Origin of the sequence: Nodosilinea sp. LEGE 07298, assembly GCF_015207265.1 — a bacterium.
Classification (GTDB): Bacteria; Cyanobacteriota; Cyanobacteriia; order Phormidesmidales; family Phormidesmidaceae; genus Nodosilinea.
In genome coordinates, this window is sequence record NZ_JADEXE010000015.1 from 1 (window position 1) to 45865 (window position 45865).

General features: G+C 51.3%; 38 protein-coding genes and 3 pseudogenes. 23 read left to right on the forward strand and 18 right to left on the reverse strand.

The window, feature by feature from the left end; translation table 11 throughout:
• Window positions 1–123: 123 nt before the first annotated feature.
• Window positions 124–414 (forward strand): annotated as a pseudogene (locus IQ273_RS03685) (transposase); the annotation flags it as partial.
• A gap of 450 nt (window positions 415–864) precedes the next feature.
• Here the strand turns inward: IQ273_RS03685 and IQ273_RS03690 are convergent.
• Both IQ273_RS03690 and IQ273_RS03695 read right to left on the reverse strand, forming a co-directional pair.
• Window positions 865–1927: pseudogene (locus tag IQ273_RS03690) on the reverse strand (IS630 family transposase).
• Between the two features lie 59 nt (window positions 1928–1986).
• Window positions 1987–2580, reverse strand: a complete 594-nt coding sequence (locus IQ273_RS03695) for a TetR/AcrR family transcriptional regulator (protein WP_194021825.1) — start codon at window positions 2578–2580, stop codon at window positions 1987–1989.
• A 44-nt stretch (window positions 2581–2624) separates the two neighbouring features.
• Here IQ273_RS03695 and IQ273_RS03700 point away from each other — a divergent pair, with 44 nt between their 5' ends.
• The gene (locus IQ273_RS03700) at window positions 2625–3113 is read left to right on the forward strand and encodes a hypothetical protein (protein WP_194021826.1); all 489 of its coding nucleotides are present in this window, start codon (window positions 2625–2627) and stop codon (window positions 3111–3113) included.
• A 90-nt stretch (window positions 3114–3203) separates the two neighbouring features.
• Here IQ273_RS03700 and IQ273_RS03705 read toward each other — a convergent pair whose 3' ends face one another.
• On the reverse strand, window positions 3204–4139 hold the full coding sequence (locus IQ273_RS03705) for a LysR family transcriptional regulator (RefSeq protein ID WP_194021827.1): 936 nt from the start codon (window positions 4137–4139) through the stop codon (window positions 3204–3206).
• Between the two features lie 93 nt (window positions 4140–4232).
• On the opposite strand from IQ273_RS03705, the gene IQ273_RS03710 reads away from it, so the two are divergent.
• The 3 genes from IQ273_RS03710 (at window position 4233) to IQ273_RS03720 (ending at window position 6883) form a co-directional block, all read left to right on the forward strand.
• A complete protein-coding gene (locus tag IQ273_RS03710) occupies window positions 4233–5282 on the forward strand; it encodes an SDR family oxidoreductase (RefSeq protein ID WP_194021828.1) in 1050 nt (349 codons plus the stop codon).
• A gap of 135 nt (window positions 5283–5417) precedes the next feature.
• A complete protein-coding gene (locus IQ273_RS03715; protein WP_194021829.1) occupies window positions 5418–6242 on the forward strand; it encodes an aldo/keto reductase in 825 nt (274 codons plus the stop codon).
• An 86-nt stretch (window positions 6243–6328) separates the two neighbouring features.
• Window positions 6329–6883 (forward strand): VOC family protein, encoded by a 555-nt coding sequence (locus IQ273_RS03720; protein WP_228052287.1) that lies wholly within the window; start codon window positions 6329–6331, stop codon window positions 6881–6883.
• A 61-nt stretch (window positions 6884–6944) separates the two neighbouring features.
• Here the strand turns inward: IQ273_RS03720 and IQ273_RS03725 are convergent, their stop codons facing one another.
• A complete protein-coding gene (locus tag IQ273_RS03725) occupies window positions 6945–7655 on the reverse strand; it encodes a LuxR C-terminal-related transcriptional regulator (protein ID WP_194021831.1) in 711 nt (236 codons plus the stop codon).
• Between the two features lie 96 nt (window positions 7656–7751).
• Here IQ273_RS03725 and IQ273_RS03730 point away from each other — a divergent pair, with 96 nt between their 5' ends.
• The 3 genes from IQ273_RS03730 (at window position 7752) to IQ273_RS03740 (ending at window position 10204) form a co-directional block, all read left to right on the forward strand.
• Window positions 7752–8441, forward strand: coding sequence for a DJ-1/PfpI family protein (locus IQ273_RS03730; protein ID WP_194021832.1), 690 nt, complete (start codon window positions 7752–7754; stop codon window positions 8439–8441).
• Between the two features lie 3 nt (window positions 8442–8444).
• Window positions 8445–8921 (forward strand): ester cyclase, encoded by a 477-nt coding sequence (locus tag IQ273_RS03735; RefSeq protein ID WP_194021833.1) that lies wholly within the window; start codon window positions 8445–8447, stop codon window positions 8919–8921.
• A gap of 80 nt (window positions 8922–9001) precedes the next feature.
• On the forward strand, window positions 9002–10204 hold the full coding sequence (locus tag IQ273_RS03740) for a LanC-like protein (RefSeq protein WP_228052288.1): 1203 nt from the start codon (window positions 9002–9004) through the stop codon (window positions 10202–10204).
• 57 nt (window positions 10205–10261) lie between these two features.
• Here IQ273_RS03740 and IQ273_RS03745 read toward each other — a convergent pair whose 3' ends face one another.
• The gene (locus IQ273_RS03745; RefSeq protein WP_228052289.1) at window positions 10262–10966 is read right to left on the reverse strand and encodes a TetR/AcrR family transcriptional regulator; all 705 of its coding nucleotides are present in this window, start codon (window positions 10964–10966) and stop codon (window positions 10262–10264) included.
• Between the two features lie 431 nt (window positions 10967–11397).
• Here IQ273_RS03745 and psbA point away from each other — a divergent pair, with 431 nt between their 5' ends.
• The 6 genes from psbA (at window position 11398) to IQ273_RS33500 (ending at window position 15102) form a co-directional block, all read left to right on the forward strand.
• On the forward strand, window positions 11398–12495 hold the full coding sequence (gene psbA, locus IQ273_RS03750) for a photosystem II q(b) protein (RefSeq protein WP_194021835.1): 1098 nt from the start codon (window positions 11398–11400) through the stop codon (window positions 12493–12495).
• A gap of 85 nt (window positions 12496–12580) precedes the next feature.
• On the forward strand, window positions 12581–13147 hold the full coding sequence (locus IQ273_RS03755) for a shikimate kinase (protein ID WP_194021836.1): 567 nt from the start codon (window positions 12581–12583) through the stop codon (window positions 13145–13147).
• A 133-nt stretch (window positions 13148–13280) separates the two neighbouring features.
• Entirely contained in the window at window positions 13281–13748 is a 468-nt protein-coding gene (locus tag IQ273_RS03760) for a MarR family winged helix-turn-helix transcriptional regulator (protein ID WP_194021837.1), read from the forward strand.
• A 146-nt stretch (window positions 13749–13894) separates the two neighbouring features.
• On the forward strand, window positions 13895–14425 hold the full coding sequence (locus IQ273_RS03765; RefSeq protein WP_194021838.1) for a hypothetical protein: 531 nt from the start codon (window positions 13895–13897) through the stop codon (window positions 14423–14425).
• A 242-nt stretch (window positions 14426–14667) separates the two neighbouring features.
• Window positions 14668–14898, forward strand: coding sequence for a hypothetical protein (locus tag IQ273_RS33495; protein ID WP_228052290.1), 231 nt, complete (start codon window positions 14668–14670; stop codon window positions 14896–14898).
• Window positions 14899–14949: 51 nt separating this feature from the next.
• Window positions 14950–15102 carry a hypothetical protein gene (locus tag IQ273_RS33500; protein WP_228052291.1) on the forward strand — a complete coding sequence of 51 codons (153 nt, stop codon included), beginning with the start codon at window positions 14950–14952 and terminating at the stop codon, window positions 15100–15102.
• Between the two features lie 38 nt (window positions 15103–15140).
• Here the strand turns inward: IQ273_RS33500 and IQ273_RS03775 are convergent, their stop codons facing one another.
• On the reverse strand, window positions 15141–16709 hold the full coding sequence (locus IQ273_RS03775; protein WP_228052292.1) for an IS5 family transposase: 1569 nt from the start codon (window positions 16707–16709) through the stop codon (window positions 15141–15143).
• A gap of 143 nt (window positions 16710–16852) precedes the next feature.
• Between IQ273_RS03775 and IQ273_RS03780 the strand changes: the two genes are divergently transcribed.
• The 3 genes from IQ273_RS03780 to IQ273_RS03790 all read left to right on the forward strand — a co-directional run bounded on the left by IQ273_RS03780 (window position 16853) and on the right by IQ273_RS03790 (window position 18363).
• Window positions 16853–17206: a hypothetical protein gene (locus tag IQ273_RS03780; protein WP_228052293.1), complete on the forward strand. Its 354-nt coding sequence runs from the start codon at window positions 16853–16855 to the stop codon at window positions 17204–17206.
• The gene (locus IQ273_RS03785; protein ID WP_194021840.1) at window positions 17185–17592 is read left to right on the forward strand and encodes a nuclear transport factor 2 family protein; all 408 of its coding nucleotides are present in this window, start codon (window positions 17185–17187) and stop codon (window positions 17590–17592) included. Before IQ273_RS03780 ends, IQ273_RS03785 begins: the two co-directional genes overlap by 22 nt.
• Before the next feature lie 270 nt (window positions 17593–17862).
• Entirely contained in the window at window positions 17863–18363 is a 501-nt protein-coding gene (locus IQ273_RS03790) for an MAPEG family protein (protein WP_194021841.1), read from the forward strand.
• 94 nt (window positions 18364–18457) lie between these two features.
• On the opposite strand, the gene IQ273_RS03795 is transcribed toward IQ273_RS03790, so the two are convergent.
• Both IQ273_RS03795 and IQ273_RS03800 read right to left on the reverse strand, forming a co-directional pair.
• Window positions 18458–20416, reverse strand: coding sequence for an ATP-binding protein (locus tag IQ273_RS03795; RefSeq protein WP_194021842.1), 1959 nt, complete (start codon window positions 20414–20416; stop codon window positions 18458–18460).
• A 370-nt stretch (window positions 20417–20786) separates the two neighbouring features.
• Complete coding sequence (locus IQ273_RS03800) at window positions 20787–21368, reverse strand: TetR/AcrR family transcriptional regulator (protein WP_194021843.1); 582 nt, start codon at window positions 21366–21368, stop codon at window positions 20787–20789.
• A gap of 89 nt (window positions 21369–21457) precedes the next feature.
• Between IQ273_RS03800 and IQ273_RS03805 the strand changes: the two genes are divergently transcribed.
• Entirely contained in the window at window positions 21458–22936 is a 1479-nt protein-coding gene (locus tag IQ273_RS03805) for an amidase (RefSeq protein WP_194021844.1), read from the forward strand.
• Between the two features lie 316 nt (window positions 22937–23252).
• Here IQ273_RS03805 and IQ273_RS03810 read toward each other — a convergent pair whose 3' ends face one another.
• Together IQ273_RS03810 and IQ273_RS03815 are read right to left on the reverse strand one after the other, a co-directional pair.
• A complete protein-coding gene (locus tag IQ273_RS03810) occupies window positions 23253–23744 on the reverse strand; it encodes a hypothetical protein (protein WP_194021845.1) in 492 nt (163 codons plus the stop codon).
• Complete coding sequence (locus IQ273_RS03815) at window positions 23741–24865, reverse strand: hypothetical protein (protein ID WP_194021846.1); 1125 nt, start codon at window positions 24863–24865, stop codon at window positions 23741–23743. The genes IQ273_RS03810 and IQ273_RS03815 overlap by 4 nt, the downstream gene beginning before the upstream one ends.
• Before the next feature lie 325 nt (window positions 24866–25190).
• On the opposite strand from IQ273_RS03815, the gene mobF reads away from it, so the two are divergent.
• The 3 genes from mobF to IQ273_RS03830 all read left to right on the forward strand — a co-directional run bounded on the left by mobF (window position 25191) and on the right by IQ273_RS03830 (window position 30329).
• Window positions 25191–28532: a MobF family relaxase gene (gene mobF / locus IQ273_RS03820; protein ID WP_194021847.1), complete on the forward strand. Its 3342-nt coding sequence runs from the start codon at window positions 25191–25193 to the stop codon at window positions 28530–28532.
• A gap of 561 nt (window positions 28533–29093) precedes the next feature.
• Window positions 29094–29489 carry a CU044_2847 family protein gene (locus tag IQ273_RS03825; protein WP_194021848.1) on the forward strand — a complete coding sequence of 132 codons (396 nt, stop codon included), beginning with the start codon at window positions 29094–29096 and terminating at the stop codon, window positions 29487–29489.
• A gap of 321 nt (window positions 29490–29810) precedes the next feature.
• Window positions 29811–30329 carry a LuxR family transcriptional regulator gene (locus tag IQ273_RS03830; RefSeq protein WP_194021849.1) on the forward strand — a complete coding sequence of 173 codons (519 nt, stop codon included), beginning with the start codon at window positions 29811–29813 and terminating at the stop codon, window positions 30327–30329.
• Window positions 30330–30657: 328 nt separating this feature from the next.
• Here the strand turns inward: IQ273_RS03830 and IQ273_RS03835 are convergent, their stop codons facing one another.
• The 6 genes from IQ273_RS03835 to IQ273_RS03860 are packed head-to-tail and all read right to left on the reverse strand — an operon-like array spanning window position 30658 to window position 40405.
• Complete coding sequence (locus tag IQ273_RS03835) at window positions 30658–33003, reverse strand: pentapeptide repeat-containing protein (protein WP_194021850.1); 2346 nt, start codon at window positions 33001–33003, stop codon at window positions 30658–30660.
• A 3-nt stretch (window positions 33004–33006) separates the two neighbouring features.
• Complete coding sequence (locus IQ273_RS03840; protein ID WP_194021851.1) at window positions 33007–34440, reverse strand: serine protease; 1434 nt, start codon at window positions 34438–34440, stop codon at window positions 33007–33009.
• Between the two features lie 32 nt (window positions 34441–34472).
• Window positions 34473–36341, reverse strand: coding sequence for a HEAT repeat domain-containing protein (locus tag IQ273_RS03845; protein ID WP_228052294.1), 1869 nt, complete (start codon window positions 36339–36341; stop codon window positions 34473–34475).
• A gap of 56 nt (window positions 36342–36397) precedes the next feature.
• Window positions 36398–36655: a hypothetical protein gene (locus tag IQ273_RS03850; RefSeq protein WP_194021853.1), complete on the reverse strand. Its 258-nt coding sequence runs from the start codon at window positions 36653–36655 to the stop codon at window positions 36398–36400.
• Window positions 36656–36684: 29 nt separating this feature from the next.
• A complete protein-coding gene (locus IQ273_RS03855; RefSeq protein ID WP_194021854.1) occupies window positions 36685–39273 on the reverse strand; it encodes a WD40 repeat domain-containing protein in 2589 nt (862 codons plus the stop codon).
• Entirely contained in the window at window positions 39191–40405 is a 1215-nt protein-coding gene (locus IQ273_RS03860) for an NB-ARC domain-containing protein (RefSeq protein WP_194021855.1), read from the reverse strand. Before IQ273_RS03860 ends, IQ273_RS03855 begins: the two co-directional genes overlap by 83 nt.
• Before the next feature lie 183 nt (window positions 40406–40588).
• On the opposite strand from IQ273_RS03860, the gene IQ273_RS03865 reads away from it, so the two are divergent.
• Window positions 40589–41410, forward strand: coding sequence for a S8 family serine peptidase (locus IQ273_RS03865; RefSeq protein WP_194021856.1), 822 nt, complete (start codon window positions 40589–40591; stop codon window positions 41408–41410).
• Complete coding sequence (locus tag IQ273_RS03870; RefSeq protein ID WP_194021857.1) at window positions 41403–43445, forward strand: hypothetical protein; 2043 nt, start codon at window positions 41403–41405, stop codon at window positions 43443–43445. Before IQ273_RS03865 ends, IQ273_RS03870 begins: the two co-directional genes overlap by 8 nt.
• 265 nt (window positions 43446–43710) lie before the next feature.
• Here IQ273_RS03870 and IQ273_RS03875 read toward each other — a convergent pair.
• Both IQ273_RS03875 and IQ273_RS03880 read right to left on the reverse strand, forming a co-directional pair.
• A pseudogene (locus tag IQ273_RS03875) lies at window positions 43711–44697 on the reverse strand (IS30 family transposase).
• Between the two features lie 726 nt (window positions 44698–45423).
• The coding region (locus tag IQ273_RS03880; protein WP_194021858.1) for a toprim domain-containing protein at window positions 45424–45865 on the reverse strand (442 nt) is incomplete at its 5' end.

A 45865-nucleotide genomic window follows, 5' to 3' on the forward strand; every position in this document is an offset into this window, starting at 1 on the left:
CGTGCAGTCGTTCTTCGAAAGGCGACCACTGCTACAGCGCTCATGAACGGGGGTGCTGACCTTCTCTCAGACCCTGCAATCCGCCAATCTAGCTGTCGCGTCACCTCTATGTACTTGACATTTGATACCCAGGGGCTAGCGAACCGGTTCCGCAGGCATTGGGCAGACTGGTTCACCTTTCTGTCCCAGCCTGAGGTCAACCCAGACAACAATGACGCTGAACGGGGGCTACGCCCCGTGGTAATTCATCGCAAAGTCACGGGTGGTGCTCGCAGCGATTGGGGCGCTCATCTCGTGGCCATGATGTTCAGTTTTCTCGAATCCATGCGCCGTCAGGGTAAAAACGCCGTCGACCACCTCTTTGAACTCATCGCTTCATCAGGGTGCTCGCCCCCAGCTCTTTTACCGGGTTAATCCTGCGTCTCTGGAGGCTTTCTCATTACGCCTCTCTTGTTGCTGTGACTAGTTACGCTTTGCCAAACCCCTGAGAGAACCTTTATCTGGTTAGTTTCTAAAGCGCTCAAAGTCCAACTTCCACGACCGCTTCTCTGCCGTTTAACCTGATGACACTCTGTTCTACCATCTCGAGAAACGAAAAACTCGAAAGCATCTTCTCCAGGCTGCTCTAGTCTTATGGAATCTGCTTTCTCTTCCATGACATCAATCATGTTGAAAACAGTCCATCGACCTTCATATCGGTTGCCGAGTTTATCGGCTTCTCCTCCAGGTAAGGGCATGATCTTTGACTTGATGAGGTGGAAGTGAGTTAAGAACAGATATATTATCAGTGGATCTTAGCTCACTACCTAATGATTCAGTCGAGAGGCGTTCACCGTTTAGTAGTCAAATCATGCTGATAAGTAGCTAGGCGCAATTAAACATAAAACGTTCCAGTAGGTAATCTCCAGCTTGACTGCGCGTCTCCATACCCTCAATGACGGTTATGGCCAGGTCATATTCGTTATCAAACATCTGGCCAGATATCTCGTGACATTTTAGCTGCCGCCATTGAGTTTCAATCGGATTCATCTCTGAGCAGTAGGGCGGTAAAAAGAAGATGAACAGACCCTGCTCCTGCCACCGAGGCCACTGCTGCCGAACCAAGCAACTGGTGTGAAGTGAGCCGTTATCCTGCACAATCACGGTAATGCGTCCCGTCTGAGCCAAGGTCTGTGAGGCCTTCTGAGCCACCCAATCCATGACCTGGATATAGCTCTGCCCCTTAAAGCCGCCTTGAGAGAGGGCATACTCGAACCCTTCTCCGGGTTGCCATAATCCCAAGATACTAATCCGACGGCCATGGCGAGTCGGCGTTTGCTCCATGCTCTTCTGCTCGCCAATGGGACTATAGCTGTAGCTGACCAGACTCCAGAGGCAAAACCCAGCTTCATCGAGGTATTTGATATCGACTAGACCCTCCTCAGCCGCCAGCACCAGAGTCTCTAGGTCGGCCTGCTTGAGGGCTTTTTTGAGCGGGTCTTGCTTCCGTTTATGGCTGTGTCGGGTCCGTTTCCACCGATATCTTTTTTTTGAGCAATCGTCGCAGTCGGTCGCTGCTCAAGTCCACTAAACGCTCTTGCTTGAGCTTTTGAGCTAATTGTGCGCTGTTGTAGGTGCGCGACTCGTCATCCAAACACGCCGTCAAATAGGCTAGATCTGACGGCTGCCACTTGGGTTTCGCACCGCGCCCAGGGGCTTCCCATAACCCGCCCAAGCCATCGTTCTCCCAGCGGCGTAACGTTGCTCTGACGGTCTGCTGTTGACACTGAAAGATCTCAGCGATAGCCGGGACGTTTAGACCTTGGGCATTCAAGCGCAGCATGTGTGCCCGGTCTCGGGTCCGATGAGGAACCGTCTGAGCTTGCCGCAGTTCGCTTAACGTGCGATCTTCTTCCTCGGTCAAACTGATGCGCAATGGGGCGGGCATAAGGGGGCTTTCTGGCTACCCTCTTATCTTACGTTTAATTCAAACCCCCTACTTACTCGTCAAGTCTCTGATGCTGACGTTAATAGCAAATTCAGAGCACGACGAACATAGGCGTTCCAGGGCTCTGAAGCAGGAGGAAAGATCAGCGCATACAGCATGATGCCGCTCATGGTGTCGAACACCAGCCCCGGATCTAAATCTGCGGTCATCTCCTGTCGAGCTTTTGCCCGCTCAATGACAACGGCAAAGGCTTCTCGGCGAGGCTGGAGATACTTGTCCCAGTAAATCTGAGCAAAATTTGAATTGCTGGCCGCACTGCTGATAATCATCGCCACGGTTTGTCGTCCCAGCGGGGTCAGCGAAATCTGGGCGGCGTTTTCGATCAGCGCCTCCATATCCGCCCAGAGACTGCCGTTATCGGGAATCACCACCTCTTCTCGCAGGCTTTCGATCGCATCGGCCACCAGTTCTTCTTTGCCGCTGTAGCGACGGTAGATGGTGGTTTTGCCGACCCCGGCGCGGGAGGCGATCGCCTCAATACTCATCGCCTCAAAACCCACTTCTGCCAACAGTTCCAGCGCCGCCTTCAACATCTTTTGGTGAGCAGCGGCACTGCGGGGTCGTCCTGGGGATTTTTTTTGGGCATCAGTCATAGCAGGTATTATAATTTACGAAACAGTATCGTATCGAAATATCTATGAGCCAGAGTCCTCTCTATATCGATAAGGGCAGCACCCAAACCCTGCGAGAAGGGTTGGCGGAATACTATGCCCTTAATCCCCACATTACTGACCCAGCCTCGCAACCGCCGGACTTTGCCCAGATCCTGCGCGCCCACGATGTTGGCCATGTGATCTACGGCTGCGACACGGGCATGCACGACGAGCTAAAAATTCTGCCGCTGTTCTGGTGGACGAGTGAGTGCACGTTTCAAACCTATCTGGAGATGAAAAATTCCCCGGCTGTGGATTTGATGTACGCCGACATGATTAAAGATAAGGGAACGCTCTGGTTGTACAGCTCCATTTTGAGGGTGCTGCCGGGGGTAATTTTGGAGCTGATTCCGATTTGGCTCAAGACCCGCGATCGCTCGAAACTGCTTCCATTTCTGGAGTTTGAGCCCTTGCTCGATCGCCTGCTGCTGGAGATTCGCCAAGAATTTGATTTGCTACCGTTGATGAAATAATTCATGCGGCAACCAGCCCATAAGTCAGACGTCTCCACTCATTCTACGAACCGTCGCAGTTACGCGCGTTAGGACAGCCTAGCAGGTACTTCAAGAGGGGTTCATCCCAACTGGCGGCTCAACTCCCGGCAAATTAGGAATTTCTGTTCTCAGAATTTCTAGAAAGCTCTGTAGCCGACGGGGTTGGTACGACTTTGACAGGGACGCCACATGAATCGGCAATTTTGGTGCGCGCCACTGGGGCAACAGGTCGATGAGTCGTCCATGATTTAAGTCCTCTTCGATGAACCAGCGCGGCAATACGGCAATACCCAAACCTGCTAGCACCGCTCGGTGCAGGGCGAAGATGTTATTCGTCACCAGCCGTACTGAGGGTGACACCACGATCGTCTTACCTGATGACTTAGATAGAGGAATACGCCCACCTTCGAAGGGTTCAAGGGCCACACAAGGCCATATCTCTAGATCACCAGGTGACTTAGGTTGATGATAGACCTCTAGCAATTCAGGTGCCGCCACCATTAGACGCTCCACTTGCCCCAACGGTTCTATGGTGAGTGACTCATCGGGGACGGAGCCGATCTTAATCCAGCAGTCACAGCCGACTTCAGCAAAGCGGATATTGCGGTCTTCCAGCTGCCAGGACAAGGATAGGAGGGGATGTTGTTTTTGAAACTGAAAGGCAGTATCCGCTAGGTAAAGCTGCCCTAAAGCTATGGGAGCGACGACTTTGAGCTTGCCGCGTAGCGCGTCTTCTGTCTCTAAATGCTTCTCCTCCAAAGCCTCCCAGCTGTCGAGCAGGCGTCGAGCATCCGCCAGCAGTTCGGCTCCAACGGGTGTGAGTGACAAATCATGGGTAGTGCGTTGCATCAGTTGAGCGTTGAATCGCGACTCCAATTCGGCTAGCTGACGACTGACGGACGGCTGAGACAAGCCCAAGTCTCGCGCTGCCGCACTGATGCTGCCAGCATCCGCAATCCGCACGAACGTTTGCAGTAGGGTTAGGCGATCTAAAGACTTGCTCATACGTGAAGAGAATAACAGATATTTTTGCCACTCGTCTACCAAATATCTGGCGATGCTGCAATAGTGGATTCAGACGCAGCTAAGGAGTTAAAGATGAGCCAGAAAAAAGCACTTGTTGTTGGTGCCTCAGGCGGCATTGGCCAGAATCTAATTCAGTATTTGTCTGAATTGGGTGAGTGGGAAATTGTAGGTCTTTCTAGACGCAAACCCAGCTTCAAAAGTAATGCTCATTTCATCTCGGTAGATTTGCTCAACCAGGATGATGCGCAGGCCAAGCTGGGAGAACTGACTGACATCACCCATATCTTCTACACCGCTTTCTATGGAGGGCCAACGTTCTCAGGCCCGGTGGCAGAAAATCTAGCCATGCTGACCAATGTAATAGAAACGGTGGAGCCGATCGCGCCTCTACTGGAGCGCGTCGTACTGATTCAAGGCGGCAAGGTGTATGGCAGGCAGTTGGGACCATTCAAGACCCCTGCGAAAGAATCAGACCCGCGTCACATGCCGCCAAACTTTTACTTTGACCAGGAAGACTTTTTGACGGCTAGAAGCGCTGACAAAAATTGGAGTTGGACTGCTTTGCGAGCAGAAGCCTTCTGTAGCGAGATTGTCGGTATTCCAAGCTTGCCGTTACTGATCGCAGTGTATGCGACTATCTCCAAAGAACTTGGACTACCGCTACGTTTTCCGGGTATGCAAGCGGCCTATGATACCCTTGTTCAGGTAACGGATGCTGGCCTGCTAGCAGAGGCGATGACGTGGGCGGCAACCTCCCCTGGAGCGGCGGATGAAGCGTTTAACCTGACCAACGGCGATGCGTTTCGCTGGTCAAACCTCTGGCCGCAGTTCGCCAAATTCTTTGACATGGAGTACGCCCCGCCTCAAGACATTTCGTTAGTCGAGGTGATGGCCGACAAAGAGCCTCTGTGGAAACGCATCGTCGAAAGATATGGGCTCGAAGCTCATTCACTGCAAGAGCTAGCAATCTGGCCGTTGGGTGATTTTCTCTTTCACTGCAACTGGGATGTGCTGCTGAGTGCGACTAAAGTTCAGCAAGCTGGATTTCACCAGGTTGTAGACAGCGAAACGATGTTCATGCCGCTGTTTCAGAGATTCCGCGATCGCCACATCATTCCCTAACTGAGAACCCAAGTGGAAAATCATCGACTTGCATAATGCTCTGGCTAAACCGCCGTTTTTATTGCTGGCTTTACTCACAGCAGGCCAGGAGCTATCTCAAAGTACAAACTCAACACTTATGGAGAAAACCAAATCATGAATGCTTCATTACAAACTGCACCCCAGAAGACATTTCAACTCGGCGGTGAACTTGAAGTCAATCGTCTCGGCTATGGGGCCATGCGGCTGACCGGGCAACCCGGCAATTTTGGTCCTTATCCGCAGTGGCAGCAGGGAGTCGAACTACTACAACGAGCGGTCGAACTCGGGGTGAATTTGTTTGATTCAGCCAGAGCCTACGGTCCCCAATGGGCTGACAAACTCGTCGGCGAAGCGCTGTTTCCCCATGCCGATCAGGTGGTGATTGCGACTAAAGGCGGCATTGACAAGGCTGCTCCCGATCGCATTGTGGTTGACGGTTCCCCCGCTACCCTGACCCAGCAGATCGACGAAGCCTTGACCAATCTGAAGGTTGAGCGCATTGATCTGTTCCAGCTACATCGAGTCGATCCGCAGGTTCCGATCGAGGAATCGGTTGCTGCCCTCCGAACGGCACAGGTGGCTGGCAAGATTCGCTTTATTGGCCTTTCCAATGTTGACCAGACACAGCTAGAGCGGGCACTGGCGATCGCACCCATTGCCTCAGTGCAAAACCGTTTCAACCTGGCAGAGCAGCAGCAGGATGCGCTTGTAGACTTCACCGCTGAGCGCGGTATTGCGTTCATCCCCTACGGGCCGTTAGGGGCACACCCGATGCGTCAGGGGGCAGCCTTGCCGACTCGAACAGCCCTGGCCTGGCTCCTGCGCCGCTCACCCAACATCATCGTGATTCCCGGTACAACGTCCATCGCTCATCTGGAAGAAAACATGGCAACCTGGGACGTCATCGAAGCTGAAACGGCCAACCAGCTAACGGCCTGACGCCTATCAGTCTGTTCCCTGATCGATCTCTAGATAAGGAAACCACCGTGATTAATCAACGTATTAGACCAACACTTTTGGCTTCCATGGCGCTGGCTGCCTTGGCAACAGCCTATCCTACGGCTACTTTAGCCAACAGTCCTGAACCTCAGTTCACGGCTGAGTCGATTTCCACCGATCATCAAAGGCCTGATCCACTGGCTCAGATTCGGGCGGAGCATGTCATGATTTCGACTGGCGATTATGACGGCACAATTGCCTGGTATCGTGACAAGCTTGGCTTTCAAATTCTTCAAGAATGGACGGTGCCTGAGTTCGCCGACGTACAGCTCGCCTATTTACAACTCAATGGCTTCATCATTGAGGTCGTTAGCACACCCAATGCTTTTCAAGCGGAGCAAATCCCGGCTGATTTGGTAACCGCTTTAAGCGATCGCGGCTTTGGCCATCTGGCCTTCCTTGCGGCTGATGTGGATGCTGTCGCAGCAGAACTAGTTGCCCGAGGCGTGCCACTGGTTGTGCCGCCTACGAGCTTTCCAGACGCTGGGCGCAGGTTAATTTTCATTCAGGACAACAACGGCAACTACATTGAGTTTCTGACACCGCTATCTGCCTATGAAAACCATGGCACTGTGCAGTAGCTGTCTTGACTGGAGCCTCAAGGACATCCATCACCTATCCAATAGGCTTATAGGGTCCATTTCAGAGCCGATCCTGTAGTTTTGCCACCATTTCCGTCCGGGCCGTCACCTCTAGCTTGCGGAACATTCGCTTCAACGCCTGCTTAACTGAGTTTTGCGTAATCCACAGCTCCGCGCCGATTTCAGCATTGGTCAGGCCTTGAGCTACCAGACTGGCGATTTGTCGCTCTCGGGGGGTGAGCCGTTTCGTGAGTGAATCGGATAGGAAGGAGGGCGATCGCCGCAGCTCCGCCAAACAGGCCGACACGTGGCTGCACACCGCTCCCAAATTCGCTAAATCCATTGGGCCAAACGCCGGAGTTTCACCGACACGGGCGAAGTGAATTGTCCCGACGAGCTGCCCCCGCCCCACAAGTGGCCCGGTCATGATGTGCTCATGGTCATATTCCGAACAGCACCATTGATAGAGAGCGGTGTGCTTCCACTGGCCCTGCGGCACTACTAATTCTTCGTGAGCTGGGGCGTGGTTTGCCATCACGTAGCACATGACTGGATCGACTGCTCTGCCCAGCTTCTCGTACCTTTCCACAAAGGCATCCGAAACACCTACGACGTCGAATCCGGCCAGGTTCTGGTGTTCATCCAGCAGGTAAATGCCCCAGCGCTGCACACCAAACGGTTCGCTGAGACCATCCATTAAGCGATGGCGCAGGGCCTGCTCAGTGGAGGCAGTGGCGATGCTGTGAAACAACGAATGCAGAGAGTTCACCATAGAATTGCCGAAAGAGTACCCAGTTGAGGACTATCCAGGGCTAGAAGCACTACCTACAATCGTTCCACGCTCAACAATTTCAGACAACGACAAAAAATGGACAAGATTCAGATTGGCTTTCTCATTTATCCCAGCGTGATTCAACTGGATGTGATGGGGGCCTATCAGGTGCTGGCCTTTCCACACAATACCGACGTCCATCTGATTGGGAAGACCCTGACCCCTATTGTCAGCAACGAAGGGGTGACCCTAACCCCCACCGTCACTCTGGAGACTTGCCCGCCCCTGGATGTGATCTGCGTGCCCGGCGGTGGCATGGATCAGGTGGAGGCAATGAAAGACTCGGAAATTTTGAATTTTCTCAAACAGCAGAGTGCCACCGCCCAGTATGTCACCAGCGTTTGCACGGGCTCGATGATTCTGGCCGCGGCGGGGCTATTGCAAGGTTACAAAGCTACCTGTCACTGGGCTTTTCGCGATCAGCTTGCTGCCCTTGGCGTAGAAGTTGTGCCGCAGCGGGTGGTGATTGACCGAAACCGCATCACTGGCGCTGGCGTCACCTCCGGCATCGATTTTGGGCTTGCACTTTTGAGTTTGCTCTGCGGTGAGCAAATTGCCAAAATGGCTCAGCTGATGATGGAATATACTCCTGAGCCACCGTTTGACGCAGGCACCCCTGAAACCGCAGGCGAGGAGGTTATGGAAGCGTTGCTCCAGGTAGGTAAGCCTTTGGTGGATGCCTTTTGGGCGCAAACCCAGGCCACAGCAGCCCAGCTAAAGGTGTAATCAATGACTAACCAGGACATTGTGCTTCAGTTCTACCAGGCCTTCGACGATCGCCAGATTGAGCAGGCCGTAGACCTGTTAGCCCCTAACTTTGTTGGCCACTTGGCGGGAATGCCTGCGCCGCTGGATAAGGCGCGGTTCCAGCAGTTTGGTCTGTCGTTTTACATGGCCTTCAGTCAAGGGAAACACTGCTTTGATCAGGTAATTGTGGCTGATGACAACGTGGTGACCTGCGGCACGTTTACCGCTATCCACAGTGGAAACTTTCAGGGGCTTCCACCCACAGGCAAGCCCATCAGCCTGGCCATTATGCATATCGATCGGGTTGAGAATGGTCAAATTGTGGAGCACTGGGGCCAGGGGGATGCCCTGGGGCTGATGCAGCAGTTGGGGATTGTCTTTCTGCCGGGGCCGAAGTTGTTGCTCCCGGTTCTGAAGAATACTGCCGCTAAGCTGTTCAAAACATCTCCCCAGAGTTAGCGTAGAATTCTTTCGAGTAGTGCCGATGGGGTTGCCACGGTTTGCTGCGGAGATTGTTTCAGACGTGGGACGGATAGGACATGGCTCTGTTTGATCCCAATCGACACTATCCTCTCGTCCCAATGGCATGGGATGCCGACGAGGCGCGCCGGGCCATTGCTGTGATCGCATCCGAAACCATCTCCCAACTCCAAAGCAGCCCGCTACTGGCCGGACACCCCCTGGACGATCAGTCATTCGGCAGCGATCTGTACTTTGGCAAAGCCGGGGTGCTCTGGGCGATCGATTATTTGCAAACTGTGGGGGCGATCGACACCACCTTTGATGCCGCCGCTCACCTGAATGCCACTCTGGAACAAAACCGCCAGCGCTACCCTAAATTCAGCCCCTATCCCGAGCAGTCGTCGTACCTGTTCGGCGAACTGCCGCTGCTGTTGTTGCAGTACAAGCTGACTCCTTCCGAAGAGACCGCTGATCAGCTCTTTCAGGCGATTCACAAAAATGACACTCAGCCCATTCGAGAGCTGATGTGGGGCATTGCGGGTTCTATGCTGGCGGCCTATTTCATGCACCAGTGGACCCAGGAACCGCGGTGGCAAGATGTTTTCCAAGCCCAGGCCGACCAACTGTTGCAGGAGTGGCAACCCGTTGAGGGTGCGGGCTACCTGTGGACGATTGACCTGTACGGCAGTCAGCAGCAGTGGTTGGGGCCGGTGCATGGGTTTGCCAGCAACCTGACGCCGCTGCTGGTTGGGCAATCTTTACTGAGCGAGAATGCGTTTCAAGACATCGCGACCAAAGCGATGACCACGCTGGTGCAGACAGCCCAAACGGAGGATGGCATGGCCAACTGGCCAGCGGTTTACGACCCTGAAACGCTGGGCCAAAAGCCGATGCTGGTGCAGTACTGCCACGGCGCACCGGGTATGGTGACAGCGCTGGCCATTCTTCCCTTGGGAGTGAACGGCCAGTTCGATCGCATGCTGGAGCAGGGGGGCGAACTCACCTGGCAGGCAGGGCCGCTGCGAAAGGGCTCGAACCTGTGCCACGGCACGGGCGGCAATGGCTATGCCTTTCTGAAGCTGTTTGTGCGCACGGGCGATGAGATGTGGCTCGATCGCGCCAGAGTCTTTGCTATGGAGGCGATCGAGCAGTACCGGCTCTCGCAACAGCTCTACCGACAGCTGCGCTACCCGCTGTGGACAGGGGATTTGGGGCTGGCCGTTTACCTCTGGGACTGCCTCCAGGCCCAGGCAAAATTTCCCACTATCGATGTGTTTTGAGCCTGTTGTGACCGGCGACCAGGGAAAAGCAAACCTGGCAGATTAATGGAATGTCTGCTAAGCGTCGGCTTTAATACCTGCCAGCACTAGGGCGATCGCAGATTCAGTAAACCGCTCGATCGCCTCCGGCGTAAACCACTCAAATTCAGGCCGCACGTTTCGCATATTGGGCTGAGCATTGAAGTAAAACGTGCAAATCCCCATCGTGTGGTTCACCACCAGCCAGGGATCGACCGGACGAAACCTGCCATCTTCAATGCCCCGCTCCACGAGCGCTACCACCCGATTGATGGGGTTATCCCACCCGGTCAGGTGAAAGTACTTCCCCTGGTTCTCCATCGCCTCGTGCAGCAATATTCGACCGTAGTAGGGATGGCTCATTTCGTGGGCGATCGCTACTCGAATCACGGTCTTCAGCGCCTCTTCCGGGGGCAGGTGCTCCAGGTCTAGGTCTGCAAAGGCGTTGGCAAAATCGGCGGCGGGTCGTTCTAGCACCGCCTTGTACAGCTCGTCTTTACTGCCAAAGTAGTAGTAGATCATGGCCTTGGTGACGCCGGTGCGGGCCGCGATCGCATCCGTTTTGGCCCCTGCAAACCCGAAGCGGGCGAACTCCTCTTCTGCCGCCGCCAAAATTTCCGCTTTGGTCGCCTCGGCATCTCGGGTCTGCCGAACTGAAGATTGCCCCTTTGTCGCCAATGTCGCTTCATCCCGCCAATCTACCCACTCAGGATACCGCCCAGCCCAGCCCAGCGACCACCGCAAAAGAAAAAGGAGAAAGGCGCTAAAGCCGGTAAATCAGCAGGACCTGTAGCGTGGGTTAGGCCCTCCTTTGGCCTAGCCGAAGTCAAACCCATTGGGCCAGGGCCGTACCCCACAGGCGAGCGTTTTGCATCAGAAAGCGATCGGCATCGGAAGAGTTCACAAGCCTTATTTCGAGGCAATTCCGGATTCTGAACATAGCAATATAGTCAACTAACGAGTTAGTTAATTGTTGACACGGCGAAGTCCTCACGCTAAATTAACTAACAAGTTAGTTAGTGACGCTTCTGGCGTTACACCTGGCTCACCTGTTTCAGCCAACTTCCGCTTCTCAATGTCAGGCGTTGTGAGTAGTAGAAAACTGCTTCTGAACGCCTGAAGAATCGACGTTTGGCTAAAACAGACAAATTTTGCTGTTTTTTACGATTATCCCTATGACAACTCTCTTGCAGCGGCGCAACAGCGCCAGTCTGTGGGAGCAGTTTTGCAGCTGGGTCGTCAGCACCGAAAACCGCCTCTACGTGGGCTGGTTCGGCGTGCTGATGATTCCCACCCTGCTGACTGCAACCACCTGTTTTGTCCTTGCCTTCATTGCCGCCCCGCCGGTGGATATCGACGGCATTCGCGAGCCTGTGGCAGGCTCCTTGATGTACGGCAACAACATCATTTCGGGGGCGGTGGTGCCTTCCTCTAACGCCATTGGCCTGCACTTTTACCCAGTTTGGGAAGCGGCTTCGCTGGATGAATGGCTCTACAACGGCGGCCCCTACCAGCTCGTTATCTTTCACTTTTTGCTGGGGGTGTTTGCCTACATGGGCCGCGAGTGGGAACTCAGCTACCGCCTGGGCATGCGCCCCTGGATCTGTGTGGCCTACTCTGCCCCGGTGGCGGCGGCGACGGCGGTGTTTCTGGTCTATCCCCTGGGTCAGGGCTCGTTTTCGGACGGCATGCCCCTGGGCATTTCCGGCACCTTCAATTTCATGCTGGTGTTTCAGGCCGAGCACAACATTCTGATGCACCCGTTCCATATGCTGGGGGTGGCCGGAGTGTTTGGCGGAGCGCTGTTCTCCGCCATGCATGGCTCGCTGGTGACCTCCAGTTTGGTGCGGGAGACCACCGAAATCGAGTCCCAAAACTACGGCTACAAATTCGGTCAGGAAGAAGAAACCTACAACATCATCGCCGCCCACGGCTACTTTGGCCGGTTGGTGGGACGTACCAATGAGGTCATCCTCGGCGTCAACGCCAACAGCCGCAGCCTGCACTTTTTGCTGGCGGCCTGGCCAGTAATCGGCATCTGGTTTACCGCACTGGGCATCAGCACGATGGCGTTTAACCTGAATGGGTTTAACTTCAACCAGTCGGTGCTAGATTCTCAAGGGCGAGTGATTGCCACCTGGGCCGATGTGATCAACCGGGCCAACCTGGGCATGGAGGTAATGCACGAGCGCAACGCCCACAACTTCCCGCTGGATCTGGCTTTTGGTGAGGCAACCCCTGTGGCACTGAGCCAGGTGGATGTGATTCGCTAGTCCGAATCTGGTTTTTATAGAATGATTGCTGTGCGCCTGCGATCGCGGGCGCACGCTTCAATCAAAGGGGAATTCATTCAGCCCTATGACAAGCCCTAACTCATCAGATATCATTCTCATTGGTCCGATTGGTACAGGAAAGTCTACGGTTGGCTCACGGCTGGCGGCCCGGCTGAATCTTCCTCAATGCTCAATGGATGAGTATCGATGGAGCTATTATCAAGAGATTGGCTATGACGAAGAATTAGCTAATCACAAGCGGCAAACGGAAGGTTTCTGGGGAATCTATCAGTACTGGAAACCTTTTGAAGCGTACGCAGTTAAGAGATTGCTGTCGGAACACAAAAACTGTGTAGTTGATTTTGGGGCGGGGCATTCTGTTTATGAGGATGATGCCCTATTTCAAGACATTCAACAGGTTCTAGCGCCTTATTCAAACATTATCCTTTTATTGCCTTCGCCAGACTTAGATGAATCAATACAAATTTTGAATGAGCGAAATCAGTATGTATCTGACGGCAGCCTGAATATTAACGAGCATTTTGTGAGACATTCTTCAAACTATAGGCTCGCGAAGTTTACGGTGTACACAAAAGCAAAAGCACCTGAAGAAACTTGCAGGGAGATTTTGGAACTGGTGGGCGTCGCATAGCCATTATTTACTGCCACAGGCGTTGTTAGCCTAGAAATTTCGGTGGCGATCGCAGGCACAGGTTTCAGTAGATACAAGGAACCGAAAATAGTTAACATGCTAAGGATTAGCGCGTTAGCCAACTCCTCCCCGAATGCCCGAGCCTTCTGCCAATGCTGATTTTCTTGCCCAGTGGCGATTTGCCCTGGCCCCGTATAACCTGGGCTACAAAGTCAAACTCACTTCTCAGCTCATGTATCGGGCATTCCAGGAACGGCTGGAACCCCACGGGCTAACCCCCTTTCACTACCTGGTGCTGTGCTGCCTGTGGGAAGAGGATGGCCTCTCCACCTCGGGCATTGCCGACAAGCTCAAGCAACTGGGCGCAACCCTCACGGGCGTTGTCGATCGCATGGAAAGCCGCCACCTGGTCTACCGCGAGCGGGATCCCAGCGATCGCCGCATTGTCCGCATCTGGCTCACCGAGGAAGGCAGGCAGCTGATGCAGGTGCTGCCGCCGCTGGGGGCGGAGGTGATCGAGCAAGCCACGGCAAATCTCTCAAAGCCAGACCAGGAAACCCTTTTGCGGCTGTTAGACCAGGTAGTTCAAAACCTGTTGTGATGGTTTTCTGGGGTAGGGATTGCGATCGCGGCAAATACTTAATATATTGACTATTAATATATTGAATAAATTCAGGGCGACCCCTGAACGCTTCCCAGGCTCAGGGATCTGCGACTCACAACAGCGATACTTCAAGGAGACTAGCGATGCCCAAGCTCAGCATTCGGCAGAAAAACTGGCTGCTATCGGCCCATATTGGCTTTGCCGCCCTGTGGACGGGCACAGTTTTGAGCATGTTTCTGCTGTCGCTGCGGAATACCAACGCGGCAGGCCCAGGGGCACTCTATGCCCTCAACTCGGCTATCAACCTGCTGGATGACTACATCGTGATTCCATCGGCGATCGGCTCAGTGCTGACGGCGACATTTCTGTGCTGGACCACCAACTACGGCTTCACCAAGTTCTACTGGGTGATCACCAAATGGATTTTGACCACCGGACTGATTATTTTTGGCACATTCTGGCTGTTTCCCTGGGGCAACACCGCCGAAGCCATCTCTGCCCAGGACGGCTTGGCCGCATTCCAGAACCCCCTCTACACCTTCGATGCCAGGGGTGTGCTCATTGGCGGCGGCATTCAGGCATTTCTGCTGCTGGTGATCATTGGTATCTCGGTACTCAAGCCCTGGGGCAGACGCCCTACTCAGGCTAAAATGAACGCCAGCACCGATGGCTAACAGAAAATCCCGATTCAAAAAAAATTGGCGTCGCTGAATTGAGGTATGAATTTGGGTAGGGGCATAGGCGCAGCCAAACCGAAGGCTCTATGGCATTTGCCTTTGCGAGAGGCGTTATTTTTTTGATTTATCCCTGTTTCTAACCATCCCAAACGATCATGCAGGATAGAGCACACTACTTGCTGGGTTTGGTCAAACGCAGTGTCAAACCATACGTGGCCAATCCGAAAACTAGAGCGGTAATGGTGACTGGCTCGCTGGCAGAAGGTCTATGCGATGAGTATTCCGACTGCGACGTAATGTTCTACTACGACAAATTGCCCACTGAGGCAGAACTGGCGCGATCGCGTCAGCACAATCGAGGCGCAGAATTAGTTGAAATTTTGGGCAACCCTACCGAAGGAGCCGTTGGCGAAACCCTCTGCATCGACGGGGTAGAATGCCAGTTTGCCCATGCAACCATTGCCCAGTGAGAGCGAGAAATCGCCAGCATTCTGGAAGCATTCGACATCACCTCCCCCATCATGAAAGGCATGAGCGGCACCTTAAACGGCATTCCGCTCTATGGCGAACCGCTGATTCAGCAGTGGAAAGCGCGCATCGCTGACTACCCCAATGGCCTGGCGCAGAAAATGGTGGAGCATTACTTAGGGCTTGCTGAAAAAGTCAGCATTTGAGGAAGCGATGTAGCGAAGCCGTTAGATGCGGGTGAGGGCTAAGCGGCTTTGAGCGAACCTAGCGGTTGCCAATCGGATCGCGCTGAGTTGCGAGGCCCTTTTAGCCCGACAACGGTAGCCAAAATGAGGACAAAAAAGAGCGTCATGGCCTGGAGGCAGCGCTCCAGGTTCATCACCAGAAAGGTGATGGCGATAGCGGTTTCAGCACTACGAGCCACCTTGGCCATGACCCGGCCGAGGGAGAACCGCCGCTTGCCCTGGCCAAACTTACCTTCAACGGCATTGCAAATCTTGGCATCGGCTTGGGCTTGCCGGTCAACCTCAGCCTTAGCCCCGGCCTTAGGCCGCCCCAAGGGTGGCCCACTGAGTCGAATGCCACGTTCTTTGCACCAAGCTCGGTTCGTCCGGGTGCGATAGATTTGGTCGGCATGAACCGATTCAGGGTAATACCCGTGGCGAGCCTTGTACTGCTCCACCTGGTGGGGCAAGTCAGCGGCTTCGTGATAGGCCTCCCAATCGAGCCGGTCGAGGGAGCAGTAGCCTAACACACAGCTAATCGAGATCTTGGCTCCAAATTCGACGGGGGTACCGGCTTTGCCTCGAACAATTGGTCGCACGTGGGGCTGAGCCAAACTGACAATGCGGTGCTCAATACTCCGTTGCCGGTGCTGATAGAGATGCCCCTGTTGCCGGTAGACCTCCTGAATCACCAGCAGACGTCGGTACCAAAACCGCGATAAGACACTCAAGGGTGCCCCAGCCTCGACGAGTCGTCGGATATGGCCCAGGTTGCGGCGTAGATAGCGTAGCTGTTGACCAATAGCCTTACGGATTTGTTGTCGAGTGGCGCGGCGTTGTTTAGCCACCTTGAGATAGGCCCGACGCGCCTGCTGACGGTAGGTGCGGGGTTTGCGCATCCCCGGTTGCGCTATCGCGTTATGGAGATAGTCGAGAATGCGTTCACTGCTGGCTCTAGCCACATTGAGCAGATGCAGGTCAGTGGGATAGTGAATATCAGCCGGTGTCACACTGGCATCGATAATCAGTTGGCCCTGATTGGGCGGCATGGGTGGCTCATCCTCATCCTCTGACTCGGTTGAAGATGACGGCTCGGCGTCTGATGACGCCTCAACCGGGGTCTGCAAGTCACGGCTTTCGGCGGCCATCTCGCCATTCTCGACCGCAGGCGTCGCCCGCTCAGCCGCCAATGCGTCCTCGACGAGTCGGGCATTCACTTGATTGACCAACTCCAGACTCAATCGCTGCCGAAAGTGGCTCAGCATTGAGGCCTCAAATGGGGCCTGGTCGCTGTACTCATGAAATCCCAGAAAGTATTGCAAATACGGGTTCTCTCGGATCTGCTCCACCGTCTCGGCGTCAGTCGTCCCCAGCCGTTCTTTGATAATCAGTGCACCCAAGGCCAGGCGAAACGATTTGGCGGGGGCACCTTGGCTCTCGCTGAACTGCTCGGCATAACTCGTTTCAAAGGCCTCCCAGGGGACAAGTTCTGCCAGTTTCACCCAGCGATTCTTACCGGAGAGTTTGCCCCCAAACGGCAAATAGAAGTCCTCGAAACTTAGTTGACCTGGGCTAGGACGGCGGTACATCGGCAATCAGGTGCAAGGGTTTTGGCCCTATCGGGCGATTTTCCTTGCACCTTATCACCTCGAATCCACTCTGAACACCCCAACCTACAAGCCTCTTAGCTTTTTTCAGCAAGCCCTACTTAACCTTCATCCCAGTGTGGGGCATGCAGGAAAAGCTGGCGAGACGGGATACCACCCTCTGGTATCACCAGATTTTGGTGGAATCAGCTCAGAACATTCTGGGGGTCTTGTCAGGCCTGAACCGCCTGTATTTCTCAGCCTTTCAGTTTAAGCGGATGGGGCGCTTTGTTGAGCAGATGGCGATCGCCCCCGCAGACCTTTCGGCTCGCCTCGAAGGCTTGTTTCTCCAAGAACCTCCGGTTGCAGCCCGTGAGCTTGAAGATCTGGTGCGAGAAACGACAGAATTAGTGGACATTCACATGCCTCAGGTAGATACTGCATTGGCAAAGCGAAAACTTGGGTGGAGACAGCAACCATGGACACCAGCGCCCCATTGAACCCCACGAACACTGAAATCGAAGCCCACATTCGTAACCAGGAAGCGCGTCTTTATGCCGCCATGCTCGCCTCAGATGTGGCCGAGCTAGATGCGCTGGTTGCCGACGATCTGCTGTTTGTGGGGCCAACCGGGGACTTGGCCACCAAGGAGATGGATCTGGAACTGCACCGCACCGGAGGCACCCGGTTTCATGAATTCGTGCCCAAATCTTTGGACATTCGCGTTTGGAGCGACCACTTCGCCTTCGCCACCGCCAAAATTTACCTGAAAGGCGAGTTTTTAGGCGATGCCTTCGCCGGAGACTATTGCTACACAAGGGTCTGGCGCAACGGAGAAAAGGGCTGGCAAATTGCAGGCGGCAGCGTTAGCGCGATCGCCGGATGACAAGCTACATTCGTCTACAAGTGGCCTTGCCAGTGCCAGCAGATGTCAGTCCTTTAACTGGGCAACTACGGCTCAAATCCCCAGGCGGCTGCCCCAGCCCACGCCCCGGTTAATTCCATAAAGCAGGCTCGCAATTGCATTGGGCTGGGGCGCAGTGGTGATCTGGATAGTGAGTGGCTCAAGCATCATCGAGTTATACCCAGTTGGGCATTTGGCGAGCAGGCGGCAAACCCTATTCTATAGACGTGCCCTGATGGGTTTAAGGTACCTATGGCGATTCCCATTTCAACCCTGTTTATCGGCCTCAGCGGTTTGATTGCCTTTGTGCTCTCCTATCTCGTCGTTATGGAGCGCACCCGCACCCGCATCTGGCATGGGGCCTCGTCGGCAGAGGTGAGCGACCAGCCCAGCTATCTGGAGCAGCCCAACCCCTGGACCGCCTTTGTCGAACGCTATACCCAAAAGTCGGTGGCAACCAAAACGGCGGATGACGGCTTGCTACAGCGCAAGATTCGCGCCTTTGGCAATTTTGTGGAGTATGTGCCGCTGGCGCTGTTGTTCCTAGTGGCGCTAGAGGTGGTGGGAACTGCCCACTGGCTACTGTGGCTGCTGGGGATGGCGCTAACAGTAGGACGAGTTGCCCACGCCTGGGGAGTGATCGCTACCTATGGCCCTTCTATCGGTCGGGCGATCGGCTTTTTTCTCACCTGGTTTGTCTATCTTGTCGGCGCAGGAGCCTGTATTTATGCTGGTATTGCAGCACTGCTGTAGTCAGAAAGTGTGTGTTTATAACATTCTCAACTTGGATGTAGCAAAAACCTATTTAAGTTTTCGTTATAGAAGGGTTTAATTGTGGCGGGTCATTTTACCGCATGAGTTCTTTAGGAAGATAACTATTATGCATCTTGCGTAAATATCCTAGGCCTGAAGCTTCATTGGGAGCATAAATCAGCTTTTCTTGAAAGAATCTTAATCTGGCTTGGCAAGAGTCAATCACCTGCCCCCAAGTCTTAACCCATATACGTATACGTTTTTCATCATTGTCTAAAATAAGCCCTGGAGCTCGATTCGTTTGGTTTGCCTCCATCTTTACAGAAGCACTCAAGTCATCAGATAAAGCCCAAAAATCCCAACGCGTATCTGTATCCCGAAAACGGTCGTCTGCTGCAATAGCGACAGCATAATCTTTAATTTGACCAGCTTCATTATTTCCGATAGGCACACTTGGTCTTTTGAGTTCAATAATCAAGTGATGTTTTTTATTTGCATCAGGCTGGGGAATAACTCTAGATAGCATTAGATCGATAACTCCTCTTGAACCGTCGTCTCTTAATACGGGAGATTCATCGTCCAGCAATTCTTTATCGGCACCAATTATATCAATATGACGCTTCAAGACAGTAGTCAAAGTCTGATCAGATGCAGCCAGGTTGTATTCCTCTCCAAAAATCCAGGTATGATTTGCAACTATTCGATGCAACTGCTTCCTTTCCAAAGTCTTCTTCTTAAACTCCTTGTCAAAGACTAGCAGTTCAAGGCCTTTCAAAAACTCCAGTCTATCAGTGACTACTCTAGAAGCATTTATCATGGCTTCTAATGATGTTTTCCCCAGCAGTTCTGCAAACTCTTCCTGTTTTTCATAAGGTAGATTCAGAACATCATCAATGATTGATCGAATTGCGCTAGGACTAGTCTCAATCGCATTCTTTAAAAGTTTGAACTGCATTCTCTTACTTTGAGAGGAGGATTTCTCAAAATCAGGTAGGTACTCGTTTACATTTAGTGCTACAACATCGAAAATTTGTCTTTCAGCATCCTCTAAAGGTGAAGCAGGTTCCCCCTGGTATGGATAGATCTCATCTGCCTTCCAACTCTGAACGAGATCAACTGCTTGTTGAGAAGTCTTAATGCGAAAGTGTTCCCGCATTTTTTCTTTAGCAGCATCTAAAATCTTTTTTAAGTTGAGATGTATGTCTTCAACATGCAACATCCCTTCTTGCTCAAGCTGTCTTATATAATCTGACTTTAAATATGCAGTGAACGAGAAGCCTGGAGCTTGTATTCCTGCTGCAGTTTCATGTAGCGTGAAGCCATCTTTGTCGCAAAGATAGAGGGTTTTTTTGGTATTTTTGGACCATTCGATTATGGTTAAGTCGAATATCAAGTCAATGTTGTCTTCGATCTTAATTTCCAGTTGATAATCGCTTACTTCTTCTTCGATGTCGGCGGGATTAATGTTAGACCCGGCTACGCAGATCTTGGTATCTGTATATTGGCGAAGATACAAAGCAAATTCTTCAGTTATCTTCTGAATATTGTTGTCAGTTTCCAATATAAAAGGCTTATTAATATCAGATATATGAATTGTTGTTCCTGTACTTGCTTCAGTCTCCTGCTCACCGCTAATCTCGAATCTTTTTAGATTTTCCTTGCTACCTTCAATGCTAAATCTCTTGTTAAGCTGATTATCTTTGTAGACCGTGTCCCACTTGACGTAGCCACCCAATCGGAAGGCACGGAACCTACCTTTACCCTCCCGGCCATGATAGATTCGTCCACCTGGGGTTCGATGCTTATGGCGCTTTCTTGAACCACCTAAATTCTTGAACGCCTCGTTAGCATCACTAAATGAGAGGCCATGACCATTATCTATTATCCTTATTTGCTCAAGTACACCTAGTTCGTTCTCCCTAGTTTGAACTCTGACATCAACTGCATCTGCGTCTAAACTGTTCCAAATTAATTCAATTAGAGCTGCAACTGGTGAACAAGATGTCAGTTTTTGTAAGTGATCTTCTCTAACTTGGACTTCTACTATACTCATGGCGTGGCCAAAACCCCTGTACTAGCTTTAATAATGGTAGACATAAAGCCCTTAAAGGTGTGGTCTGATTCGTATATTTTTATGTAATCCCTATTTAGCTAAGGCTGTATGTTTGGCCAGTAAAATTTCTAGCTAGGATGAATAAGTTTGAGCCTTCTGATTTAGGACTTTTAGTATAGAGATGAGTTTTATCCTGTGTGTGTCCGGAGCGATAGCGTCCCTAGACTTGCCTGGGATAGTGTGCAGCACCATACATACTGGTAAAAAAAACGAGCATATCATATCAATTCCGTTGCGATAGGCTGAATTGAGATGCTCAAGTTGGATCTAAGAAACTAGTGTCTACTGGTCAAGCTCGTTATCAAGTATTTCATCGCATATGACCGATTGCCCTAATCAACGCCTCCAACATCACGTTGTAGCTCTCATCAACCGATCGCCCCAGCGTCATCAATCCCTTTTGCTCGATCGCGATGAATCCGTAAATTGCAGCGTTGAACATCCGCATTACGTCGATGAGCTGCGTTTCGGTTAGGTCATAGGCGCTCAGCGCTCGCTGCAAAAAGCCCAGCAAATCTCGAATTACGGCTCCCGCTTTCGGATCGCTGGGAATTAGCTGCACCTGCATCATCACCTGGTAGCGGGCGGGGTGGGCTTTAGCAAAGTCGCGGGTGAAGTGGCCGAGCTGTTTGAGCAGGTCGGTGGTGATGGCGCGATCGCCCATCACCCGATCGCAGTCCACTAGGTACTGCCGCCAGAGTTCGATGGCTGTCTCCTGCTGCAGGGCGGCCCCACTCTCCAGGTGCTTGTAGATCGCTGGCGGCTTGATGCCCAGCGATCGCGCTACCCGACTCACCCCCAGGGCATCGGCTCCTTCCTGGTCGATACAGCGGATGGCGGCGGCGATCACATCCTGCCGGGATAGTGACTTTTCCTTTGGCGGACGACCCATGGCAGGATATTTAGTTAACAGCTTTAACTAAAAGTGAATATAATTAACTTTAGCAAGGGATAGCGCTGTCGCTGAAGGGACATGAACCCATGAGTGATTTGGTATTTCGCCCCGCCCATGAACTGGCAAAGCTGATTCGCGATCGCGAAATCTCCGCCGTTGAAGTGCTCAACGCCTACCTTACACAGATTGCTCGACACAACCCCAAGCTGAACGCCATCTGCACCCTGGACGAAGACAATGCCCTCACCTGTGCCCAACAAGCCGACGAAGCCCTGGCCAGTGGCGAAAGCTGGGGGCCGCTGCACGGCGTTCCCGTCACCATCAAAGACATCTTTGAAACCGCAGGGCTCCGTACCACTGCAGGCTACGTTCCCTTGAAGGATTACGTGCCGCAGGCCGATGCGACCGCTGTGGCGCGACTACGGAATGCTGGAGCCGTCATCCTGGGCAAAACCAACATGGCGGAACTGGCAGGCGACTATCAGAGCACCAATTCACTGTTCCCCCGCGTCAACAATCCCTGGAATCTGGACTACACCCCTGGCGGCAGTTCCGGTGGCAGTGCAGCTGCCGTCGCCGCTGGCCTCTCTCCTCTAGATCTCGGCAACGACATCGCCGGGTCCGTGCGGCAGCCCGCCCACTTTTGCGGCGTGTACGGGCTGAAGCCTACGGAGCGTCGCATTTCCACAGCTGGCACCATTCCCGAGGTGCCGGGCATGCCCCACTGTCTGAGGCATATGATGACGGTGGGCTGTTTTGCGCGATCGCTCGATGACATTCGGCTGTGCTTTTCACTGATCGCTGGAGCCGACCATCACCGCCCTGAGGTTCCTCCGGTGCCGTTGGATGTGCCTTCAGGGAAAGAGTTGCAGCAGCTCAAAATCGCCTGGATCGATCAGTGGCCAGAAGTCCTGGTTAACGAGGAAATTCGCAGTCGGATGCACGCCGTGGCGCAGAACCTGGAGAACGCCGGGGCTCAGATCGAATCCTGGATGCCCCAAGACTTTGACCTCTCCCGGATTCTTAACTTGTATGGAAAACTAGCGGCCTATATCAACCTTTATGCACAGCCCGTCGATCGCTACAACATTCGCCGTAGCTTTACGCAAATCTGGCGCACAGCAACCCAGGGCGATCGCACGCTCCGCCGATTAGGCGACTTCAGCCGCCTGCTGCCCGAGTTGCTGAATCCCAGCTTGAAAGGGTATTTTGAAACGCTGACCGAGCGCGATCGCTTCACCGCCCAGCTCGATGCCGCCCTAGAACCGTGGGATGTCTGGCTGACTCCGGTGGCAGCAACGGCCGCCTTTACCCATCGCCCCGCCTGGAGCGCCGTTGAAGTTGACGGTACCCCTTATCCCCATGCCGTAGCAAATGGGGCCTACGCCATGCCCTTCAATCTGAGTGGACATCCTGCCGTGGTGATTCCCGTTGGTCAAACTCAAGCGGGCTTGCCCATTGGATTGCAGATTGTGGGGAAACGATGGCGCGAGATGGAGTTGTTGGCGATCGCTCAGCAGCTTGACCGTATTGTTGGTGAATTTCGGCTCCCGCCCAGCTATTAAAGCGTCGGGCACATCCAACACTCTGGGTTCTCGCTCTTCGGTTTGGGTATAGGTTGTTATGTGAGCAGGCCGCTGATGCTGATGATGTGGTCGCCATTGCGCCATTTGTGTTTGTCGTGGCGCTCGCATTCCAACCCCAAATGCGCCGCCGTATCCTCTAAAGCTGCTCCCCACACCTCATCGGCAACTTCTTACAGCGTCAGCTCATAAACAGGTTTTATGGGCTTGGCCGGGGTAGATCCTGGGATGGCGCAGGCACTGCTGTCACTGGCTCCTGTTGTTACAGGGGATCTGGGCCAGGTGTGACGCTAGGCCTTCAATTGTTGAGGATGTCTCCGAGGTCGCCTAGCTCATTACCATCCATCGCGACCCCCTGCTCAATATCCATCTGTGCTCGTGTAGGGGATGGAGACGCAATCGCCTCTCCGCCTCTAACAACCGCTACTAACTCCTCCAAAATTGTTTCCAGGCGAGCAGTGCTACTCAGTTGACCTGGCGCACTGAAATTAGTCGTAACTGGATTGGCAATATGGTAGCGATCGCACAAATCAGCAATCTGCTTCGCCAAGCGCTCCACACAGTGCCGGGCCATCTCCTGAATCTCCGAGACTGACAACTCACCGTGGAACTCCTCGGCCAGGGGACGGTAAAACGCCATCATGGCATCCATCCCCTGCTGTCGCCCTTGACGTCCAGTGAAATGTGAATTGTTCAGCAGGTAATTCAGCACGACTGCTGTCGCTGCCGGGAACTGGGCATTGTAGATGAACTTGACTCGATCCGGCTTCGGGTGAATATTTTGATTCATGCTCCCACCCGCAGTCGATTGAAATCGCCAAGCAGCGCCTGGAACAGGCCAAAGCCATCGGTCATCCGCATCGGCAGCGAGGGTAGTTCTACCGCTTCCGGTAGTTGAGCTTTGACCAATTGAGTTAACGCTTCTTGATGCTCCCAGGCAAACGTTAGACGAGACGCAAACCCCCGCTCCTCAAAGAACTGCCGCAACGGCTCCCGCATTAGGTAAGCGGCCCCGCCTGCCAGCACCACATCGCCCTTTCCCGTCGCCAGACTGGGCAGCAGGTGATCAGTAAAGTGAGACTCCAGGCTGGCCAGATATGCCGCCTCAACCTGGGCGATCGCCGTCGAGAAATCAACCGCCGTTCCTTTGGCCACTGAATACTGCTGAGCCTGCCCTGTCTCCAGCGCCCTCAGTAGCACGTCATACTCCGTGACCGATACCCCCGCCGCATTAGCCGCCTTCTCAAAGGATTCCCAGAAGCCCGGAAACTTGGAGGTCGATTTGGCTGAGTTCAGGGTGCCGGTCTCAAAGGCGAGTTGGGTGCCGTTGCGGTGGCCTAGCATCTCAATCCAGGTTGTGCGCTGGGCGATAGATACCCCAGTCTGCTGAAGCTGAGCTTTACGCTGGACGTAGATGCCATAACCCTCAGGCCGGAAGCTGAGGGTTAGACCGACTCGGTACTCCACCTCATCTTGAAATCGGAACCCCTGAGCCAAGGTTGTTAAACGAGAGGCAATCTGCTGACGGGTAAACAGCTCATTGATGGGTAGCAGCACCCAGACCACAGCATCAAAGCGGCTGGGGAGCCCTTCAGTTTTTGCGATCGCCCCCAGCGTCCCCACTATCCGTTCGGGAGCTTTCAGGCTTTTGTCTTCCTTGAAGCTGTTGTAGTCGAGAAATCGCTGGGCCGCTTTGCCCACAAACGTCAACACCTCACCATTCCTGTACCAAGCACAATCTTGCGGACGGCCCCCAGGGCTAATGGATTCGACCCCAGCGGCTTCGCGTTGGGCCACTTCAGCCTCCATCCAAAGGGCATGGGTCTGACCGTGGAGCAGCTTGTAGAAGAACTTGCCGCCAGACTTACCCAGGTCACAGGCTAATAAAAGCGTCGGAGCATGAGAATTCATAAGAACATCTCCCAATTACTGTTCTATTTATCAGCACTAACTCAGCTAGATCCGTGCAACTTTGTGAAACTTTGCGAAAAGGGCTGATTTTCACGGAGAGCAATGTGACCTTTTGGGATAGGTGCTCTTAATGCTGATTAATTGGAATACAATTTGGTGTATCAGGATGCTGCGCCCCTATCGGGGGCTTCGCGGAGAGGCCACACAGTACGCCAAGGTTTTGGCAAGAACCGGGCAACGGCTCTCCCCACAGGGTTTCTACCGCTTTTGAAGACGCTATCGCTTTCGCCTCAGGGTGGCGTCATGTTTTTAACCCAGCTTCTCCATGCTTTCCACGAGCAACCTCTCTGCGGCTCAGGCGGAGACCTATTACACCCACGAGGACTATTACTCGGCAGAGGAATCGGCTCACCCGACGCAGTGGGTGGGCAAAGGGGCTGCGTCGTTGGGTTTAGCTGGGACAGTGAGCCAGGAGGCGTTTAGCCAAATGCTCTCAGGGCAGGCTCCGGACGGGCGATCGCTGACAGGAAAAGTGGTTGACCCTGAGAAGCGCCGGGCGGCGACAGACTTTACCTTTAGCGCTCCGAAGAGTGTCAGCATTGCGGCCTTGGTGCAGCAGGATGAAAGGGTATTGGAGGCCCATCATCAAGCGGTAGCCAAGGCCCTCTCGGTGTTGGAAGAGCGCCATGCCCAAACACGAATTTCAACCGAGGCCGGGCGGACGAAGGTGACGACGGGGAATATCGCGGCGGCAGTGTTCACCCATTCCACCAGTCGGGAGGCGGAGCCGCAACTGCATAGCCATTGTGTGGTGATGAATGCGACGCAGTTGGCCGATGGGCGGTGGTTTAGTTTAAGCAATGAGGCCGCGATCGCTAACCAAAAACTCCTGGGCCAGATCTACCAGAACGAACTGGCGGTAGCGCTGAAGCAGCAGGGATACCAGATTGAACCCAAGGCCCATGGGCAGTTTGAGTTGACAGGGTATTCCCCAGATCTGCTGAAGGCCTTCTCGACTCGGCGGCAACAGATCCTAAAGCTGATTGAGGAATGGGAGGCGACGGGGTCTGAGAACAATCGGTCGATGCGCGAGACGGCGACGCTTGTATCTCGGAAGCGGAAGCCCAAGGAGGTGGACGAGGGGCTACTGCAACGGGGGTGGGATGCGCTGATTCAGCTCAAGGGGTTGGAACTGCCGGAGTTACCCGAAGGAGTAGTTCGGTCACCTGCCGCATTGCCATCGGCCCAATCGGTAATTGACGCCGCGATCCAGCACTGTGGGGAGCGGGAGTCGGTGTTTCGGCGGACAACGCTGGAGCGGTTTGTCTTTGAACATGAACTAGGAGCCCAAAATTTTGAGGCGCTTCAACAAACCATTGCCCACAGCCCTGAACTGATCCGAGTGGCCGACGGCAAGTTCACCACCCAAACCGCACTCAATCTCGAACTCAACACGATTCGTCTGATGCAGCAAGGACGGGGGCAGGTGATACCGCTTGTCCCCAGTGGTACCCAGTTAGAGAGCCTGGTGAGCCACACCTTAAACCCCGAGCAGCAAAACGCGGTAGAGATGGCGGCGACCACACCGGATACCGTTATGGCGTGGCAAGGGGTGGCGGGGGCGGGCAAGACCTATGCTCTAAGCGTGTTGAAGGATCTGGCTCAGGCGCAAGGTTACATGATCAGAGGGCTGGCCCCAAGCGCTGAAGCGGCCCATGTTTTGGGAGAGTCGTTGGGGATTGAGACCACTACCGTAGCGGGCCTATTGGTTTCTGATACCCCTGATCAAGCACCGCAACCCACGCTATGGATGGTGGACGAGGCGGGGCTGTTGAGCATGAAGGATGCCCAGGCCCTAATGCGGCGGGCAGCGTTGGAGCAGGCCAGGGTGCTCTTAGTTGGCGATACCCGGCAGCTTTCGGCAGTGGAAGCGGGTAATCCCTTCAAGAGTTTGCAGGCGGGGGGAATGACGACCGCTTATCTGGAAACCCATCGGCGACAGCAGAATGGGGTGCTGCGATCGGCTGTGGAATTGGTGGCCCAGGGGCAGGTCAGTGAAGGCATTGAGCTATTGGCTCAGGCCGGATATGTCAAGGAAGGGGCGGAGACTCGGGAACGGATCCAGCAGGTTGCCACCGATTATCTAGCACTGGCGGCAGGAGAGCGGGCGACCACGCTCGTGCTGGCGGGGACGAATATGGAGCGGTTAGCCCTGACCCAAATGATGCGAGTAGGGTTACAGCATGAGGGGGCTTTGGGCGCGGATGGCTTTGTGATGCAGAGCCTACGCCGTAAGGATTTAACCACAGCTCAAGCCAGCTATCTCAAAGCCTATGCCGTGGGCGATGTGCTGGTGCCGATCCAGGATTACCGGACGCAGGGGTTGATCAGAGGAGAGCAGTACCGAGTGATCGGGGTGAATTCCGAGGCTCAGCAGGTGGTGCTGGAGACGCCGAGTGGCTCAGTACTGTCGATCAATCCGGCAGCGTGCCCGCGCAAAACCCTCTATACAACTCAATCGATTTCGGTGGCGGTGGGCGATCGCCTCAGATGGACACGCAATGACCCCAAAGCCGGAATTCGCAATGGACAGGGGTTTGTGGTGACGGGGCTGGAGGCCGATGGGACGGCGACGATTCAGGATGGAGCAGGGCAAACCTCAACCATCAACCTCAGCGGAAATCAGTATGTGGACTACGCCTGGGTGAGCACGACCTACAGCAGCCAAGGCAAGACAGCGGAGCGGGTGCTGGCGCTGCTGGGCGAAACGACGAATCGAGAAGCCTTTTATGTGGCGATCTCCAGAGCCAAGCGAGCGGTGACGTTGTACACCACCAGCCAGGCCGATCTGGTGCGACTGGCCCAGGTGTCACGGGCCAAGGAGAACGTAAGTGACTACGTGCCATTAACTCAACAGGTGATGACCTATGGACAACATGAACAGCGGGAACAACGGCAGCCAGAACCCATCCCCGGATTTGACCCTAGAGCAGTGGGAGAGCGTATTGGCCACCGTGTTGCAGAACAGCTTAGAGCCGCTGCGGGCCGAGATTTGCGTCAACACGCAGCGGGTGCTGCACCTCGAAGACCAAGTCCAGACCTTGGGCGAGGAGTTGGCAATGTGGCCACAGCACTGGAACCAGAGCTTGGGGTGCTTAGTCGCGCAATTGCAGCGTATCGTCAGCGACGAGATCTCCTCCGATGCACAGGCGACCTTGCAGGAGCAGTTGCGGCTGTTAATTGCGGCTTTGAGCAGTTGGAACGGACAGCTCAAGACCGAGCTGGCTTTGCAGCAGCAGTTGATCGCGTCGCTAGAGCGGTTGGAAGGACGGTTGAGCGAGAGCAGCAAGGGGTAGATGCCCCTCAACCAAAGCTGATAAACACGAGGGAGCAGCTTTTGGCGCTTTGGGAGAAATACTCAGCTGGGTTGCCGTCAGCGAGTTTGGAGTTGCGGGTGGCCCAGCGGGCATTACGGGATGGGTGTTCGGCTAAGGAAGTGACGCTGATGCTGGTGGCTGGGAGTGAGACAGTGAGGCTGATCTATGACAAGCAAGGTAGGAAAGAGGCGATCGCCTTCGCAAAGCACATCATGACCATCGCTAGCCAACACCAAACCCCATCTACAGGTACGGAGCATCATAGCTATGGGCTGGAAATAGGCGACTGAAGTAGCTGCGGAGCCTTGAGGTTTTGAATCATTGCCGGAGTTGGCGGAGCGATCACGTTCTAAACGACCTTACAACACTGATCCCTGCCCCCTCGTTCTGGAGTTTGTTTCGAGATACTGCTACCCTAGCGAAAATCGCTCTGCCCAAAATGGTTTAGGGATGGGGAGGCTGGGGCTGAACCGCTGCCTGATTCTAGATATGGGCATGGTGTTGTTGGGCAGCTTTGGCAAGGCTGATAACCAATTTGGCTGACCTAATGGATCTGTGCCTTGGTTAGCAAGCAGCAGGTCTCGGGGTTTTAGAGAGCACTCAGCAGAGGGAGTTTAGCACTGCCGGTGGTACTGGGATATCCCAAGACCTGCCAAAGCAAAGATACCGCTCGTCATTGACTTAGCAACGACAGCACTTGATCATAAAGACAGGTGGCGGCTGACATGGCACAGCCCCTGAGCTGAAGCAAATTTCAGTATTTCATGACGGTCAATCTTTTTGCCGGAGCCTACAAGTTTTCAAGGCTTTCACACATTTATGTACAGGCATCCAGTGCAGGGAGATAATTGATGATTCAACGGCTTATTCTCGAAGATGAAGCAAACACCTATAGCGTTCTGGTTGAGTCAACCTTAGCGTCTCCTATGCGCAGCGTTGATGAGGGTTTCGATTCTTACGATCTGGATACACCCAGAGGAAGTGTTTCAGGAATCCGTCAGCCTCAAATTACACCTGAGCTAAGGGTCAAGTTGGCAGACGTGCACCGCACGATCCAAGGTTACACGCAATATGCCATTGGGGCATTTAAGGACTTAGCAATCGCAGAGGTTGAGGAGATTACCCTGCGCTTCAATCTCAAAATCACTGCGGAGGGGGGTCTGCCCATGATCGCCAGCGGTAAAGCAGAGTCAGATTTTGCGATCGAGGTGAAGTGCAAATTCCCTACGTCTGGCTCTAAGGGCTAGCGACTGGCTCTATGATTAGCCCTCTGCATGGCAGGCTTCGAAACCAGCACAGTGTGCAATTTGATCAAAGAAGTTTAGGGGATCCCTAAGGTGGGGGCATGATCTAAGCCTGGTTACCCAGGTGTGACAGGGCTTTGGGCGATTGGGTAGGGGGATTGGCTTTGGGGCGGATGGCTTGGTGAAACTGGGCTCAAAGCAAACCTCCCTATTCGTTATGCAGGTGCCTCCATGGTGACTTCGAGTTTCTTGCCCACCGTCGCAGATGTTCGCCCAGCACGGTTTACTGAAAGCAAAGAGCAACCCAAAAGAGCAGAGCTGGCTATGCTAAGCCGTCTTTTTGAGGGGTTTGCGGATGGTGTTTTATTGCTGACCCAGGAGGGAAGCTGTCTCTATAGCAATCAGGAGGGGCGGAGGCTTTGCCGGGTTTTGAAGGAAGGTCAGCATTCTGCTGATGCTGTGCCTTTGGGGGTGTGGCTCATGTATAGGCACATGAGCGAAAGCCGTAGTCTGTTTGGAGATGAGGCGTTGGTGCCAACTCAGACGCTTACAGGGGCTAAGAATCAGCAGGTTCGGGCCAAGGTGCAGTGGTTAAATTTGCCGGCTGATCCGGAAGCTTACCTGCTAGTGCTATTGGAAGATCAGTCTCGGTCGGCGCAGGCTACGGCGCTGCTGGAGGCGGTGCGGTACAAGCTGACGCCTCGGGAAAAGGATGTTTGGCTGCTGCGGTACGCGAATTGCAGCTATAAGGAAATCGCGGCGAAGCTGTTTGTCAGCGTCAATACGGTGAAACGCCATCTCAAGAGTATTTCTGCCAAGCGCATGCTGGTGGCTGAGGATTAGGGGGCGATCGGTTGAGCCCTATCCCTTTCATCTTATTTTCAGCAAGGGCACAGGCGTATTAAGGAGATGTGCTAATTTAAAGCCTGGCTGCTTGGCACATCTCCGGAAAACCTTGATTTTCCTTCGAAGATGTTGTCTGAAAGCCCAATAGTTTATAGCTTTTTAGATTCAGGCTTTGAACTATAGGCTTCAGCTTTTAGACAAGGTATTTTTAATACCTTTAGGATTTGTGCCAGACTATCATGTCTTAAAATGTCGATCACTATTTTCTATGGCTTTTAGAAAGTGAAAGATTAACATGTCTCGGACAATCAAATATCAACTGACCTTAGCTGGATGATTCAGTTTTATCAGTGTTTGATTTTCGCTTTATCACTGGTGTTAAAGCTTCCGGAATATTTTCTAATTCAATTGAGGCACATCCAATTTCAAAAGCTTCTTCAACCGTTCTTCCTGCACCAATCGCATCATAAAAACCAATAGCAAACTCAATGGCTGCATGATCGCCAATTGCTTTATTCATACCAATCACATAATCAATATGTTGACTGATGCTTTCTGCCTGTACTTCTGAATAGCAGGCATTGAGTACAACACACTCAATTTCATCCTTAAAGATGGAAAATAATTTAGCCAGAGCGCTTGTATTAACTAAGTGTAACTTTCCTGAATTATTCTCAAACGCTAGACCGTCTTCACCTCCACCGTGGCCGGAGAAGTGTACTATCTTGGGCTTGTGGTCTAGTAAAGCACGTCTTAAATCGCTAGGTCGAGATGCTAGTGAATAACTTATTTGAAAGCGATCTCGCTGCTTTGCTCGGTCTAAACCTGCCTGAATCTCTCGGGCTTCTTTCTCTAACCTGAGCCTGTCTGTATCGGTTGGATTTGCAGTCAAAATTAGAATTTTTTTGGGAGGCTCTTGGCCCAAATTATAGCTTGTCTCTACGTAAAATTTGTTATTTTCCATTGCTGACAAAACCATTTGCTCAAGTTTTTTGATGCGATCATCTTTTTCGGAAATTCCTGACAGCAAAGACTGTAGATCGTGATGAGGAAGAGATTGTATTTCTTGATACTGACTAAAATATTCTGTGCTTAACTCAGAACGATCAACAGTACCAATCACCTGAGCCTGTAGTCGAATTTTTTCGTTACCTCTTCCTTCTAGCGCAACTACTTGCAACTGAGCTTCTGGATGTGCTTCAGATAGATTTTTTAATGCGATTGCAGCTGCAGCTGGATCAATCCCATCATGATGGTAAAGATCAAGCGTCTTAAATGTGTGCGCTAGTGCACGGGGATCAACATTTTGCTGACGATAAAGCCCTAACGTATTGAGAATAGGAGCCATGAAATCAGAAAAATCGCCATCCTTAAACACTTCCTGGCGATTGTCTGGCTTACGGCATGGATCCTTATCTTCTGGGGTAGGCATTCGCATGTATACAAAGTCGCATATGATACTGTCTAATATCGTTTCAGTAGAAATTCCCCAATCTTGAATTGTAGTTCCTGTCAAGCAGGCTCCTTGGAGATTTGCTCGATACAGTTGAGCCTGAGCTAATATTGCTCCTGTTAAGTCAGCATTACTCAGATCAGTATCAGTAAGATCGGTTCCAATAAAGCTGGCATTTCTTAAGTCAGCATTAGATAAATTTAAGGTTCTCAAACAAAGAAAACTATAATTTTGATCACGCCCTATTTTTGTGGTCGCTAGTTTCTGTATTGAGGGGCTGGAAAGATAAGTACCTTCCGTTCTAGCCTGATCAATCTTTTGTGCTTCAAACCAATTTACCCGCCCTAATGAAGCTTCTCTAAAATCAGTGCTTTTGAGAAAAGTATTTTCAAAGTTGGCATTCCTTAAATTAGCTCCCTTAAAAGAAGTACCCTGTGTTGTACAGGCCAATGCAAGTGATCGGATCAGAGTATATCTTAAATCTCCCGATATTGCTTTTCTCGAAATTCTAGTACTTAAGAAAAGGAGAGGAGTAAGAATAGCTATCGCAATTATCAGCGCGGTTAATATTTGAACTTGTGTAAAAGGCATTTCTGACAGTTGCTTTAACCCAAAACCTATCCCCCATAGGCCACCTATCAATGTGGTCAATCCAAAATAAAACCTATTCAAGGTCTTAGATTCTACTACATTTAGATTTATTGAATGGCCAAGGGCAGATATTAAACAACCTGATATGGCACCTGCTATGGCTGTAGACTGAACAAAAGAAACTCCCAAGCCCGCAAATTCACCACTGATTAAGGTTATAAATGTTGTAATTATAGCTGTCACAACAACTACAAGCGGTGCAGTTTGAGTTAATCCTCGTAGATAAACTAAACCTGAAAAAAAAATTAAAATCCCTATGCTTAAAAAGCTTGATATCAGGTTATATTCTCGGCTACCACTAATATCTACTAATATGCTGCTAATACTAATACTTGCATAGCTTGTCATCATACTGGCTAAGCACAGCAGCAAGAAAGCTAAAGTTACTAAGGCAATAGATACATAAGGTTGTAAACCAGCATGGGCACCGCTGAAATTGGCATTTTCGAGGATAGCTTCCGAGAAGTCTGCTCCTCTGATGTCAGACCCCCTAAAATCAAATCCGCTCAGATCTTGTCTTCTAAACCGCTGACCTTGAAGCTGCCGTCCCCGAAATTCTCCGGCCATGCTCTATTCCTCTGTTAAAGCATTTCGAATCGTTAAATTAAAACGACCTTCACTTGAGATATTGTCAGAAATTACTCTGACTTGATAACGGCCATCGGCAGGAAGATTGAGAGTTATTATTGAATTCAAATCTCCAAAGTAATTTCCACGATTTTCTTGAATAATTTGCCCTGATGAGCCTCTTAATTGAAGAGCTGTTTTCAATTCTTCACTAACTGCTAAAATTGTAACTCTCTGGCCAGCTTCACCTAAAAACTCGTAATCTTTATACAGGTTTCCAGGACTTAGAAAAGAGGCTTCCTCTTCTTCAAAGAACAACCCTTCTTCTCGTAGCTCTAAAATTGGCTCTACAAAGAGTCGGAGGCGATAGTCACCTGTTGTAAGACTTAGGAGCGAAGTGGCAAATATACAGTAAATTCCGCTGCTAGGAATTGTAACTTCACTAATTCTCAAATCATTTTTTAAGTCATTATTTTCATTTACACCGATCACTTCTCCACCCTCTGTCTCTAGTGTCAAATATGGATAGAATTTCCTATCTTCAGTTGTCATCTCAATCGTGATGATCTGCTGAGCTTGTGCTTGAAAATGATAACTATTGAAGTAGCTCCCATCTTCTGAAAGATCACTAGAATCTAATCGACCCTCAATTTCTATATCACTTACTTCTATTTCTTGAGATTGTGGACTACAAATGCTGGTGAGCTGTAGTGGTCGATTGGGAGCATTCCCCGTAATCACGTAAGTTTCTACAAAATCTCTAACTAAGTCAACGCTGATGGCGTTTCCCGATCCACTTATTATATTTTTGCTTTTTATGATTCCAATGAGTTTCCAATCCTCATTAAACAATGCGCTTCCAGAATGGCCTGGATTCACATCAATGGAAGAATCGAACTCAATTTTGTGCCTCTTTTCTATCAAGTTTTTAATCGTACCACTTACGGTTGGGCCAGGCAAAGTACCATCACGACTATCAAAAAAGAAAATAGAATCATTTTCTAATATTGCTTCGCTAGCATCATCTAGAACTGATGCCAAACCGGTAACACCTTGAATTTCTACTGCAGCCAAATCATAGCTGGAATTTGGATGAAAGGCTATGACTTTTGCAGAACTAAAGGATCGTCCATCGTGCAGTTCAACATTTACTTCTGGATAAACACCGACAACATGTGCATTAGTAACGATTAATCCATCTGAGTTTACCAGAAACCCATTACCCAATAATTTTCCATCAGGTGTTTTGATAGAAACTATAGAATTGACAACGTTTTCAGGAGGTACGTTTTCAATATCTTGAATTATCATTTCTGAATCATAATTTTGTTTCGGAAAGAAGAGATGAAATGAGTGTTTTAGCAGCGGCAATCCAAAAGATTCACTTATCATAAGTAAACTAAAAAAGGCAAAAGAAAGATGAAATATTAAATTCATTATTGCTGCCTAAATAAGTGTGAACAAGAGTATTAAGCACACCTGAAAAAGCTCCTTATTCCTCTGATGCCACAAACAACTCTAGATCGTTGGCTTGTATATGTGCTAACAGCTATAACTGACTCCCTTGAGCCAGCAACATCTTCATCCTTAAGTAACTCCAGAAGAAATGCGAACAGGTCAGAATTGAGTGTGCAAAGCTTATATAATTCTGTATCTACAATGTTTAATGTCTCCTCTGGTGGTAATGAACAGGATTGTTCTAAATTAAAGTTAGTATTGCTTAAGTCTTCTAGCGCTGCAAAAGATGCAAATCCTAGTCTATATTCAGGATTTCGCCTAAGCTCTCCTATGTCAGCACTTGCTGTGCTGATAGTGCTCCATCGCTGATAAAGCGCACTCTTTTTTAACTCATTCAAAATAATTTCAGCGTAAAGCGCATTGGAAAGATTTGAAAATTCGGGAAGAACACCATAAGCGCGGATAGCACCTGCTCTGAGGAAAGCATCATCTTCAGCAGTGATAAGAGAGAGCCAATTCAGTTTGTAGCCTCGATTCACTAACTCTTCTAGCAACTGAGTGGCAAGATCTTCTTGATATCTTAAAGAGCGAGCATTCAATTCTTCTAACGGACTCTTTGCAAAAAGTCGAAGAATGCCTGGAAGAATTATTTGATCAGGCAATGACAACCATTCTGAAGATTCTGCATCTAATAATAGCTTTTCTTTTAGAATACTAGTTGAAAGAGCAACTTCTGTGTCATAATTTATGACCTCATTCTCTGGAGAACCTACTGAGATTTCAAAAAGTGCAGGTAAAGCGTTTGAGGCTAAGTTATTTAGAATGTAGCTAGCACTACTTCGAATATTTTCATCTTCACTCGCTACTTCTGCCATAATTATACGCAAGTGAGGAGCCTGGTATAGTTTTGATTCTGCTAATGCATCACCTGCTGCAGCTCTTACCTCAATTGCATTCGTCTCATCCTGAAAAACCTCTATCAAGGTAGGAATAGCATCCTCTGTGGCAATTTCCCCTAGGGCAACTATTGCAATTACCTTTGTAAATAAATCTATCTCTGTAGTTGCCAAGTCTGTAGAAACCAGTTCCAGTAACATTGGGACTATGTTGTTTAAAACCAGAGGTTGCTCTGCTTTAAGTATTCTTATAGTATTTACAAAACTAGTTCGTCTTACGTTAAGACGATTGGCTCCTAAATCCTGATTTGTTAGCATTGATTTAAGGCTTTCTGTAGCTGCTGTTTTTAATTCAGGATTCTCTAAATGTCTTATTAACACACTTATCGTTTGAGAAGAAGCTAGTGCAGCTAACTGATAACCAGTCCAATTGCGGGTAGATGTACTGAATGTTGAATTTTCATAAATTCGGATATATTCAAACGGCTGGACAGCCACTAGTAGTTCAGGATCTTGAGCTTTCAATCCAGTTAAAGCTACATTTTCAATATCAGAGATAGCTAGCAGAGTAAGTAGTGCTTGGACAGTTTCTACTGACTTTATTTGGGCTAACACTCCAATTACACGGTGACGTTCTGACAGTAGAATTTCAGAATCCTGAGCCATCTTAGTCAAGACAGGAATCGCAAGTTCGCTATACTCGCTTACGCAATTAAGCCTTCGATAAATGAGGCGTCCATTCCTTGTCCACTGAGTGTAATCTTCATACTCTTCAGAAAAAGGAATGGGACAATTCTGGTTAGACTCAAGCTGGGAAACTAAATTATGAGCAATATCTTTCGAGATTAAGTCAGCTAGGCTTGTAGTATTTTGTTTTAGCTGATGCAAGCTAGCACTAGCAGAAGTTGCCATCCCAATGCTGTAGGCATTGACAAGACAAAGCAAGGTTATAAGTTTGTTGTATTTCCTGTGATAAAGACGCATGGCTTATCTGAGTCTCCAAAGATAAAATTGTCTGGCTTCTTTGAGAAGAAAACTCACTAATCTTTTTTGGTTGTAGATCGATCATTATCTAGAGATTTAAGGTCTTCATCGGTGGTAGGAATTGCTAAACTACGTACTTTATCTGATTGCCTGGGGTTTGGTGTCTTTGCCATCTCTTGAGACTCGTTAGATATATTGCGTTCAGTTTTGGTAGGAGAGCGATCGCCGCTCTCCTCTGCACTTTTCGTAGAGTCTGGCGTAACTAGCTTTCTAACAACCTCAGAGTTTTCTGAACTCCTATTCTCTTCTGTCATAGCTACTGCACCTTTAACTTGTGGATAATTTAGCCCTCAACTTCCACTGCGCCCAACGCCCTCAGAACCCCAACCTGGGCAGCGGTCAACCCCGTAACTCCAATAATATTCATCTCTTCGTAGGGGCGGTTACTTCTTAACACCCTTAAACACTCTCCCGTTTCAGTATTCCAGATTCTAATCGTGCCATCTTCACTACAACTCGCCAGCGCCTGCCCATCATCGCCAAACGCAACCGACCACACAATCTGGCTGTGGCCCTCTAAAATCTGCAAGCAATCCCCAGTCGCCGCATCCCACAACTTAATAGCATAGTCTTCGCCTCCACTCGCCACCCAGCGCCCATCCGGGCTAAACGCCACCGCCCGAATGCGCCCCCCGTGGGCCGGTTGAGACCACAGGCATTGGCCCGTCGCCACATCCCAAAGCTTCAGCATCCGATCGCCGCTGCCGCTGGCCAAAAACCGACCACAGGGGCTAAACCCCAGAGAAAGCACCCAATCTTGATGCCCCTCCAGCGTAGCGAGACAAGCCCCCGTTTCCACGCTCCAGAGCTGAATGGCGTGATCATCCCCCCCACTGGCCATCATCCCACCTTGGGGGCTAACAGCTACCGCCTTAACTCGACCTTCGTGGCCTTGCAACGTCTGCAAACACTGCCCAGTCGCCACATCCCACAACTTAATCGTCTTATCGTGACTACCACTCAGCACCTGCTGCCCACTGGGGCTAACGCATACCGATTGCACCCAATCCGTATGCCCCATCAACACCTGGCGACAGTCCCCTATCTGGGCATCCCACAAGCGCACCGTACAGTCATCGCTGCCGCTGGCCAGCCAGGTACCGTCCGGGCTAAAGGCAACGCTAGAAATTAGATTGGTGTGGCCTGCCAAGGTGCGATCGCACCTGCCCGTCTCCAAATTCCACAGCCGCACCATCTGGTCTTCGCCTCCGGAGGCCACCAGCGGCGCAATCGGGCTAGCCGCGATCGCCACAATCCAATCGCTGTGGGCCTTGATGGTTTTCAAGCAGTCTCCCGTGCGGGTATCCCATAGCTTGAGAGTTTGATCGTCACTGGCGCTGACCAGAGTATAGCCATCGGGGCTAAACTCCACCAGCCACACTCGGGCCGAGTGGCTCTCTAGCGTCTTCAGGCACTGGTTCGTTTGGGTACTCCAAAGACGCACCGTATTGTCTTCTCCAGCAGTGGCCAGCAGCTCACCATCGGGGCTGTAGTCCACCGCCCAAACCTTGATTGCATAGTCGGGCAGCGTGCCTAGGCGATCGCCCGTTTCCACATCCCAACGCTCAACAACCGTGGTACTTTGGCTGGCTGCAATTTCCTGGCCCCTTGGGTGCAGGGCTAACCCCAGAGCCCAACCGACATCAATTGCCAGCGATCGCAGACAATCCCCCGATTGCAGATCCCAAAGCTTAACGGTGCGATCGTCCCCACTGCTGATTAACATCAGCTGGTTGGGATGAAACTTCAACGAGAGCACCCGGTTAGTGTGCCCCGACAAAGTTTGCCTACAGTCCCCCGTTTGGGCATCCCAAAGCCGAATCTCGGCCTCATTGCCAGCGCTAGCGATGGTTCCCCCATCGGGGCTAAAATCCACCGTCTGCACCCAACTGCTGTGCCCCGGCAATGTGCGCAAGCAGGCTCCAGAGTTCACCTCCCACAGCCGCACCGTCTGGTCATGGCTACCACTGGCCAATGTTTGACCGTCGGGGCTAAAGCACAGCGCTGTGACCCAGGCCGTATGCCCCTTAAAGCTCAGCACCTGGCGACCATCGGCTACATGGATTAGCAAAATGGATTGATCGACCCCCACCGCCAGATATGCCCCATCTGGGCTGAAGGTGGCCGACAGAATGCAGCCTAGAACTTGGGTGAAAACTGACTTTGTCAGGTCTGCATAGGCAAAGCTGACCTCGTGGAGCGCCATGCCCTGCAAATATACCTGCCACACCGCCAGATGAGAAAAGTCGTAGCCTTTCAGGTCAATCCCCATCTGCCACAGCAGATTGAGCAGGTTTCCGGCGGCATAGCCTGGCTTATCTCTCAGCGTGGCCTTTAGCTGAGCCAAGAACTGGCTGAAGTGGGCCTGGGCAAAGTTGCGGCTGCCAAAGGTCTCCAGCAGCTTGGTCGCCAGCGGCTTCAGCAGCAGGCGAATTTGGGCCTCTCGCAGGTAGTCTTTGGCCTGGGCATTAATCAAAAACTGATGGTTGAGTAGGTCAACCTCAAGAGCGCAAATCTCTTGATAAATCTGGTCAATCACATGATTAACCACATACTCCATCACCACCGGCTGTTGCGAAAACCTCACCTGATGGTCGTCGAGGGGTAAGCTGGTGGACTTTTCAATCAGCGATCGCCGCTCTAACGACAGCAACACCTCCAGAAGTTCCACCTGAGACGTAGATGGCATTAGCTCTTCCCGAATTTCCTGCGGCAGCACCCACTCGCGATGCACCGCCACCCACTCCATCACCCGCTGCTCCAGGGGCGACAACCGGCTAAATTGTTGATCAATTAGATTGGCGACATCGCCGAAAACGGTGGTGCCGCAGGCTAAAAACTGCTGAATGCTGGCATTGAACAGCTCCTGCACCGTCGTCGAGACAATGCGTAAGGCCAGGGGATTGCCCCCCGTACTGCTCCACTAATGCCTGGGCTTCCTGCGCCGATGGGGTGAGCCCTCTCGCCGTCAAAAGCTGCTGGCCTGGTTGATAGCTCAGCCCTTGTAGACGGAGCGATCGCAGCCCGCTACCTTCTCTAGAAAATAGCCCCAGGGGTTGCTCTCGGCTGGTAAACACCAGACAGCTCTGGTGACGGCTCTCGGCAACACAGCGCAGAATCTGGCCGTAGGCCTCATAGCCAGAGCGATACGCCCCGGTGCCATCCTGCCCCTGAAGCACAGACTCAACGTTATCGAGAACGATCAGACGGCGGGCGGTTTGCAGACACCCAATCAGCTGCAACAGTTGGCTATCCCAGGTGTCTGCCAAGGGGACGTCCTGACGGGGGGACAGAAATCGGATCGAGTCAGCCAGCAGCGGGTCAGCCGGGGGTGCGTTGCGGAGCGATCGCCACATCACAGCCTCAAACTCACCGCTCAGCTGCTCAGCCAGCTTCACCGCCAGGGTCGTTTTGCCCACGCCCCCCATGCCCAGCACCCCCACCAGGCGGCAGTTGTCCCTCAAAATCCATTCCTTCAGCACCGTCAGCTCATCATCTCGCCCGTAAATCAGAGGAATTTCTGGAGCATCCCCCCAGTCCTGCCGGGCTACAGATGCTTCTGAGATTTGAGACGGCAGCGGCGGCGAGGTTTGGGTGGCCTGGTGAGATTTGAGCGGGCGGAGGCGTTCCCATTCTGCTTCGAGCTTGGCTAGATTGGCCGCCACATCCTGCCGTCGATGCCACAGCTTGAGGGTAAAGTGCCAGTCCTCGGAACCCTGGGTGGCAGGACGATTATCCTCCAAAATGCCAAGAAAATCTTGCAGCCGCTTCAAGACTTCGCGAATCTGCTCAGGGGTGAGCTGGCCATCGTAAGTATCTTGCGCTGTTAAGTAAACCAGATAACGTACTTTAGTTCTGACAACCAATTGCCTATCGGTTTGCCAGTTTACCTGTAGCCGCACAACATCAGGCTCGTCCCAATCTTGGTTAGCGTAGGCCAAAAGTGCTGCCAGTAGGCGTTTCGTGCGCTGCTTTACCTGGGGTCCGTAGTTTGGTCTTGCCATCTGACCTGTCTAAAACAGCCAAGAAGTTTGGGGAATCCCCAAACCTTTTCATAGACTCTCGTACTCTACCCAAGATTCTATAAGGCTTTCAGCTAAGAGAAATACTGATTAGCTTTGGGGTGGTTCCCCTAGTGATAGTGAGTTCAAGGCTTCAGAAGAGCCTCCTTACATAAGGGAAATACCATGATTGACCTCGGTTCCTATCTTCGCTGTTTTACTCAACGATCAAATACTCACATCTCTCACTTACCACTGATTGGTTGGGATCAGGATTGGAGCATAGCAGCAGGGCAAGGAATCCGCATTGGCGTCTTGGATACTGGCTTTGCCGCCGATCACCCGGATTTAGCCGGTGCTGACGTTGTCAGTCAGAATTTCACTGGCTCAAAACCGAGCCAAACACTACCTACCGGGCATGGTACAGCATCTGTCTCTTTGCTCGTGGGCCAGGGCAAGTCTCTTATTCGAGGAATTGTTCCACAGGCCCTTCTATTTGCAGCTCAGGTAGTGGGAAAGGACGGATACGCCAAACCAGAGGCTGTCGCCAGGGCAATTACCTGGTTAATCGCTTCCGGGGTGCACATCATTGCCATTCCCTTAGGGAATGGCATCGGGTATCCAGAAATCACCTCAGCAATAGTTGAGGGCAATCAGCAGGGAGTATTTTTTCTTGCATCTGTAGGCAACGATTTTCCAAAGCCAACGATGTTCCCAGCATGCCTACCCCAAGTGGTTGCTGTAGGAGCTTCAGATTCGCAAGGAAATCTTCTTCCAAGCTGTTGTAGGTTACCCAAACTTGATTTGGTCGTACCAACCGTTAATCTTTTTGTTCCCGATCAAAAAAGTGTCTTTCAGCTATTCAGTGGGTCTTCAGCTGCTTGTGTTTTAGCCGCTGGAGTTGCTGCGCTAGCTCTCTCGCACCGATCAAATCAGGACAAAACAGCTCTTCTGAAATCCCTCTTGCACAAACCATCAACTTTAAACATTGGAGAATTCCATGTCTGAAATTATTGCTTCGGAAATGACTGAGACAACTAATCCTAAACTCAAAGCATTAGCAGATCGTGTGACAAACACTCTGCGGCTAAGCCTTGAAAAGGCAATCGCCCATCAGGCCGATCCGACTAATTATCCGCTATCTGCAGACCCCAACTCATTTGAACAGGCAAGCTTATCCTACTTCAATGCCTATTTTGAATCTCGTTTGCAACAGATATCTGCCAAACTAGGCCCTCAGAAAGCTTCAGAGGTTCAACCTCTACTAACTGCTCAGCGCAAGGAGGTGACAACTAAAGTGATGACCAGTCTCAAAGCTCCTCAAAAGGAGCGAGCTGTAATGTATGGAGATTTAGCACAGGTGAATCTCCAGCTAGATAGTACGGTCATTCAGCAGGTACAAGCCATTCGTATACCATCAACAATCAAGCTTTCCCAACAGGATTTGCTCTTGATTAATCCATCTATTCCCGGAGTTCAAAGAATTTCGGGAATGGATGGCTCAGGCCTAACGCCTCAAAGTACACTCAACACTTTAGAACTTCGGGTTCGCAAGTTGAAATGCCTAGATAAAACTGATGTCAAAAACTTCTTGGGAATTCCCCTGGAATTGGATCCTGACGCGATTGCTCTCTCCGCCATTGCGACTGACCCCACGGGCCAGGTCTGGAATATTGCTGAGACCCCTATGGGAAGAAATTTTGACAACGGACGTACGGAGACCTACTCTCCATCAAAATCAATTGCCCGATTCGCTCTTGACCGAGGCACAACTTGGCCACGAACCTATCGAGCATCATTAACTATCGCGGAGAAGGACGATGGTGGGGGGTTAACTGTTTTTTCAGATCGAATCTTCACGGAGGCTTCTAGACTAGTAGCTGATGCCCTTGACGATGAAGTTGGGGAAACTTGGGCTGAAGCAATTGCACGAGTAATTGTTCAGGTTTGTAAAGAGTTATGGAAGTGGATTATTGAGGCATTAGGTCTAAACGATGATGTCTATCCTCCCCAACTAGTACAAATCAATATTCCTTCCTTTGGTGCTCGATTCAGCGGAGCAGTAACCAGTCCTGAGAGAAAGATTGTTTATAGAGCCCATGGTGGAGTCTACGAACTCTATTATGAATGGCATCTCTCTAACGCCACCCCCATGTCTCCAGCATCCTCTGGCCCCAGAACTGGAACAGGCTCTGGCACCGGGGTCATTTCGGCTTCATTGGTAGCCAGTCAACCCAGTGAAGGAGTGCCGCTAAGGCTGTATTGGAGTCGGCAACGTGGTGATAACTTCAGCACAGCGACTCTAAAGGGCCGTCAAGATGCAGAGGCCGCTGGATACAGTCTTATTCGAACTGAAGGATACGTCTTACCTGAATCGCAGCGCAATACAGTGCCTCTAAATTTGTACTGGAACTCGGCTCGGTTAGATAACTTTGTCGGTGCAAGCCAGCAAAGCAAGCAAGAGATAGAAGCTAATGGGTACGGGTTTGTTCGCACTGAGGGCTACATTTTCTCTGCGCAGCAGCCAGGGACAGTGCCACTAAAGCTCTACTACGGAGCCACTAGGGGAGACTACTTCACTACAGCTACTGAGCAGGGCCAACAGGATGCACGAGGAGCCGGATACCGCTTGGTTCGTACAGAGGGATATATTTTCCCAAAAGCCATTGCTCTTCGCGCACATAATGGGATGTATGTCTGTGCAGAGGCAGGAGGCGGACGCGAACTAGTTGTGAATAGAACCTGGATAGGTGAATGGGAACCCTTTCTAATCATCTGGCTAGGCGGCAATCAGGTCGCTCTGCGAGCCTACAACGGCCAATATTTGTATCCAGAGGATGGGGGTACCCGAAGAGTAGTTGCGAAAGCGACTCAAATTGACCCTCGTACTATCTTTGAGATGGTTCATGTTGGTGGTAGTAAACTAGCCTTCAAAGCCCATAACGGCATGTACCTTTGTGCCGAAAATGGCGGAGGGCAGGAAGTAGTTGCTAATAGACCCAGGATTGACATTTGGGAAACTTTTGAAATCTTTGGGGCATAACTCTTAGCCTCAAAAAACCATTTCTATCAATTAAACCGATCTCTCAAGATGCTTATTCAATAGCGAAATGAGAGATCGGTTTTCTAGAGTAAAGGTTTAAAACATCCGGCTATCTTGGAATAACTATGCAGCGACCGGAGAAAAATAGCAACAGATGAGGCAGCGGAGCCGAAACCGCTTAACGTTAGTGAAATCGTAATCAGATCGCGTTATCAACTGTAGACGAGTGTTAATAAGTAGATAGCCTTAATTAAACATCGCCAATTCAAATCTGAAGTGCATCGGTGCCTAATTTGTCTGGATAGAATACTTCAAATGGCGTTTTGTAGTCAAGCGATTTTCTCGGCCTTTTGTTAATCAACGTGACTGCTTTTTCTAATGCCTCTGGCTTCACAATTTTGAAATTTGTTTGTTTTGGGAAAAACTGTCTTAACAATCCATTCGTATGCTCATTGAGTCCTCACTCCCAGGAGTGATAAGGATTGGCAAAATAACACAATAGTCCTAGCTCTTTGCTCAGCTCTGCGTGTCTGCTAAACTCTTTTCCATTGTCAAATGTCATCGTTTTTAGTTGTGTCTCTGGAATCTGAGCGAAAAGTTCAATCGTCACCTTATTAATTTCAAAAGACGTTTTATTCTTACCTAGACCAGCTACTAAAAACTTCGATGACTTGTCCACGTGGGTCACAATCACGCCGTGATGATTTCCTCCAATCATCGTGTCACTTTCCCAATGACCTATCTCAGTCTTTGCGTCAGCTATCGAAGGCCGATGTTCTATCCCTATACGCCCTAGAATCTTCCCTCGCTTTGAGTTACAGCCCCCTCGCCTACGTCGTTTGCCTCGCCCCTGCCGTAAATACTTCTGGTAGCTCTTCAAGCCTTCATGGTCAGCATAGATCATCTGATAGATGGTTTCATGACTGATCTGTGCTCGTCCTTCTCGCTTCAGTCGCCCAGCAATTTGCTCAGGACTGTGGTACTGCTTTAAGCGCTGTTTGATTTCGAAAACACAAATCTCCGATACACAACTAAACGCTGTCTTTGATTGCTGTCGTCGAACCTGCATCTTCTGCTGGGCGCTGTCGGGTAAGTAATACCCTTCTTCGTTTCTGTTACGGGCTAGCTCTCGCGATACTGTGCTCTGATCTCGTCCGAGTTGCCGGGCAATGGCACGCATGGACAACGCTGTCGTAGTTCTCAATTCGTAAACTTGATTTCGTTCAGAAGCGCTAAGCTGGGTATAGCTCATAGGGTGTCTTTTTGTTGTGGTAAACATCAGACTATCCTATGAGTCCCTCTGCGGGAAGCTTCTAGGCGTTGCACTTCATTCTAGAATCGGCGCATTGCTCTGTTATGTCGTTCGCGGAGTAACGCCAATGGAGTAACGGAGCGAAGCGTAGTCGAGACATCTCGGTCCGCTGGCGAAGTCTGAGATTCCTCCCGTTGGTCGGAATGATATCGTTTACTTACGTTTCTCTACTTACCTTCAACTAAATCGCTCGTGATGCGGTGCTCAAAATGCTAAAGGATTTCGCCAAACTATCGCTTCATTGTCGCCACAGCCTCAAATAAACCCCAAAAGGTCTCTTTGGCATAAAGCCATAAGGTACAGTGACAAAACTTGAACGAGAGCAGAGAGCTAGAGATGAAGGGGATTTGACTAACTTAAGGGAGAGGCGGTGAGCTAGAAATTACCACATCCCTGCCCCCTCCCGTCTCCTGAACAAGGCTACCCGAATTCTAGCCGCTCTGCGACCCTACCTGCCCTAGCACGGTGCCGACTGAGATTTCTAATGCTCTTTCTAATGGCATTGTTTCGCATCGAAAAGGTGAACCTAGATAAGCTAGCAAGTGTTTTTGCCAATCAGACGCAGAGTGCTTCGAGCTACAAACATCTAGCCCACTTCTTTCAAGGCTTTGCGATTCAGGCCTACAACTTTTGTCCCTGGACTGAGCCTCTACCTTTCGACTGCCGTTATATCTCAACATCTATAGTCTTCTTAGCCACTGTCCTTGGCCTACTCCCCAAATCTCGCTGCATAGCCGCGATCGCCTTCTCGGAAAGTGACTGTCCTTTCGCCACTTCCCTCGCTACCTCGGTTATCCGGCTCAAATGTCCTTCTGGTCTCCCCAGCGCAGTTGCCGCCCCATGCCATCGCCAGAGTTGACCCAACTCCGGGCGGCTCTGCTGCCACCCATTGCCGCCCCCCTCTGGATTGACCAACACCTCATTCCAGTCCTTGCCCTGGTTCGGCGTCAGCCGCTCAATCCCTGGCACCTGCTGCGCCACCCGCCAGGCCATGGTCTCCCCCGCCACATCGGCATCAAACGCTGCTGCCACCAGCCCTCCACTCCGCAGTACCGTCTTTAACGCTTCCGATGGCACCCCTCCAGAGCCATCCGTCGAAAGGTAAATT

What these genes read in the sequence shown, in the direction of transcription:
- IQ273_RS03720 (WP_228052287.1), top strand. Translation starts at nt 6,329, where the DNA reads ATGGCGCTGGCTGCCTTGGCAACAGCCTATCCTACGGCTACTTTAGCC.
- IQ273_RS03870 (WP_194021857.1), top strand. Translation starts at nt 41,403, where the DNA reads ATGTCTGAAATTATTGCTTCGGAAATGACTGAGACAACTAATCCTAAA.
- IQ273_RS33500 (WP_228052291.1), top strand. Translation starts at nt 14,950, where the DNA reads ATGAAAGGCATGAGCGGCACCTTAAACGGCATTCCGCTCTATGGCGAA.
- mobF (WP_194021847.1), top strand. Translation starts at nt 25,191, where the DNA reads ATGCTTTCCACGAGCAACCTCTCTGCGGCTCAGGCGGAGACCTATTAC.
- IQ273_RS03695 (WP_194021825.1), bottom strand. Translation starts at nt 2,580, where the DNA reads ATGACTGATGCCCAAAAAAAATCCCCAGGACGACCCCGCAGTGCCGCT.
- IQ273_RS03730 (WP_194021832.1), top strand. Translation starts at nt 7,752, where the DNA reads ATGGACAAGATTCAGATTGGCTTTCTCATTTATCCCAGCGTGATTCAA.
- IQ273_RS03775 (WP_228052292.1), bottom strand. Translation starts at nt 16,709, where the DNA reads ATGTACCGCCGTCCTAGCCCAGGTCAACTAAGTTTCGAGGACTTCTAT.
- IQ273_RS03765 (WP_194021838.1), top strand. Translation starts at nt 13,895, where the DNA reads ATGCCCAAGCTCAGCATTCGGCAGAAAAACTGGCTGCTATCGGCCCAT.
- IQ273_RS03850 (WP_194021853.1), bottom strand. Translation starts at nt 36,655, where the DNA reads ATGACAGAAGAGAATAGGAGTTCAGAAAACTCTGAGGTTGTTAGAAAG.
- IQ273_RS03860 (WP_194021855.1), bottom strand. Translation starts at nt 40,405, where the DNA reads ATGGCAAGACCAAACTACGGACCCCAGGTAAAGCAGCGCACGAAACGC.
- IQ273_RS03710 (WP_194021828.1), top strand. Translation starts at nt 4,233, where the DNA reads ATGAGCCAGAAAAAAGCACTTGTTGTTGGTGCCTCAGGCGGCATTGGC.
- IQ273_RS03760 (WP_194021837.1), top strand. Translation starts at nt 13,281, where the DNA reads ATGCCCGAGCCTTCTGCCAATGCTGATTTTCTTGCCCAGTGGCGATTT.
- IQ273_RS03800 (WP_194021843.1), bottom strand. Translation starts at nt 21,368, where the DNA reads ATGGGTCGTCCGCCAAAGGAAAAGTCACTATCCCGGCAGGATGTGATC.
- psbA (WP_194021835.1), top strand. Translation starts at nt 11,398, where the DNA reads ATGACAACTCTCTTGCAGCGGCGCAACAGCGCCAGTCTGTGGGAGCAG.
- IQ273_RS03735 (WP_194021833.1), top strand. Translation starts at nt 8,445, where the DNA reads ATGACTAACCAGGACATTGTGCTTCAGTTCTACCAGGCCTTCGACGAT.
- IQ273_RS03740 (WP_228052288.1), top strand. Translation starts at nt 9,002, where the DNA reads ATGGCTCTGTTTGATCCCAATCGACACTATCCTCTCGTCCCAATGGCA.
- IQ273_RS03830 (WP_194021849.1), top strand. Translation starts at nt 29,811, where the DNA reads ATGCTAAGCCGTCTTTTTGAGGGGTTTGCGGATGGTGTTTTATTGCTG.
- IQ273_RS03845 (WP_228052294.1), bottom strand. Translation starts at nt 36,341, where the DNA reads ATGCGTCTTTATCACAGGAAATACAACAAACTTATAACCTTGCTTTGT.
- IQ273_RS33495 (WP_228052290.1), top strand. Translation starts at nt 14,668, where the DNA reads ATGGTGACTGGCTCGCTGGCAGAAGGTCTATGCGATGAGTATTCCGAC.
- IQ273_RS03725 (WP_194021831.1), bottom strand. Translation starts at nt 7,655, where the DNA reads ATGGTGAACTCTCTGCATTCGTTGTTTCACAGCATCGCCACTGCCTCC.
- IQ273_RS03815 (WP_194021846.1), bottom strand. Translation starts at nt 24,865, where the DNA reads ATGAATTCTCATGCTCCGACGCTTTTATTAGCCTGTGACCTGGGTAAG.
- IQ273_RS03780 (WP_228052293.1), top strand. Translation starts at nt 16,853, where the DNA reads ATGCAGGAAAAGCTGGCGAGACGGGATACCACCCTCTGGTATCACCAG.
- IQ273_RS03705 (WP_194021827.1), bottom strand. Translation starts at nt 4,139, where the DNA reads ATGAGCAAGTCTTTAGATCGCCTAACCCTACTGCAAACGTTCGTGCGG.
- IQ273_RS03755 (WP_194021836.1), top strand. Translation starts at nt 12,581, where the DNA reads ATGACAAGCCCTAACTCATCAGATATCATTCTCATTGGTCCGATTGGT.
- IQ273_RS03785 (WP_194021840.1), top strand. Translation starts at nt 17,185, where the DNA reads ATGGACACCAGCGCCCCATTGAACCCCACGAACACTGAAATCGAAGCC.
- IQ273_RS03700 (WP_194021826.1), top strand. Translation starts at nt 2,625, where the DNA reads ATGAGCCAGAGTCCTCTCTATATCGATAAGGGCAGCACCCAAACCCTG.
- IQ273_RS03715 (WP_194021829.1), top strand. Translation starts at nt 5,418, where the DNA reads ATGAATGCTTCATTACAAACTGCACCCCAGAAGACATTTCAACTCGGC.
- IQ273_RS03840 (WP_194021851.1), bottom strand. Translation starts at nt 34,440, where the DNA reads ATGAATTTAATATTTCATCTTTCTTTTGCCTTTTTTAGTTTACTTATG.
- IQ273_RS03810 (WP_194021845.1), bottom strand. Translation starts at nt 23,744, where the DNA reads ATGAATCAAAATATTCACCCGAAGCCGGATCGAGTCAAGTTCATCTAC.
- IQ273_RS03865 (WP_194021856.1), top strand. Translation starts at nt 40,589, where the DNA reads ATGATTGACCTCGGTTCCTATCTTCGCTGTTTTACTCAACGATCAAAT.
- IQ273_RS03835 (WP_194021850.1), bottom strand. Translation starts at nt 33,003, where the DNA reads ATGGCCGGAGAATTTCGGGGACGGCAGCTTCAAGGTCAGCGGTTTAGA.
- IQ273_RS03790 (WP_194021841.1), top strand. Translation starts at nt 17,863, where the DNA reads ATGGCGATTCCCATTTCAACCCTGTTTATCGGCCTCAGCGGTTTGATT.
- IQ273_RS03805 (WP_194021844.1), top strand. Translation starts at nt 21,458, where the DNA reads ATGAGTGATTTGGTATTTCGCCCCGCCCATGAACTGGCAAAGCTGATT.
- IQ273_RS03795 (WP_194021842.1), bottom strand. Translation starts at nt 20,416, where the DNA reads ATGAGTATAGTAGAAGTCCAAGTTAGAGAAGATCACTTACAAAAACTG.
- IQ273_RS03825 (WP_194021848.1), top strand. Translation starts at nt 29,094, where the DNA reads ATGATTCAACGGCTTATTCTCGAAGATGAAGCAAACACCTATAGCGTT.